55 protein-coding genes and 1 riboswitch (2 of these 56 only partly in view) are annotated in these 57,671 nt (G+C 40.3%); of the genes, 11 read left to right on the top strand and 44 right to left on the bottom strand.

The features are described from left to right. The 32 genes from ACYQ1I_RS13965 to ACYQ1I_RS13810 all read right to left on the bottom strand — a co-directional run. A protein-coding gene (locus ACYQ1I_RS13965) for a FecCD family ABC transporter permease (protein WP_459766353.1) crosses the window boundary here: on the bottom strand, positions 1-741 show its 5' portion. It extends 300 nt beyond the left edge of the window; 741 of the gene's 1,041 nt are visible here — the first part of the coding sequence; the start codon lies at positions 739-741; the stop codon falls past the left edge of the window. Positions 742-786: 45 nt separating this feature from the next. Next, positions 787-1,761 carry an ABC transporter substrate-binding protein gene (locus ACYQ1I_RS13960; protein WP_459766351.1) on the bottom strand — a complete coding sequence of 325 codons (975 nt, stop codon included), beginning with the start codon at positions 1,759-1,761 and terminating at the stop codon, positions 787-789. 13 nt (positions 1,762-1,774) lie between these two features. Beyond that, positions 1,775-2,380, bottom strand: a complete 606-nt coding sequence (locus ACYQ1I_RS13955) for a histidine phosphatase family protein (protein ID WP_459766349.1) — start codon at positions 2,378-2,380, stop codon at positions 1,775-1,777. A 10-nt stretch (positions 2,381-2,390) separates the two neighbouring features. After that, complete coding sequence (gene cobS / locus ACYQ1I_RS13950) at positions 2,391-3,119, bottom strand: adenosylcobinamide-GDP ribazoletransferase (RefSeq protein WP_459766347.1); 729 nt, start codon at positions 3,117-3,119, stop codon at positions 2,391-2,393. Then, entirely contained in the window at positions 3,119-3,661 is a 543-nt protein-coding gene (locus ACYQ1I_RS13945; protein WP_459766345.1) for a cob(I)yrinic acid a,c-diamide adenosyltransferase, read from the bottom strand. The genes cobS and ACYQ1I_RS13945 overlap by 1 nt, the downstream gene beginning before the upstream one ends. Positions 3,662-3,673: 12 nt before the next feature. Beyond that, positions 3,674-4,231 carry a bifunctional adenosylcobinamide kinase/adenosylcobinamide-phosphate guanylyltransferase gene (cobU, locus tag ACYQ1I_RS13940; protein ID WP_459766343.1) on the bottom strand — a complete coding sequence of 186 codons (558 nt, stop codon included), beginning with the start codon at positions 4,229-4,231 and terminating at the stop codon, positions 3,674-3,676. 99 nt (positions 4,232-4,330) lie between these two features. Then, positions 4,331-4,511, bottom strand: a riboswitch (cobalamin riboswitch). Between the two features lie 36 nt (positions 4,512-4,547). After that, the gene (locus ACYQ1I_RS13935) at positions 4,548-5,840 is read right to left on the bottom strand and encodes a lipase family alpha/beta hydrolase (RefSeq protein WP_459766341.1); all 1,293 of its coding nucleotides are present in this window, start codon (positions 5,838-5,840) and stop codon (positions 4,548-4,550) included. A gap of 174 nt (positions 5,841-6,014) precedes the next feature. Beyond that, positions 6,015-6,542: a methylated-DNA--[protein]-cysteine S-methyltransferase gene (locus ACYQ1I_RS13930; RefSeq protein WP_459766339.1), complete on the bottom strand. Its 528-nt coding sequence runs from the start codon at positions 6,540-6,542 to the stop codon at positions 6,015-6,017. Further along, a complete protein-coding gene (locus ACYQ1I_RS13925) occupies positions 6,514-7,206 on the bottom strand; it encodes a DUF2225 domain-containing protein (protein WP_459766337.1) in 693 nt (230 codons plus the stop codon). The genes ACYQ1I_RS13930 and ACYQ1I_RS13925 overlap by 29 nt, the downstream gene beginning before the upstream one ends. A 168-nt stretch (positions 7,207-7,374) precedes the next feature. Beyond that, entirely contained in the window at positions 7,375-8,805 is a 1,431-nt protein-coding gene (locus tag ACYQ1I_RS13920) for a VanW family protein (protein WP_459766335.1), read from the bottom strand. 120 nt (positions 8,806-8,925) lie between these two features. Beyond that, a complete protein-coding gene (pilM, locus tag ACYQ1I_RS13915; protein ID WP_459766333.1) occupies positions 8,926-10,920 on the bottom strand; it encodes a pilus assembly protein PilM in 1,995 nt (664 codons plus the stop codon). Between the two features lie 131 nt (positions 10,921-11,051). Further along, the gene (nth, locus tag ACYQ1I_RS13910) at positions 11,052-11,699 is read right to left on the bottom strand and encodes an endonuclease III (protein ID WP_459766331.1); all 648 of its coding nucleotides are present in this window, start codon (positions 11,697-11,699) and stop codon (positions 11,052-11,054) included. Between the two features lie 19 nt (positions 11,700-11,718). After that, positions 11,719-12,021: a DUF503 domain-containing protein gene (locus ACYQ1I_RS13905; RefSeq protein WP_459766329.1), complete on the bottom strand. Its 303-nt coding sequence runs from the start codon at positions 12,019-12,021 to the stop codon at positions 11,719-11,721. Between the two features lie 6 nt (positions 12,022-12,027). Then, positions 12,028-15,105 carry an efflux RND transporter permease subunit gene (locus tag ACYQ1I_RS13900; RefSeq protein WP_459766327.1) on the bottom strand — a complete coding sequence of 1,026 codons (3,078 nt, stop codon included), beginning with the start codon at positions 15,103-15,105 and terminating at the stop codon, positions 12,028-12,030. Beyond that, the gene (locus ACYQ1I_RS13895) at positions 15,092-16,228 is read right to left on the bottom strand and encodes an efflux RND transporter periplasmic adaptor subunit (protein WP_459766325.1); all 1,137 of its coding nucleotides are present in this window, start codon (positions 16,226-16,228) and stop codon (positions 15,092-15,094) included. Before ACYQ1I_RS13895 ends, ACYQ1I_RS13900 begins: the two co-directional genes overlap by 14 nt. 116 nt (positions 16,229-16,344) lie before the next feature. After that, complete coding sequence (locus ACYQ1I_RS13890; protein WP_459766323.1) at positions 16,345-17,532, bottom strand: glycine C-acetyltransferase; 1,188 nt, start codon at positions 17,530-17,532, stop codon at positions 16,345-16,347. Between the two features lie 281 nt (positions 17,533-17,813). Then, the gene (locus tag ACYQ1I_RS13885; protein WP_459766321.1) at positions 17,814-20,162 is read right to left on the bottom strand and encodes a Lon protease family protein; all 2,349 of its coding nucleotides are present in this window, start codon (positions 20,160-20,162) and stop codon (positions 17,814-17,816) included. 125 nt (positions 20,163-20,287) lie between these two features. Next, positions 20,288-21,433, bottom strand: coding sequence for a tRNA epoxyqueuosine(34) reductase QueG (gene queG, locus ACYQ1I_RS13880; RefSeq protein ID WP_459766319.1), 1,146 nt, complete (start codon positions 21,431-21,433; stop codon positions 20,288-20,290). 6 nt (positions 21,434-21,439) lie between these two features. Beyond that, positions 21,440-21,982, bottom strand: a complete 543-nt coding sequence (gene lepB / locus ACYQ1I_RS13875; protein WP_459766317.1) for a signal peptidase I — start codon at positions 21,980-21,982, stop codon at positions 21,440-21,442. A gap of 256 nt (positions 21,983-22,238) precedes the next feature. Then, the gene (locus tag ACYQ1I_RS13870) at positions 22,239-23,294 is read right to left on the bottom strand and encodes a sensor histidine kinase (protein WP_459766316.1); all 1,056 of its coding nucleotides are present in this window, start codon (positions 23,292-23,294) and stop codon (positions 22,239-22,241) included. Positions 23,295-23,307: 13 nt separating this feature from the next. Then, entirely contained in the window at positions 23,308-24,027 is a 720-nt protein-coding gene (locus ACYQ1I_RS13865; RefSeq protein WP_459766314.1) for a response regulator transcription factor, read from the bottom strand. A 34-nt stretch (positions 24,028-24,061) separates the two neighbouring features. Further along, on the bottom strand, positions 24,062-26,638 hold the full coding sequence (gene alr, locus ACYQ1I_RS13860) for an alanine racemase (RefSeq protein ID WP_459766312.1): 2,577 nt from the start codon (positions 26,636-26,638) through the stop codon (positions 24,062-24,064). Further along, the gene (locus ACYQ1I_RS13855) at positions 26,635-27,717 is read right to left on the bottom strand and encodes a D-alanine--D-alanine ligase family protein (protein ID WP_459766310.1); all 1,083 of its coding nucleotides are present in this window, start codon (positions 27,715-27,717) and stop codon (positions 26,635-26,637) included. The genes alr and ACYQ1I_RS13855 overlap by 4 nt, the downstream gene beginning before the upstream one ends. Positions 27,718-27,972: 255 nt before the next feature. After that, positions 27,973-28,458 carry a DUF456 domain-containing protein gene (locus ACYQ1I_RS13850; protein WP_459766308.1) on the bottom strand — a complete coding sequence of 162 codons (486 nt, stop codon included), beginning with the start codon at positions 28,456-28,458 and terminating at the stop codon, positions 27,973-27,975. A 155-nt stretch (positions 28,459-28,613) separates the two neighbouring features. Beyond that, a complete protein-coding gene (locus tag ACYQ1I_RS13845; RefSeq protein ID WP_459766306.1) occupies positions 28,614-29,192 on the bottom strand; it encodes an ArsR/SmtB family transcription factor in 579 nt (192 codons plus the stop codon). A gap of 116 nt (positions 29,193-29,308) precedes the next feature. Then, positions 29,309-30,223: a glutaminase A gene (glsA, locus tag ACYQ1I_RS13840; RefSeq protein ID WP_459766304.1), complete on the bottom strand. Its 915-nt coding sequence runs from the start codon at positions 30,221-30,223 to the stop codon at positions 29,309-29,311. A 72-nt stretch (positions 30,224-30,295) separates the two neighbouring features. After that, positions 30,296-31,972, bottom strand: a complete 1,677-nt coding sequence (locus tag ACYQ1I_RS13835) for a nucleoside kinase (protein ID WP_459766302.1) — start codon at positions 31,970-31,972, stop codon at positions 30,296-30,298. 126 nt (positions 31,973-32,098) lie between these two features. Next, complete coding sequence (locus tag ACYQ1I_RS13830) at positions 32,099-32,527, bottom strand: CBS domain-containing protein (RefSeq protein ID WP_459766300.1); 429 nt, start codon at positions 32,525-32,527, stop codon at positions 32,099-32,101. A gap of 162 nt (positions 32,528-32,689) precedes the next feature. After that, positions 32,690-33,220 (bottom strand): signal peptidase I, encoded by a 531-nt coding sequence (gene lepB, locus ACYQ1I_RS13825; RefSeq protein ID WP_459766298.1) that lies wholly within the window; start codon positions 33,218-33,220, stop codon positions 32,690-32,692. Between the two features lie 127 nt (positions 33,221-33,347). Next, the gene (locus ACYQ1I_RS13820; protein ID WP_459766296.1) at positions 33,348-33,704 is read right to left on the bottom strand and encodes a monothiol bacilliredoxin BrxC family protein; all 357 of its coding nucleotides are present in this window, start codon (positions 33,702-33,704) and stop codon (positions 33,348-33,350) included. A 150-nt stretch (positions 33,705-33,854) separates the two neighbouring features. Beyond that, the gene (locus ACYQ1I_RS13815) at positions 33,855-35,438 is read right to left on the bottom strand and encodes an oleate hydratase (protein WP_459766294.1); all 1,584 of its coding nucleotides are present in this window, start codon (positions 35,436-35,438) and stop codon (positions 33,855-33,857) included. A gap of 184 nt (positions 35,439-35,622) precedes the next feature. After that, the gene (locus ACYQ1I_RS13810) at positions 35,623-36,177 is read right to left on the bottom strand and encodes a TetR/AcrR family transcriptional regulator (RefSeq protein ID WP_459766293.1); all 555 of its coding nucleotides are present in this window, start codon (positions 36,175-36,177) and stop codon (positions 35,623-35,625) included. Positions 36,178-36,306: 129 nt separating this feature from the next. On the opposite strand from ACYQ1I_RS13810, the gene ACYQ1I_RS13805 reads away from it, so the two are divergent. Beyond that, positions 36,307-36,519, top strand: a complete 213-nt coding sequence (locus ACYQ1I_RS13805; protein ID WP_459766291.1) for a hypothetical protein — start codon at positions 36,307-36,309, stop codon at positions 36,517-36,519. A 67-nt stretch (positions 36,520-36,586) separates the two neighbouring features. Next, the gene (locus ACYQ1I_RS13800; RefSeq protein ID WP_459766289.1) at positions 36,587-37,171 is read left to right on the top strand and encodes a hypothetical protein; all 585 of its coding nucleotides are present in this window, start codon (positions 36,587-36,589) and stop codon (positions 37,169-37,171) included. A gap of 106 nt (positions 37,172-37,277) precedes the next feature. On the opposite strand, the gene ACYQ1I_RS13795 is transcribed toward ACYQ1I_RS13800, so the two are convergent. The 5 genes from ACYQ1I_RS13795 to ACYQ1I_RS13775 all read right to left on the bottom strand — a co-directional run bounded on the left by ACYQ1I_RS13795 (position 37,278) and on the right by ACYQ1I_RS13775 (position 41,680). After that, a complete protein-coding gene (locus ACYQ1I_RS13795; RefSeq protein WP_459766287.1) occupies positions 37,278-37,943 on the bottom strand; it encodes an HAD family hydrolase in 666 nt (221 codons plus the stop codon). A gap of 42 nt (positions 37,944-37,985) precedes the next feature. Then, positions 37,986-38,687: a PrsW family intramembrane metalloprotease gene (locus tag ACYQ1I_RS13790; protein WP_459766285.1), complete on the bottom strand. Its 702-nt coding sequence runs from the start codon at positions 38,685-38,687 to the stop codon at positions 37,986-37,988. Positions 38,688-38,982: 295 nt separating this feature from the next. Continuing rightward, positions 38,983-39,876 (bottom strand): cell division protein FtsX, encoded by an 894-nt coding sequence (locus ACYQ1I_RS13785; protein WP_459766283.1) that lies wholly within the window; start codon positions 39,874-39,876, stop codon positions 38,983-38,985. Continuing rightward, positions 39,873-40,547, bottom strand: a complete 675-nt coding sequence (locus tag ACYQ1I_RS13780) for a cell division ATP-binding protein FtsE (protein WP_459766281.1) — start codon at positions 40,545-40,547, stop codon at positions 39,873-39,875. Before ACYQ1I_RS13780 ends, ACYQ1I_RS13785 begins: the two co-directional genes overlap by 4 nt. Positions 40,548-40,564: 17 nt before the next feature. Continuing rightward, complete coding sequence (locus ACYQ1I_RS13775) at positions 40,565-41,680, bottom strand: coiled-coil domain-containing protein (protein WP_459766279.1); 1,116 nt, start codon at positions 41,678-41,680, stop codon at positions 40,565-40,567. A 424-nt stretch (positions 41,681-42,104) separates the two neighbouring features. On the opposite strand from ACYQ1I_RS13775, the gene ACYQ1I_RS13770 reads away from it, so the two are divergent. Together ACYQ1I_RS13770 and ACYQ1I_RS13765 are read left to right on the top strand one after the other, a co-directional pair. Then, positions 42,105-42,650: a hypothetical protein gene (locus tag ACYQ1I_RS13770; protein WP_459766277.1), complete on the top strand. Its 546-nt coding sequence runs from the start codon at positions 42,105-42,107 to the stop codon at positions 42,648-42,650. 63 nt (positions 42,651-42,713) lie between these two features. Further along, the gene (locus tag ACYQ1I_RS13765) at positions 42,714-42,941 is read left to right on the top strand and encodes a hypothetical protein (RefSeq protein ID WP_459766275.1); all 228 of its coding nucleotides are present in this window, start codon (positions 42,714-42,716) and stop codon (positions 42,939-42,941) included. 14 nt (positions 42,942-42,955) lie between these two features. Here the strand turns inward: ACYQ1I_RS13765 and ACYQ1I_RS13760 are convergent, their stop codons facing one another. Then, positions 42,956-44,872: an ABC-F family ATP-binding cassette domain-containing protein gene (locus ACYQ1I_RS13760; RefSeq protein WP_459766273.1), complete on the bottom strand. Its 1,917-nt coding sequence runs from the start codon at positions 44,870-44,872 to the stop codon at positions 42,956-42,958. A gap of 448 nt (positions 44,873-45,320) precedes the next feature. Then, on the bottom strand, positions 45,321-45,848 hold the full coding sequence (locus tag ACYQ1I_RS13755) for a helix-turn-helix domain-containing protein (protein ID WP_459766271.1): 528 nt from the start codon (positions 45,846-45,848) through the stop codon (positions 45,321-45,323). Between the two features lie 348 nt (positions 45,849-46,196). Here ACYQ1I_RS13755 and ACYQ1I_RS13750 point away from each other — a divergent pair, with 348 nt between their 5' ends. The 4 genes from ACYQ1I_RS13750 to ACYQ1I_RS13735 all read left to right on the top strand — a co-directional run bounded on the left by ACYQ1I_RS13750 (position 46,197) and on the right by ACYQ1I_RS13735 (position 49,971). Then, positions 46,197-47,135: a VanZ family protein gene (locus ACYQ1I_RS13750; RefSeq protein ID WP_459766269.1), complete on the top strand. Its 939-nt coding sequence runs from the start codon at positions 46,197-46,199 to the stop codon at positions 47,133-47,135. Between the two features lie 358 nt (positions 47,136-47,493). Further along, positions 47,494-47,886, top strand: coding sequence for a BlaI/MecI/CopY family transcriptional regulator (locus tag ACYQ1I_RS13745; RefSeq protein WP_459766267.1), 393 nt, complete (start codon positions 47,494-47,496; stop codon positions 47,884-47,886). Between the two features lie 191 nt (positions 47,887-48,077). Continuing rightward, positions 48,078-49,148: a M56 family metallopeptidase gene (locus tag ACYQ1I_RS13740; RefSeq protein ID WP_459766265.1), complete on the top strand. Its 1,071-nt coding sequence runs from the start codon at positions 48,078-48,080 to the stop codon at positions 49,146-49,148. A gap of 79 nt (positions 49,149-49,227) precedes the next feature. Further along, complete coding sequence (locus tag ACYQ1I_RS13735; protein ID WP_459766263.1) at positions 49,228-49,971, top strand: FlxA-like family protein; 744 nt, start codon at positions 49,228-49,230, stop codon at positions 49,969-49,971. A gap of 227 nt (positions 49,972-50,198) precedes the next feature. On the opposite strand, the gene ACYQ1I_RS13730 is transcribed toward ACYQ1I_RS13735, so the two are convergent. Genes ACYQ1I_RS13730 through ACYQ1I_RS13720 form a run of 3 tightly spaced genes read right to left on the bottom strand, consistent with a single transcriptional unit; the run spans position 50,199 to position 51,274 of the window. Beyond that, a complete protein-coding gene (locus ACYQ1I_RS13730) occupies positions 50,199-50,771 on the bottom strand; it encodes a manganese catalase family protein (RefSeq protein ID WP_459766261.1) in 573 nt (190 codons plus the stop codon). A 15-nt stretch (positions 50,772-50,786) separates the two neighbouring features. Then, a complete protein-coding gene (locus ACYQ1I_RS13725; RefSeq protein ID WP_459766259.1) occupies positions 50,787-51,047 on the bottom strand; it encodes a spore coat protein CotJB in 261 nt (86 codons plus the stop codon). Continuing rightward, complete coding sequence (locus tag ACYQ1I_RS13720) at positions 51,023-51,274, bottom strand: spore coat associated protein CotJA (protein ID WP_459766257.1); 252 nt, start codon at positions 51,272-51,274, stop codon at positions 51,023-51,025. The genes ACYQ1I_RS13725 and ACYQ1I_RS13720 overlap by 25 nt, the downstream gene beginning before the upstream one ends. Positions 51,275-51,546: 272 nt before the next feature. Between ACYQ1I_RS13720 and ACYQ1I_RS13715 the strand changes: the two genes are divergently transcribed. The 3 genes from ACYQ1I_RS13715 to ACYQ1I_RS13705 are packed head-to-tail and all read left to right on the top strand — an operon-like array spanning position 51,547 to position 56,012. Then, positions 51,547-52,251, top strand: a complete 705-nt coding sequence (locus tag ACYQ1I_RS13715; protein WP_459766255.1) for an ABC transporter ATP-binding protein — start codon at positions 51,547-51,549, stop codon at positions 52,249-52,251. 1 nt (position 52,252) lies between these two features. Then, positions 52,253-54,676: a COG1361 S-layer family protein gene (locus ACYQ1I_RS13710; RefSeq protein ID WP_459766253.1), complete on the top strand. Its 2,424-nt coding sequence runs from the start codon at positions 52,253-52,255 to the stop codon at positions 54,674-54,676. 10 nt (positions 54,677-54,686) lie between these two features. Further along, entirely contained in the window at positions 54,687-56,012 is a 1,326-nt protein-coding gene (locus tag ACYQ1I_RS13705; RefSeq protein ID WP_459766251.1) for an ABC transporter permease, read from the top strand. A 48-nt stretch (positions 56,013-56,060) separates the two neighbouring features. Here ACYQ1I_RS13705 and pepT read toward each other — a convergent pair whose 3' ends face one another. Together pepT and ACYQ1I_RS13695 are read right to left on the bottom strand one after the other, a co-directional pair. Next, on the bottom strand, positions 56,061-57,284 hold the full coding sequence (gene pepT, locus ACYQ1I_RS13700; protein WP_459766249.1) for a peptidase T: 1,224 nt from the start codon (positions 57,282-57,284) through the stop codon (positions 56,061-56,063). 145 nt (positions 57,285-57,429) lie between these two features. Next, positions 57,430-57,671, bottom strand: partial view of a hypothetical protein gene (locus ACYQ1I_RS13695; RefSeq protein WP_459766247.1) — the 3' portion only. 79 nt of this gene lie beyond the right edge of the window; only the last 242 of its 321 coding nucleotides appear in the window; its start codon lies off the right edge, out of view; it ends in the stop codon at positions 57,430-57,432.

Raw genomic sequence — 57,671 nt, 5'->3', positions numbered from 1 at the left:
TCGTTCCACTTCTACTCCTGTATTTTCTGCAGTTTCTTCACCTAACAGCATAATATTCAAATCCTGTGAAAAAACATAGATTAAAATACTCCCCAAAAGGATAGGCCCGGCGGCCATTCGCACATGATTCCAGCCTCTGGATGAAAAGCTGCCCAGGGTCCAATAAACGATATTAGCCACATCCTTTGAAAAAATCACCATTAAAAAGGACATAAGGGCAGTAAACAGCTGACCAATGGCAATACCGGCCAGCAATAAGGTATTGACAGGTACCCTTCCTCTAATTCGGGCCATTTGGTAGACAATTACCGTAGCCATTAAAGACCCCACAAAGGCGAAAACAGATACCATTCCCATTCCCAAAACACTGTGATTTAGCTTCAGGATGATGGCAATGGCCGCCCCCAAGGCTGCCCCAGAGGAGGTACCTACAATAAAGGGATCTGCCATGGGGTTTTTCATAATCCCCTGCATGGCAGCTCCTACCACCGACAATCCATAACCCACCAAAAAGGCTAAAAAAATCCTGGGAAGTCGTATATTCCAAATAATCGCCTGCTGGGCCCCAGAAATATCAGATGTGTCAATGTAGTTTCTAATTACAGGCAGCTTACTTCCAATTACCTTAATGATATTTTGAAGTGTAATGTTGGCTGCCCCTACAATGGTTGATATTAAAATAATCACCACCGGCAGCACCAAAAGCAGTATTAGTATTTTTCCTTTATGCTTCTTTTCCATTGCTTGGCCCTCCATAGAAGAATCCCGCCTATTACAGGCGGGTAACTATTCAAATGCCTCCGGATGTATGGCCCTGGCAATTAATTCAAGTGCATCAATAATTCTTGTTCCCGGCCTGGAAACAATATTAGGCTCCAATAAATGTATTTCATTGTTTTGAATGGCTGTTATTTCCCCATAGCCTGGCCTGGACTTAATTTGATTAATAAGCTGGGTTTTTTCTTCCTCTGATAAATTCATTGCCTCCTCCATATGGGCGGGAGCCAGAAAAATTTCAGGATCTCTTTCCACCAAGGTCTCTGTACTAAACTGTGGATAGGCCCCTGATCCATCGGCAGCAATATTCTCTCCCCCTGCTAATTGGATCAGCTCATCAATAAAGGAGCCTGTACCGGCAGTCATCAAGGGTTCATCCCATACTTGATAAAAGACCCGTTTAACGGGCTGCCCCTTGACTTTCTCTAAAATATTGTCCCTTCGAGCTGTCATGGTATCAATCAATTCCTGAGCCATTTCTGACGTATTGGTCAGCTTGCCTGTGTCCTCGATCAATGAAAAAATTTCTTCAATTGATTCAGGCATATATTTAACTACAGTAATTCCGGCAGCCTCCATTTGGGCAACTGCCTCTAAGTCTCCCTCTCCATAGACAAAGACCAGATCGGGCTCCAATTCTATTACCCTTTCAATATTGATACCCCATGAGCTGCCTACCTTTTCCTTTGTCAGCGCCTCCGCTGGATAATCGCAGCTATCTGAAACAGCCACCAGCTTATGCTGTATTCCTAGGGCATAAATAATTTCTGTTTGACTGGGTGCAATGGAAATAATCCGCTCCGGCAGCCTGTCTATGGTAACTTCGCTACCCAGTCCATCAACGACAGTGGCTGAAAAATCATCATTATATTCATCTTCAATGGAAGGGCCTTGAACAGTAGGACCTTGACTTTGACAGCCCCCTAAAAATACGACTAAAAGAACTAGTCCAAGGATTACATAATTCATTTTATTCTTCTTCAACGTGATTCCTCCCTTAACAGTTGTATAATTGGTTTAACTTTGATAATATACAGAAATCTTCTTGAAATTCCAGCAGCGTAATACTGCAATGGTCTATTTTAAAGTGCCAGTGTTTATGAATATCACCGGTAATGTAATGGGCCACAATTGAACGAATGACTCCGGCATGGGTAACCAACACCAAATTTTTATTTTTCGATGACTGAATTAATTCATCGGCGGCTTTGATCACTCTATGGTGCATTTCGTAAAGGCTTTCTCCCTGGGGAAATTGAAAATGAACTGCATCCTCTATAAGGGCATTATATTCATCGGGGAACACCGCCTCCATATGCTGCATGGTTTTTCCCTCTAAAGCGCCAAAATTGATTTCCCGAAGGCCATTGATGGCTACCGATTCCAGACCTCTGCCACCTTGAATTATTTGTGCCGTCTCTTCCGTCCTTTTTAAGCCGCTGTGATAAATACTATGGATTTCAACAGAGGTCAAGGCCTTGGCGGCATCCTGGGCCTGCTTTCGCCCTTTTTCATTCAAAGGAGGATCAGCCCAACCACATAATCGTTTGTGAAGATTATGGTCAGTTTCACCATGGCGAATTAAATAAAGGCTTGTTGACACCATCTCACCCCTATCTCAATTGAATTAGTAAAAATAACAGATACAATACCTCAGACAGCTCGCAAAGGGCCCCCAGGGTATCCCCCGTCATGCCTCCAATAACCTGTGCTGCATGGAATTTATAGAGACTTGAAAAGCCATATAGTATGCCGATGAAAATCAGACTTCTGGGATAATAGAAGGTCATTAAGGTTCCCATGGCCACCACCAGGAGCAGCATGGGGTTGGAGACCTTTCCGATAAATGCATTACCTAATCCACTTTTTCTTCCATAGACTGCACCATGGCACCCGAAGGCCAGGGCCAGTCTTCCCATGATGGGCATATGAACAAGGGCTATCATCAAGTCTGACCCCTTAAGCAATATCAAGGCCGCAGCCTTAAGGATCAGCACCATCACAATGGCCAGTAATCCATTGGTACCCAGCCTGCTGTCCTTCATAATATCCAAAATCTGCTCCCGGGGGCGATTGCTGTAAAAACCGTCGAAGGTATCACCCAGACCATCTAAATGAAGGCCACCGGTCAAGACGATATAAAGGCTTAGGGTTAACAATATCCCAAGGGCCGATGGAAAGAGGTATGAAAACACGCTGTAGGCCAACAGATTGATCGCTCCCAGCAGCAGGCCCACCCAGGGAAAAAAAATAATTCCCCGATGAAAGGATTCATCTAAAGGAAGGTCCTTGACAATGGTGATTCGGGTCAAAAATTGCAAAATCCCAATGAAACGGCCCATCAGCTTTCAATTCCCTTCCTGGCGTAAATGCCCTGTTGAAAGGGGTGCTTAATCAGCTTCATCTCGGTTACATAATCAGCCCTTTCCACCAGCTCTGGGGGCGCATTTCGGCCTGTTAGAATTAATTCTACATGATGAGGCTTCGACTCAATCAAGTCTAAAATGACATCAACAGTAAGGATTTTATGATTAAGTACAGCCATAATTTCATCTAATATGATTAAATTATAGTGCTCTTCCTTCAAATGGCCTTCTATGATCTTCATTCCCTCCATAATTCCCTGCTGAACCTGTTTTTTTTCTATCTCGTTCATCTGAAAATAAAATTTGTTTGCCTTAATAAAGCGAATGATATCAAAATTAGGTATTTTTTCAATACTGTATAGCTCACCTGTATCATCACCCTTAAGAAATTGAGCCATTAATACCCGAAAGCCCGATCCCGAGGTTCTGATCCCCTGCCCCAGGGCAGCAGTCGTTTTTCCCTTTCCATCGCCGGTGTAAATATGAATTAAGCCCTTTTCCAATTTTTTTGTAAGCATATATTTCACTCCTCATTTTATTTTTAATGGGAGACCACAAACCGTTAAATAAACCTCATGGGCCTGGGAAGCCAGGTATTGATTTACTCTGCCTGCTATATCCCGAAAGGCCCTGGCCATAGGGTAGCCCGGTACGATGCCGAAGCCCACCTCGTTGGTAACCAGCACGACAGTGGCATCAGTATTTTTTGTATATTCAACAACCCTTACAAATTGATCCATTATTTTTCCTTCTATTTCATTGATCCTTAAGGGCTTTACCTTATCCCAATGGGGTTCATAATCCATCATTAGGTTTGTAATCATAATGGTCACACAATCCAATATGATTCCCTTCATGCAGGTTCCACTGAGGGCCAGCGCCCGATCCAATTCCCTATAGGCCTCCAGCGTTTGCCACCCCTGGGGACGGCTGGCTTGATGTTTTTTGATTCGATCCTGCATTTCCTGATCGAAGGCCTTGGCTGTGGCAACATAGAGTACCTTGTCCCCCAGCTCCCTTAAGAGACCTTCTGCAAAGGTACTTTTGCCGCTCCTGGCTCCTCCCGTTACCAAAATTAAATTTCCCATAACAATTTCCTCTTTCCTATAAATTAGAAAACCCTTACCTAAACACGACAGAGGTAAGGGCTTTTAATCAAAACCATGAAACATGCCTTCCCTCCGAAGGTAGTTTATTGCTGCGTGGCAGGTCTCCTGGCTTGTAACTCATCCTACAGGCAGCACCCTTCCCGGTTTCCCAGTGGTTTATGGCTGCCTTAGTCATTACTTACAGTAGCGGGGGCTGCAGTGGAATTTCACCACTTTCCCTATTAAGCTATTGTTTGCACCAACACAAGATATTAAATTCAAGTTAATCATACCAGAAACAACTATTTTTATCAATCTATTTTTCCGCCTCTAAATAGAAGCTGGCAAAGGGTCTATGGCCTAACCCTGATGCTTCGCCGGTATATTCTTTTTCTACCTCTCGTCCCAATACCAAAAGATTAATAGTTTGAATCTTGCTCCCTTGTATATATAAGTTATATTCACCGTAGGGAACGTTGCGAATGGCAATCCAATGGAAATCTCCCTCGTGCTCCTGAATCATATGGTCATAGCTGCTCTTGATTCCATCGGTATCATAGACTAATATGGTTTGCTGTCCTCTGGTCAGGGTAAACTCAATCGGTCCATTAAAAAGCAGGTGCAGGGTTTCTTCTTCCTCATGATAACTGTCAACCACTTGAACCCCATAGCCCTGAGAAATTGGGTTCAGGGCTTCCATCAGAATGCCATGATGGCTGCCGGGCAGTACATTGCCTATTCCTTTATCCAATGATGCACTGGCAACCGTCACTACACCGTCTCCCTGGCCGGTTTTTAAAATTCCTGTAATCATCTCTTTTCCATAATTAAGTAACTGTTGTGGGTCGACCACCAGCTGTTCGTTGGTTTCCTTTCCTTCTCCGCAATAGCAATAAAGCTCCTCTACCCGCTCCTTTAATATAGGCAATTGACTGTTAAGGTGGTCTAACAGTGGATTTTGATATCTCATATAACTTCTGGGTACCAGCACCCATTGATCAGGTGCTGATTCATAGGTTAAGATTGGCCCATAACCATTGGAGGGAATAAGCTGTCCCAGGGCCGGGAAATTTCTATGCAGCTCGGATAAATGACTTTCTCCCATAGGGATTTTTAGAATTTTTCTAAGTATCCAAAGATACCCCCGATAGATGATTTGGAATATTGATCTTTTTTTCACTGGTACCATTCTGCCGGTAGACCATAGATAATAGGCATCCAGGGCTCCCAGATTAGGCGTGCCAATTAGAATCAGCTTGTGTACTTCATTTTGATACAGCGATCCCTGAATAAAGGCTCTTGCCACCAATCCCCCCATGCTATGGGTAATGATATCAATCGATTGATCGGGATGTTTTTTCTTAGCCTCATTAATCATAGGAATAAGGTAAGTGGGTACAATTTCTTCTATTCTCCTGCGCCAATCATAATGGCATATATGAAGATTTTGTCCCCTGCGATAGCCTAAATTTTCCAATCCCCTTATAAAGGGATCATAAATTAATCGGGCCATACCAAAGCCCCACTTTTTTTGCCCCTTCAGCATATCTCCCCCAAAGGAGCCCATTAAACCAGGAATAAAAATAATTGGATTTTTTAAATGCTTCAAAATATCCACTCCTATCTTTTCTGCCATCCATTTCTACTAATTTATGCCTGTTTTTAATGAAAAGGAACACAAAAAAGTGGCTAGAAGATAACCACCTTTGAATTGATACATATCCAGTTCCCTTAAAGGGCCAGCAGAATTTTAAGAAGAGGAGCCCGCTAGGCTATTGTACTTTTAGACTGTAACCCCTTCTAAAGAAAGGAGCTTTTTTTTGATATGAAGCCCACCACCATAACCAACGAGGCTTCCGTTTGAACCAATGACCCGATGGCAGGGGATAATGATTGGGATTTTATTTTTGTTGTTTGCCATTCCCACAGCCCGAACTGCCTTTGGACGGTTAATTTTTACTGCAATGTCTTTATAGGTTACGGTTTTTCCATAGGGAATTTCTGTTAAAGCCTGCCACACCTGCTTTTGAAAGGGCGTACCAATCACGTCAAGGGGTAGGTCAAAGACCTTTAAGGCTCCATTAAAATATTCCCTTAGGGCTGCCTCGTAGGGAAGATTTTTTTCCGGGCTAAATATGTACTGGGCCCCGGGAAAAAGCCTGTCAAGCTCAGCTAGTCCTTTAACTTCATCGTTATGAAAGTCCACCAACGCCAATCCCCGATGGGTTGAGGCAAGGAAAAGCTCCAGTCCTGCAACCTGTATTTGACTGTAGTATATACAATCAGGCTTCTGTAATTCTCTTTTCTCCATCATATTGCTCCTTCGCCACCCTCCACTGTTCTCTGGTTTTCAATTGTAGCTGTCGATTATGCTTAATCATGGGATGATCTAATACCTTGCTATACCAAATAATTGCCTCTTTGAACCTTCCAAAATATCGATTTAACTCTCCCACCAGGTAAGCAACGGTCATTTCATCCACCGATGTTCCTTCTAAATGTTCATTTTGATAAGATGCTTCAAAATGATGCAGGGCATGCTTTAAAAATTCTTCTTCCTTCACACTGTTATATCCCCTATACAACCAGGCCAGCTTTATACACAGGTTTCCTAAATAGCTCTGGGGCCGCTTCGTAACCTGTGCCACCAAGATGGCCATTTTAAAACATGCTTCTGCCTCCTCATAGGTTCTGATACCGCCATAATCCCGAGATTTCCACTTATAGCGAATCTGATCATCAAAATCATGTTTTTGGTTGGGTGTAATTTCTTCAAAGCTGCTTTCAGTGCCGCTGTAGCCACAATGGGGGCAGACAAACACCTGGTAATACAAGGGGTTTATTTCTTTATAAACTACATTTAAATCATCCTGTTTTTCCTGAATTTTGAGTTTTCTAATTCTAACCTTTTTAGAAGTAAAATCTCGTTTACATACGGGACAGTTAATCGTTTTGTCATATAATAATTCTTCCATTGGTATCCTCCAGCCATTCGATATATTGCTGTTATTATTATATCAAAATATGGTTTGAAATACCATGGCAAGATCCCTTTCTGTCGATAAAACAAGAATAGAGGATCAAAATATGATCCTCTGGTCCTATAAACCTTTAGGGAAATCAATTCTATATAGTTTTTGAAGTTAAAGCTCCGGCCCCTCCGGAGACACATTAACTTCCTCTCCATTTACGGGTTCAGGGGCCTCAACTTGGGAACGGGGTTTAGTCCCCTGAAGGGTAATTCCATTAACAGGAATATAATAATCCTTTGAAATCAGTTCCCGTTTAACCTCTTTTCCATTACTGGTATATATTTTATAGGTATGAACACGGTATCCTCTTTTAGGTTCCCTTTCTACTTTTTTTTCATCTACAAAAAGGGTATCGTCGGTTTTTATCTCGATCTTAGGCTCAATGGTTTCTACTACCTCTGAATAGAGCTTAATGCTTGTATCCTGGGTTTTTCTTCCATAAATATTAACAGTTACCCGATTTCCCTGAACAGAGCTTTCCAAATAAATCGGATAGGGCATATCATTTATAAATTCAAAATCAATATAGCCGTAGGCCACTGTAGCATCGTGTCCTAAGGGCACATAGGCCACAGGCAAAGAATGGTTCTTTCGATTAATAATTTCTAAATCAGCCCTTACCACTGCATTATATAGGGTAGAGGATACTTGACAGATACCGCCGCCAATTCCTGGGATTAACTGACCATTGATAATTACCGGAGCCTCCTGGTATCCCTCTGCAACCCCCCGGGGGCCGGTTTGTTCATTGAAGGAAAAGGCCTCGCCAGGCATAAGCAACGTACCATCTATGCTTTTAGAGGCAATGGTAATATTCGTGCTTCTTCCCTTTACTCCTGCATCAAAGGTGGTAGAAAAACTACCAATAATCTCCTTCAAATCCTTTAGGCTTTCGGCAGTAATTCGGGGAGCAATATTTTTTACAGGCAGCTCAATGGGAGTGCCTTGATAATTTTCTATCTGTTCCTTAATTCTGTACATAAGCTCCTCGGCGTCCAGCACTACCCCGGGAATTCCTTCTGTTATTTCAAAGCTCCCTGATCGTCGTATAGCCTTGGCATTCACCGGCTCTTGGAAAATTTCGCTGTTGATCTCCTCTAAAACCAGTTCAACCTTTTCTATATCATATTCAGCTGCCAGGGGAATCATCTTTGAATACTTTCTAAGGCCATAAATTTCTGAAAGCCTGGCCAGGGGATTACCCTCTCGGCCCACTCGATAGGCCTCCTCTAAAGCAGCTTCGTAATCGTAGCGATACCCCAGGAGGCGATAGGGATAATGCCAGCTTTCCCCTTCATAGATAATCGTGATTTGCTGGTTTTCAAGTTCATTGTCAAATACTTTTTGTAGCTTCATCAGTGCTTCTTCCTTCGATAGATTGCTTATATCCACCGACTCCACATAAATATTTCGATAAAAGCCCTTTTCATTCAAAACAAACATTCCCAGTGTTAAGAAAGCAATCAATACAGTAGCCAATATCATTGCTGTCAGCCACAGGAACCATTTTTTATTGTTTTTCTTAGGTATACTCGGTTCCATGTTATCACTCCTCGGTGCAATCTAAAGTACAGCTACACTACACTTAATACAATTTTATTGGGATTTTAATAAAATATTCTTTTAAATAACAAGTTATGATTTCAATACCTTAATTTATTCTTAATCCCAGCGTATTTCAATCTCATCCCCCTCTTGAATTGGATCTGTATAATTTGCAGGCGACCCATTGTGGTTTAAAACCAGCTTTCCCCTGACCCGCTGTCGATCAAATTCAATATAATTAAAAATATCTACAAAAATTAAGTTCTCTTTCTCTTTCGTTAATTCAAGCACCAGCTCTTCACCGTTATATTTTATTTTTATTTTCTTGCAATTGGCTTCCTCTGGTACTTCATTGATCTGTGGTGTGTCCTCTGAATTAACTATTTCTATTAGGTCATTTTGTTCTATGGTGGTAAAATAATCTGCCGGTTCACCATTCACCCGCACAGCTTTATGCGATAAATCAAGCTTTAAATAATCGGCCAGCTCTCCCAGGGTGGCTATTTTTTTAAATCGAATAATATCCCCGTCCTTTAGACGAGGGTTTCCTGTTACGGGTTCCCCATTTAGGCTGATATCGTAAAATTGGTTAACTTTCCTATTGTTTACATTCAATCGCCCCTCTAAGTCCATTAGCTTATTAAAGGTATAGTCAGCATCGGTACCCATTTGAGCCGGTTTGATAATGATATTATCACCATGCTTAATGGGGCTTTCGAGGCTGGAGGCAAGCTGATTGACATAGATTTCTGCCGGCTGCCCATAGGCGCCATAATAGATTTTCTTTTCTTGATTGATTACAATGGTCAGTGGCTTTCCCCTTTTGGGAATTAGATCACGGGGGTTGTAGCCTATTAAAACAAGGGCATCACTGACCTTTAGCTCCTTTGACTGAAACAGCCTTAGCTCCCTGCCATTCACATTAATGTCAATGAAATCCTGGGCTTTATTTTTTAAAGCCTTTGCCAAGATCCCTACAGGGGTGATGCCCTCGGGGCCCAGCACCTTCAGATTATTATGCTGGAGGTTTTGAATAATTTCAGTTCCCCTGACCACCACCCGTTCCTCAGGCATTTCCAGTAGGGCCGCCAACTGCTTAGGTAAACAGGGAATTTGACTTCCCCCGCCAATCAAAAATATGGCACTGGGTGCCTTGGAATTTTGCTTAAGAAGATTCTCGGCAATATTTTGGGCTACCAAATCGATGGCTGGCTGAATTTCCTTTAAAATTTCCTCGGTTGTCAACTCATGGGTCAGCCCCAATATATCTGTAAATTGATGGGTTGGCCTTGAACATAGCTGACATTTAAGGGATTCCGCCGTATCAAAATCTAATAAATAGCTTTTGGCCAGGGCCTCTGTAATCTCATCACCGGCAGTAGATGTCATACCATAGGCGACAACTGTGCCATCCTTTGTAATGGCTATATCCGAAGTGCCCGCTCCAATATCTACCAAAGCAATATTTAATAATCTGACATTTTGCGGAACTGCCACCTCTAAGGCCGCAATGGGCTCTAGGGTCATATAGCTTACCTCGAGGCCAATTTTTGCCATAACGGTATTTAAGCTGTCTACAACCCCATGGGGTAAAAAGGTGGCTAAAATATCAAGCTTCAATTGATTGCCCCGATGACCGACAGGATTTGTGATCAGGCCATCATTAATATAATAATTGACAACGGTATGGCCAACACAAAAGTATTGATTCTTCTCTAGGGCTTGCTCTTCCAAAGCCCTTTGGGCTTTTTGCAGACCTTCTATTTCAACGCTGTTTACCAGGTGTTTATCAATCAGCTTATTGGGATCAATTTCCCTTTCTATTTCAATTCGATGGGTTTGAAGGGCTCGTCCCGCAGCAGCAATGGCCACCTCCTTAATCGTAACCTGTGCCTGTTCTTCCAGCTCTTCCTTTATTTTTTTCGCAATAGAGGCTACCTCTTCAATATCATGGATTTGCCCGTCAAACATAGCTCGGCTTTGGTGAAATTGAATGGTACTGTGCTTAACGACAATTTTTCCATCCTGATAAGCCCCCAACAGGCCTATTACACTTCTTGTACCAATATCCAGAGCAAAAACAAGTCCATTGTCATGGTAGTGATTTTTCATAGAATCGGCTTCCTTTCTAAATCATGCTGTTATCCTTATTTCTTCACCGATCCTCATTTTCCCTTCTATCACCTGAAAGAAATCTGTCGATCTAGCAAGATCAATCAGGATATAGGTCGATAGACTTAGAATTAAAGCTGATTTAGATAAAATAAACAATGGTCGGTTAACGGGCATTGATCACATTGCGGCTTTCTGGCCTTGCAAATTCTTCTACCATGGAAAATTAACCAATGGTGAGCATCAGACCACTGGCCTTTAGGAATATTCTTCATCAGCTGCTGCTCTGTTAGATCTACATTATCGGCCGATGCCAGGCCAATACGGTTAGATACCCTAAAGACGTGGGTATCTACCGCAATGGCATCTTCACCAAATGCATTACTTAAAACCACATTGGCAGTCTTTCTGCCGACTCCCGGAAGCCCCATCAATGCTTCACGATCATTTGGCACCTGGCCTTGATAATCATCGACTAATATTTTACAGGTAGCCAATATATTTTTGCTTTTATTTTTGTAGAAGCCACAGCTTTTGATCCACCTGCCCAGCTCCTCCTCTGTAAGCCCAAGATAGTCTTCTGGCTCCGGAAACTCTTTAAAGAGCTCCTTTGTCACTTGATTAACTCTTTTATCGGTGCATTGAGCCGCTAAAATTGTTGCTATCAACAGCTGAAAGGAATTCTTAAAATCCAACTCACTTTCGGCGTTGGGGTATAGATCCTTCAATATAGCCAGCACTTCTTTAATTTGTCCTTTGGTTAGCTTCTTTCTTTTCATTTGTACCCCCTTATTTTATCTACAATATTTCCACATCCCAATTGGAAATCTCAAATCGGCCATCCCGTTCCATAAAATGAATGACATTGTTCAAAATTTCGTCTGCATGCCTGCGACTGTTGCTGACACAGGAAAAACCGATTTCGGCAATCTGCCATTTATCCATTTCTCCCACTTCAGCTATCGAGACATTAAATCTAGCCTTTACCCTTTCAATTACACTTTTTACAATGTGTCGCTTCTCCTTTAATGAAGCAACACCAAATAAGTGCATTCTGATCGTACAGATGCCAACCTGCATTTCCCCCACCTCTTCTGTCATAATGAATTATGCACTATTTTTTTTCACCATCAAATCATCAAATATCGAATAGATTACTGGTATTACTACCAGGGTTAGAAAGGTGGCAGAAATTAACCCTCCAATCACAACCGTAGCCATGGGTGCCTGAGCCTCTGCTCCTTCTCCGATACCCAGGGCCAGGGGCAATAGCCCCAAAACTGTGGTAGAGGTCGTCATTAAAATCGGCCTAAGCCTGGTATTTCCTGCTGTCATAATGGCCTCTTCCCTTTCAAATCCCCTTTCCCGTAGTACAAGAATGTAATCAATCAATACGATACCATTGTTTACTACAATGCCTGCCAATACCACTGCTCCAATTAAACCTGGTACACTTAAGGGCCTTGATGTAAGCAGAAGGGCAATGGCTCCCCCGGCAAAGGCCAGGGGTACTGAAAGCATAATGGTAAAGGGATGAATTAAAGATTGAAATTGTGATGCTAATATCATATATACCAATAATATAGCTAATATAACCACTAAAATCAAGCTGTTAAATGCTTCCTCCAACAGCTCCTGCTGTCCACGGAAGGCATAGCTATAGCCAGCAGGAAAATCATAATCAGATAGCTTATTTTGAATTTCCTGTACAACTGTATTTAAATCTCGATTTAGAATTGCTGCACTGACGCTAATGGCTCGAGCCTGGTCGCTGTGTCTAATGGTGCTGGGAGCAGTTCCCCGCTGAATTGAGACTACATGCTCTAAGGGTACCCCTACACCCAGGGGGGTAATCAGTGGAATCTGCATAAAGCTTCCCAGACCCTCTCTGAAATACGCTGGTCCCTTTACGACTACATCTAATTCTGTTTCTGCTAATTTCAGGCGGGTAGCTGTTGTACCCTGAACCAGGCTTCTTATGATAGAAGCAATCTGACCTCCTTGTAGTCCGTACCGGGCTGCCGCCTGTCGGTCAATGACCAGCTCATATTGCGGTGGTCCCTCAATATAGTTTGTGGCCACCTCCCGGGTACCGGCTATACCTTGAACGATATTGACAATATCCTCTGATATTTTCTTGAGGGTATCCAGATCATCCCCCCGGACTTCTACCTCTACAGCGTCTCCCCCGAAGCCCATGGACAAAACTGAGGAATTAGCAGTAACAGTTATTTCAGCCCCTGGAATTTTAGCCAGAACTCCTCTAATTTCGTCCATCACCTCTCCCGTGGATTTTTTCCGTTGATTTTGAGGAACCAGCTCGCCATCAATGGTTCCTCGATTACGCTGGGTACTGGCCGACATCATGCTGCTTCCCCCTGTACCGACGGTACTAAAAAGAGACTCAACCTCTTTTTGCTGCCTCAGCATTACTTCGATTTCCTGAACCAGTGCTTTAGTTTGTTCAAGGGTAGCTCCATGGGGCAGCCGCACATCTACTGTAAAGGTTCCTTCATCAAATTCTGGAAAATATTCGGCCCCCACCCTGAAAAGGGCCCCCACCGAAGCCAATAAAAAGATAGCAGAAAAGGCCAAAACCCAGCCTCGATGTTTTAATCCTTTGGCTAATATTATTTTATACCCTCGAAAGATTTTTGACATGATACGATCAAAAAATCTAAAAAAGATATGCTCCTTTTTGACCCCATCCTCAGGAGGCTGTTTTAATAATCTGGCTGAAAGCATAGGTACTAAAGTAATGGAAACCAACAACGAAGCCAGCAAAGCATAGGTAACGGTCAAGGCCAATTCTCTAAAGATTTGGGCAGTCATTCCCTGTACAAAGACAATTGGCAAAAAAACCGCAACAGATGTTAAGGTTGAGGCCCCTATGGCCGCAGAAACCTCTCTGGTTCCATGAATAGCTGCATCAACTATATTGCTCCCCGTTTCTCGATATCGGTATATATTTTCCAGAACAACAATGCCGTTATCGACCAGCATTCCCACCCCTAAAGCAAAACCCGCCAGGGAAAGAAGGTTGAGGGTAATATCTGAAAAATACATCAGTGCAAAGGTGGCAAAAACCGATATTGGAATGGACAGGGCAATGGTCAGGGTGCTGCGATAATTTCTTAGAAACAAAAATAAAACCACCACCGCTAAAATCCCGCCATAAATAGCTGTTTTCCCTACATTACTGATGGAATTTTTTATGTAGACAGACTGGTCTGCCATCGACCGAATTGTAATACCATCCAGTTCCTCCTGAAGCCTTTTCAGCTCTTGATTAATTGAGTCGGCCACCTTAACAGTATTGGCCACTGATTGTTTTTGAATGGTAAGCCTGACACTGGGCTTTCCGTCCATTTTGGTTATTTCCTGGGCACCGGCCAGTACCCTATTAATTTGGGCCAGGTCTTTAAGGGGAACCACAGCCCCATTTGGAAGCAATAGCGGCAGCCCTTCTAGATCCTCTAGGCTTTGAAATTCCCCTAAAAAACGAGTCAGCCTTTGTTGCTGCCCATCGGTGATTTCCCCCGTGGGTAAATTAATATTTTCCGCCCTTAGCAAGGTCATCAGCTGTTGAAGATTTGTACCCAGTGCTTGAAGCTTTAGGGGGTCTACCACAATATGGATTTCCTCCTTTGCGCCACCGGAAAGACTTACTGAAGCAACCCCTGGAATCCGTTCCAGCCTTGGTTGGATGATATTTTCTGCAATTTCCTGAAGACTGACCAGCTCCTTGTCTCCGCCTATTCCCACATTCATAATAGGCAGTGCATTGGGATCAACCTTTAACACCATGGGGTCTATGGTATCTTCCGGTAAATAGCCCTTAACCAAATCAATTTTTTCTCTGATTTCTAAGGCAGCAAAATCCATATCAGTATTCTGGAAAAACTCTATGGTGATCCTTGAATTCCCTTCGCTGGAGGTGGAGGTAATTCGCTTGACATTATGAACCATGGCCACGGCTGCTTCCAGGGGCTTCGTAATCAAATTTTCCACCTCCTGGGGACCAGCCCCGGGATACTGAGTATTGATCATTGCAACGGGTATGTTCATTTTGGGTAAAAGATCAATGGGCAGCATGAATATGGCTACCATACCCATTAAAAGGATGAAACAAATCAGCATGATAACCGTAATGGGCCTTTTGACTGCCCAGTTAATTATTGTCATGGTCTAATCCCCCAATCATCAAAGCTGCCCCTTCCTCTAAATAGTGTTGCCCCTTTATCACAACCCTTTCACCCTCTTTCAAGCCCTCTAGTATTTCAACCTGTTCACCGCTGTCAATGCCTGTTTTTATACTTTTTTTATGGGCGCTGCCATCCTCTGCCGTAAAAACATAGGCTTCATTGCCCTCTATGATAATTGCCTCCTTGGGAATCACCAGGGCATTGTCTTTTTCCTCAATCGTTAGCCTCGCCTGGGCAAACACCCCTCCTAATAGTTGGTGTCCTTCGTTATCCAGGGTAAATTCCACTAAATACAAATTTGTTCGTTGATCAGGAATTGGATTCACCAGGGAAATTTTTCCCTGAGCCTCTTGACCGTCGGCTGTTACAGTAATTTCTTTTCCAAGGCCTATAGCCTGATACACCTGCGGTGTAACCATCAAATCACCCTTTAGTCTTGAAATATCAGAAATAGTCAGGGCAGGTACTTGATTCATCACTAGCTGGTTCTTTTGAATATTAATTTGAGAAATTACTCCGGCTATGGGAGCATAATATTCCATCTCTGCCAATTGTGCCAGGCTATTGGCATAGATCATCCTGCTCTGCTCCACCTGGGCCTGGGCCATGGCTAAGGTACTGTCCTGGGTCAGGGCAGCCATTTCCTTTTCCATGGTTCCTGTAAAGGGATTTAAATTTCTGGTAATGCTTTTAAAAACACTCACTTCTTCTACCTCTGTAGTAATGGAAGCCTGCTGTTCCTTTTGTCGCTGATATTGGGCCCGGGCCATTTCATAATTCAAACGGGCCTGCTCCACCTGCATTCTAAGGGGATCCTTGTCTAATTCAAAGAGAAGCGCTCCCGCTGAAACGGTATCTCCTAGCTTTACAGGTAAATCTGTCACCTTAAGACCAGGCGTTTTGGCAAATATCATCAGCTCCTCCTGGGGACGCAGTTGGGTACCCAGCGTAATTGTAGCCCTTATGTTTTTCTTTTCTACTGCTGCCACCTCAACGGGCACTGGATTTTCTTCAGCTATTTCCTCCTGCAAATTACAGGCTGACAGGGTGAGTAAGAGCGACAACACTATAAAATATTTAAATAATTTACTTTTTCTTCCCATCAATATACCCCTCCACTTTGATTCTTTACTAAATAAAATTCCCTAAAAGGGGGCAAAAAATAAAAAAGAAATCCTTAATTTTGAGGATTTCTTTTTCTGTTGAAGCTAATTATATACTAGAGCAGATTCATTTCCTGCCCAACCACCTTAAAGGCTTCCACTGCTCGATCCAGCTGATCCTTTGTGTGACCTGCCGTTACCATACATCTTAGTCTTCCTGTACCCCTTGGTACTGTAGGAAAGACGATACCTGATACAAAAACACCCTTATCTAATAGTTTTCTGCTAAATTCCATGGTTTTAGACTCTTCTCCAATAATCACAGGTGTGATGGGCGTTTGACTGTTACCAATATTAAATCCTAACCCGCTGATTTTTTCCTTAAAGTACCTGGCATTTTCCCAAAGTCGATCGGTATATTCTGTTGTACTCATTAATAGCTTAACTGCTTCGATTATGGGGCCCACTGTGGCTGGAGGAAGGAAGGTACTGAATAACAAGGGTCTGCCCCGGTGACTTAGCCAATCCTTCATGGTATGGCTTCCAGCCACGTATCCTCCAACAACACCTATTGCCTTAGAAAGGGTACCAATGCTAAAATCAACCCTTCCATGAAGACCAAAATGATCTACAGTGCCCCGGCCGCTTTCTCCCAATACCCCCGAGCCATGGGCATCATCAACATAGGTCATGGCATCATATTTTTCTGCCAGTTCAACGATTTCGGGAAGGGGTGCAATGTCTCCATCCATACTGAATACCCCGTCGGTAATGATCAATATATTTCGATATTTATCTCGATTTTCCTTGAGGACGGTTTCAAGGTGATTCATATCAGCATGTTTAAAAACCGTTTTATCTGCACGACTTAACCTTGATCCGTCAATAATACTGGCATGGTTAAGCTCGTCAGAAATAATTAAGTCACCCTTTTCTGTGATGGCCTGAATGGTTCCTGCATTACAATTAAAGCCCGACTGAAAAACCATCACGGCTTCTTCACGCTTGAATTCCGCCAGAAGCCTTTCCATTTCCTCATGAATATCCATATTTCCTATAATGGTTCTAACAGCCCCTGCACCTACACCATATTTTTCTACCGCTTCAATGGCGGCCTTTTTTAATCTAGGATGATTGGCAAAGCCTAAATAGTTATTGGAGGAAAGATTAATGACCCTCTTTCCGTTTAACTCGATCTCTGCTTCATTGGGGCCCTCTAATATTGGAAGCCTCCTGTAAACGCCGTCGTCCTTTAACTCTTGAATTTTTTCCTTTAAATAGTTCAATTCGTGGACCTTTGACATTGGTTTCCCTCCTAATTAATTTTTAATGGCATACTATCATTATTTACGATAGGCCATTGCTTTATGACATGATATTTAACTGTTAAAACGATGATGCTAAAACACAACTCTCAAACATAAAATACCACATTCTCTTCCAAATTCCTTCTGAAGGAATGATAGTCAGAAAATTTTGTTCATTTCCTCTGTAGAAGTTTCCCTTGCTTTACTTTGAAAACCTGTCCTCTTGTTGACTAAAAAAACCCCTTCCTTGAAAGGAAGAGCTAAAATCAAAAAAAGCACTATTTAAGACTCTCTGCAATTTGTTGGTAGTATGCCAGTTTTTCATTGACCCTGGCATAGATTTTTTCATGGTATTGGCCCATGACGATTTCCAAGCCTTCATTGACATGCTTGATGGCATAAATATGAAAAATACCCGCCTCAACGGCTTCTACCACATCCCTTGCCAGCATGAGATTATCAATATTTTGGTAAGGAATTAAGACCCCCTGCTTTCCGGTTAATCCCCTGCTTTGGCATACTTCAAAGAAGCCTTCGATCTTCTCGGTTACACCTCCTACCGGCTGGATATAACCTTTCTGATTAATCGATCCGGTTGCCGCAATATATTGCCTAATGGGAATTCCGCTGATGCTTGATAACAGGGCATATAGCTCTGCACTGGAGGCACTGTCACCGTCAATCCCACCATAGGATTGTTCAAAGCAAATTCGGGCAGACAGGGCTAAGGTTTTATTTTGACCGAATTTTTCCATTAAAAAGCCTGTTAAAATCATAACTCCCTTGTCATAAATCTCGCCGCTTAATTGGGCCTCCCTCTCAATATTAATGATCCCTTCCCTTCCGGCACTGGTGGTGACGGTGATGACACCGGGCTTACCAAATTGATTATCGCCTACACTGATTACTGATAACCCATTTATTACACCAATTTTTTGACCCTTAATATCAATTAGTATTTTTTGATTTTCAAAGCCCTCGCTGATTTTTTCCCGTTGCTTGCTTACTCGATACCTTTTATGGGCAATTGCCTTTTCTATATGCTGAAGCCCAACAGTAGGGCTGTTGTCTATACCGGCCCAGTAATTGGCCTCAACAAGGATCTCAATCATCTTATCAAACCTGGTTGAGAGCTTATTTTGGTTCCCGACTAATCTTGAACTGTAATCCACCAGGGCACCCATACTCTGTCGATCCAGGGGACGAATTCCTTTGGTCTGGGTATAGCTATTAACAAATTGTGCAATACGATATTCTGTGTCGGCATTTCGTTCAGTTTCATGATTAAAGTCCACCAATACCTTAAAATATTTATCAAAATCTTCATCATGATGATAAAGTAAATAATACAGATATTCGCTGCCAATTAAAATAACCTTTAAATGAATAGGGATAGGCTCTAATTTCAGACTGACGGCATCTATGATTCCTATTTGATTACCCATGTTTTCTACAGTAATTTCATTGGTCTGAAGAATTCGTTTAAGGGTTTCCCAGGAATAGGGATTGGTTAATAGCTTCTTGGCCTCTAAAATTAAATACCCCCCGTTGGCCAGGTGAATCGCCCCCGGTTTAATCTTCAAAAAGTTAGATTTTAACACACCATTATTGGCAATATATTCAATGGAGCCTGTCAATCGATTGAGGGTAGGGTTGTATTCCATGATCACAGGAGCCCCTTCGGTTTGGCTGTTATCGATAAATAAATTAACCTGATACTTTTTCAGGAACCCCTCTCCTTCTATCTTTTCCAGTGGGTTTAGGGCTTCTTCCTCATCCAGTACAAATTGATAGATATTTTCGACAATATCCTCTTGAACTCTTTTTAGGTGGGCAACGACCTTTTCACAATCTGAATAGGCCTCAATTAGATCCTTCATAATAGGATTAACAATAAAAAGACCAACCTTCATTTCCAATTGCAGTAACCTTTTTTTAGCCAATCTTTCTATATTTTTAATTTTGATGATGACTTCCATGGCGGTTTCCTGAATTTCCAGGAGCTGTTCCTCAAGCCTCTTCTTCTCACTTTCCTCCAGGCTTTCATATTCCTCATCGGTTACCTCTCGATCCTTATCAATTAATTTAAAAACAAATCCGGTACTGGTACCCTTTATCATATAATTTTTTTCCCTGGCAAAGGCTGTTAAATAGTTGATCAATTTATTTTTTTCCTCTTGGTAAATTTTTGATATTTCATTTCGCTGCCGATCATAATCTTCACTGTTAAAGGCCCTTGTAACCTGTAGAATGATTTCTTCAATCATTTCATTCATATCTTTTTGAAATTGTCTGCCTCGACCGGCAGGCAGGTTCAAGGCCACCGCTTCGTCGGGCTGATCAAAGCTATAAACATAGCACCAATCATCGGGGACGGGTTTTTCCCTTGAAAGCTCCTCAACAATGGATTTCGCATAGGTGGTACGACCTGTTCCATTGGAGCCACTTATATATATATGATAGCTGTTATGCTGTATACCCAAGCCAAATTCCATGGCTTCCTCTGCCCTTTGCTGACCCAGCATTCCCTTTATTCCTGGAACCTCTTCAGTCGTTGTAAAGCGAAAGGCAGAAAAATCGCATATTCTCCTCAACTGATGATGACTTAATTCTAGTGGGTGCTTCAAGTGGATCCCTCCTATCTGCATATTTTCTAAACTACTAACATGATATTCATAGGGACTCTTTTCTTCCACAACAACTTTGTCAAGTCAAAATGATCAATAAAAAAAAACCTGGTCATTCCAGGTTTCTAGGGCTTCAATTTTTTTAGGTAGTCATCTATCATCTCTATTAATTCCTGATTCTTCTCATATTTTTTCATTTTCTCAAGCTCCACAAGGGCCAATTCAGGGTCTAATTCCACAAGGGCCCACAGGGCCTCTTTTCTAATTTCTAGCCTCGAATCCTTTAAAAGGGGAAGAAGATAAGGGGCCGCCCCTGAATCTCGATGATTTACCAGAGCCATAATGGCATTACGCTGCAGTACCCGTTTGCCCCGCCAGGCCGAAGCATTTTGCTGAAACTGCTCCTTGAATTCACGGTTAGACATCGTAAGGAGCTTAATTAAGTCTACCTGACCTTCCGGCTGCCCGGGAATAAAGTCTTTGCCCCTGGCCTTCCTTGCGGCGGCATTATGGGGGCATACCTGCTGACAAACATCGCAGCCATATAACCTATTTCCGAAAACAGGCCTTTTTTCCAGGGGAATAGGCTCTTTTCTTTGTAATTGACAGGATAGGCACTTATTGGCATCAAAACCCTGGGCATCCTCCAGGGCTCCTGAAGGGCATGCATATAGACACCTTTTGCATTCCAGGCATCGACTGTTTTTTAGGGGTTCATCTGGCAAAAAGGCCAGATTGTTCAGCATATATCCAATAAAAAACCACGAACCATACTCCTGATTAATTAAGGTGTGATTTAGGCCATACCAGCCTAGTCCGGCCCGATAGGCCACCTGGCGGTCAACCAGGGGCCCATTATCTACAAAGGCCATGTATTGAAATTCCGCCACCTGCTCCTGAATAAAGCCGGCGATTTGCACCAGCTTTTCTTTTAATACCAGATGGTAATCTCGTCCCCAGGCAGTACGGGCCAATTGTCCCCTGTAGATAGGATCTGTGTCTGAGATTGTTTTGTTTCTTGTATCCTCAATAAAATAGGATTGTCCGATAACAATTATTGACCTGGCCTCCGCCATGGTTTTTTGGGGATCGATACGAAGGTCCAGGTTCTTCTCTTCAAAGCCCGATAGCTTTCCCTCTCTTTTTCTTTTTTCTAAGATCGGTCTTAGTTCCTCAAAGGGCTCAGCACTGGTAAAACCAATTAAATCGATTCCAATTTCTTTGGCATATTTTTTTATTTCTTCCTTAAGCTCCATTACCTTCGACTCCATATCTCGCTATTTCTTGCCAACAAATGCCTTTATCTCATTTAAGGGCCAGATGCGAAGAATCACCTTGCCTTTTATCTGATCTTCCTTAATAAAACCAAAGGTTCGACTGTCATTGCTGTCATTCCTGTTATCACCCAATAAAAAATAGCTGTCCTCTGGAACAACGCCTTGCTTAAAGGGATAAACCCTGTCAATGTACGCTTCATCGACGAGATAACTTTCCTCTATCAATTCCCCATTGACATACAAATCACCATCTTCAATTGAAAAATGGTCATCTTCCCGGGCAACTACCCTTTTGATAAACAATTCCCTTCTCTTGGTACCATTGGGAGGATGAAAAATAACGATATCTCCCACCTGCGGTGTTTTTTTTAGATAGGCCAGCTTCATAACAAATAATCGATCCCTGTTATGGATGGTAGGTTCCATGGACCTGCCCTCCACCACAGCGAAACCGAAGAGATAGTTTTCAATTAAAAGGGCCAGCATTAAAGCAATACCAATCATTTTCAGCCATTCAAAGGCGACTTTATATTTGTTTTTCATTATAGCACATCCCCTAACAACTGTATAGACTTCTATACTTTTATAGTATGTGGGCAGGGGGGTAAAATATCCCAGAACCACCTAATAAAAAAATAATCCTTAACCAATGAGTATTGCCCGTTTCGTTAAGGATAATCATTTAGACTAATGTTTAGGGTTGTACCATAGCTTATCATATCTTGTTTTAAGGTTATAGGTTGTTAAGCTTAATCGAGCAATCGTCTAATATGAATATTAGACAAAAAAAGGCTACAGATTATTTCTCTGTAGTCTGGAATTTTGGTAAAATTACCTCAAATTTAGTTTCATTGTTATCACTAAAGACTTCGATTTTTCCCTTGTGATGCTCAACAATACTTTTGGCAATGGCCAGCCCCAGGCCTGCTCCGCCCAGCTCCTGGGAACGGGATTTTTCAACTCGATAAAAACGATCAAAAATATAGGGTAAATCTTGGGAATCAATTGCATCGCCATAATTAATAAAATCAATTGTAACGGATTCAGACTCCTGAATAAGGATATCAATATACTTGCCATCCTTACCGTAGCGAACTCCATTGGTCAGTAAATTTTCAAATACCCTTACCAGCATATTGGCGTCTGCCATAGCATAGATTTCCTTTTCGGATGGCCTCAATCGACAAACCATTCCTGCCTCCTGAAGCATGGGAACAAATTCCTCGGTAAGCTGCTCCAACAGCTCTACCAGGTTAATTTTATCAAAGCTTGCCCTAAATCCCCCATAGCTAACCCGGGTGTATTCAAATAGTTCATCAATCAATTCCTTTAATCGCTTTGATTTTGTATAGGCAATATCTGCATAATATCGTAACGCCAGCTCATCTCGGTATCGATCATTCACCACCAGCCCCAGGTAGCCTAATATTGAGGTTAAAGGGGTTCTAAGATCGTGGGACACACTGGTAATTAATTCTGTTTTTGCCCGTTCTGCCCTTCTTTCCTCTTCTATAGATTCCTTTAACTGTTGAGTCATTGAGTTGATATTGTCTGCCAGTACCCCCAATTCATCATTGGTACGAACCGGTATATTAATTGTAAAATCTCCCTTTGCTACCCGGTTCAGGTTATCTGTAATCTCTTCCAGGTATCGAATGCTTTTTTCACTTAATAAAAAGAAATAGAAAATAAACAGAACGCCCCCAACAAAAACACTTACCGGCAAGACCCCTAATACACTGTTTAGAAACATTAACAGCTGGTATATTATAGGATAATTGCCAATAATAAAGGCCAATAACAGCAGTAACCCTACCGTTAAAATTGCAAGCACAATACTGACAATGAAAAGCAATAAAATTTTCCACCTAATACTTGATTGAGGTCTCATTTTCAAATTTATAGCCTACCCCCCATACTGTTTTTATAAAATAGGGCTTTTTAGGGTCATCTTCTAGCTTTTCCCTCAGCTTTCGAATATGAACTCTGACCGTATTGTCGGATTCCAGATATTCCTCCTTCCAAACCCTTTGGAAGATCGCATCGACTGTAAAAACCTTTCCAGGATGACTGGCTAAAAGGTATAAAATATCAAATTCAATAGGTGTTAAGCATATTTCCTGTTGAAAACGAGTGACAGTATGGGTTACTTGATCTATTACCAGTCCATTGATAGAAATTTGTTTTTGCCCGTTGGAATAATTAAATTGCGGATTTAATGTAATGTATCTCCTTAGCTGTGATTTAACCCTTGCCAATAGTTCCATCGGGTTAAAGGGCTTTGTCATATAGTCATCTGCCCCTGTACTTAAGCCTAAAATTTTATCCATATCTTCAGACTTGGCACTAAGCATGAGAATAGGTATGTTTTTTTCACTCCTGATTCTTCTGCAGGTTTCTAACCCGTCTATTCCAGGCATCATAATATCTAATATGACCAGCTGAATATCCATTTTTTCCAGCACTTCTAATGCCTGACTCCCTGTATTAGCCTTATAAACCTGGTATCCGTCATTGGTTAAATAAATTTCTATTAAATCAGCAATTTCCTTCTCATCGTCTACCACCAAAATTGTTTCCTTTTCCATGGGCCTCACCCCTTAATGAAGAATTCTACAGTCATTATATCAGTCTTCGTTCGTCCTGCCAAATCCTTTCAGTAAGGATTTGTACCCTCTGATTAAGGTTATAATAGATCCTTGGCACCCGGTAGGTAATCATAGAGGGTATTTCTTGGGGTACACTTCCGATATGATCTGCCAATTGTTCCAGGGTTATTTCCGCCTCCTGTTGTCTGCCAATTAAGGTTACCTGTGTACCAATAGGTACCCATTTAGGTAATCTGACCATTAGCTGATCCATACAGATTTTGCCTACGATTGGTGCCTTTTCTCCCCCAATCAGTACATAAAAGCCCTGGAAGCAGCGGAACCATCCGTCGGCATAGCCCACAGGAATAGTTGCAATCCATTCATCTCCCTCTGCCACATAGGCCGTGTCATAGCCTACTGTGCTACCCTTATCGACCCTTTTCACATGGAGTACCTTTGAATGGAAGGACAGGGCAGATTGTAAGGATAATGGTGCAGTCCTTTTAATTTCAGCAGAGGGGTAAATTCCAAACATCCCCACTCCAATTCTGACCATATCCAGAGAGCATTCCGGATGCTTCAGGGTTGCTGCGGTATTACTGCAATGATAATTTTCGACCTTCAATCCCTTTGATTTCACCCAATCCATGATCTCTGTAAAGGCGGCAAACTGCTGATTAAAAAAGGTTTCGTCCTCCCAATTGGCTGTAGCAAAATGAGTATACATACCTTCTAAAAGAATATCGTCTTGACGAAGCAAAGGAAGAATTTCTTCAAGCTCCTCTTTATTTCTTAAACCAAGGCGGCCAAGACCCGTATCAATTTTTAAATGGATTTTCAAGGGCCGGAGATCTTTTTTATAGGCCCTCATTTCCTCCAGCCAGGAGCCTTGAAATACTGTGACCGACAGATCGTTTTGAATTGCCAGATCAACATCACTGGGCAGAATTGGGGTCAACACAAGAATGGGTGCTTTGATACCACTTCCTCGAAGGTGCAGCGCCTCCTTTAAAATAGATACAGCCAGTGCATCAGCCCCTGCCTCAAGGGCTATTTCTGCCACCTGTAAATCTCCATGGCCATAGGCATCAGCCTTCACCGCAGCCATAAGCTTCGTAGCAGGAGGCAAATAGTACTTTATTTGTCTGATGTTGTTGGCAATAATATCGAGACGAATCTCCACCCAGGTATCCCGATGAAGGGGTGCTGTGTCGGCAGTATGCTCGACTTCCAATAGATTTTTTTGCTTCAGCTCTTCAACCAATAGCTCCAATTGCTGTTCTCTGGAACCTTTTATTAATATAATGGCCCCTTCTTTAATAATTCTATTGATATGAAGGGCCAGGCTATTTAGGTCTACGCAATGAATAACCCTTTCTCGCGGGAACTTCTTCATGGCTGCATTAGCAAGCTCTTTGGATAGAGGCCCCATTGTCAATAAGTAATCTAATTGATCGGGATCTAAATAGTCTGCCGCCTGCCGATGCAGCGAAATAGCATCTTCCCCCAAACCATTCATATCACTGAGAACGGCAATTTTCTGACTGTATTTCTTAAGGCCGTAAAGGGTTTCCAATGCAGCCTTCAGGCTCAGGGGATTTGATTTATAGGAATCGTTTAATATTGTCAGGCCCTGACCATGGATTAATTCATTTCTTGCAGCGGTAACATTGATCTTCTTCAGACCTGCCTCAATGTCCTTCCATGATAAGCCCATGCAATAGCCCATGGCCATGGCTGCAGCAGCATTTTCCATCTGGTGCCTCCCCAGCATAGGTAAATACATTGAATCTGTTAATCCTTTAAGGTGGAACCGAATTCCTTCCTCCTCTACAGTATCCAGTACCGGTACATACATGCCGCCTTCTCCAAAGGTTACTATCTGAAAGGGATTCACCTGTTCTTCAGAAATGGTTTTTAAAAGGGGGTCACCGCTGTTATAGAGAAAGAATCCCCCGGGCTTTAAGCCTTCTATTATTTCCAGCTTTGCCTTCAAAATGTTTTCTTTTGTTTTCAAATCTTCCAAGTGGGCTTCTCCAATATTGGTAATAATGGCCCCGTCGGGGCTGGCAATATTGGTTAAAAGTCGAATTTCGCCCAGACTTGACATTCCCATTTCTATGACTGCCATTTCTGTGTCTTGATCCATAGCCAGCAGGCTAAGGGGAACCCCTAAATGATTATTAAGGTTACCCAGGGTTTTATAGGTTTTGTATTTGATTCCCAGTATTGCAGCCAATATATCCTTCGTTGAGGTTTTACCGTTGCTACCGGTTATTCCTATGACCTTAACATCTAATTGTTTACGGTAGGCCATGGCTAATTCTTGAAGGGCTTTCTGGGTATCCTCCACCAAAATCAAAGGAATGTTGATGGGGGGAATTGCTTCATACCTGCTCCAAAGAGCCGCCTTGGCACCTTGGGCCACAGCCTTTTCTAAAAATTCATGTCCATTGAATCGTTCTCCAATAATTGGAACAAATAACTGATTTTCTTTAATGCTTCTGGAATCGATCGAAACGCCCTCTATCATGTAGTCCAGATAAGCCTCGGGCAAACCAAATCCTCCGGCCATTTCTTGAATTTCCCTTAATGTTCTTTTAATCATTTTATCCACCTCTTCTTTTGTATCCGCTTTCCTTGCTCATATCTTTCAAAAGCTAAATCAATTAGTTTCTCAATTAATTGGCTATAGGTCGTACCGTCGGTTTGTTCCCAAAGGGCCGGAAACATGCTGAAGCTGGTAAATCCAGGTATTGTATTGACTTCATTGACATAGAATTGATTATCTTCTGTAACGAAATAATCAACCCTTAAAAGCCCCTTACAGTCTAATCTTTGAAAAATATCTTCTGCTGTTTTACGCATTTTTTCACTAACCTCAGATATAAGGGCAGCGGGAATAACAGGAATCAGCTGGCCGTCTACATACTTCGCATTATAGTCCATATAGGCCTTAGCCTGGATATATTCACCCACGACAGAGCTTTTTGGAGTATCGTTGCCTACGACAGCAATTTGCATCTCTCTTCCTCTAATTTCTTCCTCTACAACTACTTTATCATCATATTTCATTGCCTCTTCCAGGGCGGCCTCCAGGGCCACTCTATTTTCGCATCGATTTATTCCCACACTGGAGCCCAATCTGGCGGGCTTTACATAGCATGGGTAACCGATTAAGGCTTCTATTTCACTACAGCTTAATGCCGGATTAATCCTCCAATTTTTATAGGATAGGGTGGTGTATTTTGCCTGGGGAATCTGCCATTTTTCAAATAATTCCTTTATAATCTCTTTATCAAATCCTATGGCGGAGGCCATCACCCCGTTGCCCACATAGGGCACCTCCAATAGCTCCAAAAACCCTTGCAGGGTACCGTCTTCTCCATTTGTTCCATGAACAGCCGGAAAAATTAAATTTCTTTCCTCTGGGTTATAATGCTCTGTTAAGAATTTTCCAATAGACTGGCTGATATGATTGGCCGATGGTTTTTGTAAATGTAATATATTTATCAGGGGCTCTTTTTGCTGACCCAAGCAGCACCACTGGCCTTCATTGGTTATATAAACGGGATATACATCATATTTATCCTTATCAAGTGCATTAATTATCGAAAATGCAGTCTTAAGAGATACCTCGTGCTCTACTGACTTACCTCCGTACACTACATATATATTTGTTTTCATGGTACGCCTCCTTTATTTTTCCCATTGCATTTTAAAGATATCGTTAGTTTACCTCATTATTTTTAAAAAAACCTTCCTATAGAATTAAAGAAAACCTTAATATTTTATTAAGATGGAAAACAAAGTCTTTCCTTGGAAGATTTATCTGAATGATTCATGCTAAAACTTTCCTATAAATTACAAAAACCATAGCCGTAGCAATGGTACTGAAGCTTAAATAATATTTACATAATAAATTATGTAGAATTATGAAGGTTATGAACCCCGCAGTACCTTAAGGGTAAAATAGGCTATCATTGTAATAGCCAGCAGAAAGTTCACCATGGTGCTTAATAGATAGCCCGCAATACCGGCCCCGCCAGCCTTTAATGAATTCCAGAAATTTTTCCCTGAAAACAGCTCTCCAACCAATATCCCCAAAAATTGACCTAATAAAACCCCCACAAGATTAAAAATAAAAAAGCCTACTATTCCGCCAATGATCATACCCCAAAAGCCTTGCTTTGATAATTTGAACCTTTTAGCACTAATCAGGGAGGCCCCATAATCAAATAGGATTCCCAAAATCGTCAATAGACCAAAAACTAAAATGGCATTAACGGTAATCACCTGAAAATTTGTTCCCCATCCATAAAACAGCATTCCAGCCAGCACTAAAAGGGTGCCAGGCAAAAAGCTCAAAAATACACCCATGACACCCAATATCATCAATATAACACTAATGATTAAGTAAATATTCATTTTCTTCTCACCCAAGTGATCAATTGATCAATTTATTTTCTTTTATGCTATCCATCTTCGTACTAAAATACAACCGAGGTGTGAAATTTTTCACACCTCAACAAATAGTCATATTAATTTGGCTTTAGATCTTTAACATAAACTACGCTCTGATGTTAGCCCCGTCGTTTTCCCGATTTAACCACAGGAATTCCCAATACGGCAAAGTTATAGGGTTGAACCCCTGGGCGGGATTTATCTCGCTTACCCTCTAAAAATTCCTTGATTAATTTTTCTATTTTGCCTATTAGCTCCTTTGCTTCCTCTGCTTTTAAATAATAGTCATTATAATGGTTGATAAATTTAGGCTGATCAATGGTTCTTTCTGCTGCCCGATAAAAATCTTCACTGATTTTTTCAAAAATTGATATGGATACCTGGTTTAAGGATTGTAACAAATCATCATCAAGATTTTGCATAAAGCTCTTATCAATTACCAGCTTTTTGGCAGTAGGAAGATAGTATTTCTCAATGATCCCCGATTTTACCTTTTCGTCAACCAATTCTAAAATACCTACCTTTAAAAGACTCTTAATATGATAATTTACTTTAGCATGGGGTTCCCCCAGCTTCTCTGCCACCTGCTTGGCAGATTGAGGCTGTTCTCCATCAAAGGATTCAAAAACCTCAACTCTATAGGGATGAGAAATTGCTTTAATTTGCTCTAGATCCCTTAATACTAAAATATCCCTCATATGTTTTTCCCCTTTTTGTTTGTGAGATTCTATCAACTATTAATTAATATTATATTGTTTTTCTAATGGCTTGTCAAAAGCATTATTAAAAATTCGTAATATTTGCAGGGGATTATTTAAAAGATTGACAAATTCAGTTCCTTGGATAACTGAGCTAAAACCTTTACACCGGCAATACTATTGCCCTTTTCATCCAGGGAAGGACCTAACACGCCTATACCCATTTTCCCTGGTACCAGGGCCATAATTCCTCCGCCTACACCGCTTTTAGCTGGAATTCCCACCTCTATGGCAAATTCGCCGCTGGCGTTATACATGCCACAGGTAACCATGAAGGTTTTGGCTATTTTTGTATATTCCTTCTTTATCAACTGTTGGCCTGTCTGGGGAAGGGCACCATCGTTAGCAAGAAATGCAGCGATTTTTGCTATATCTCGACAGTTTACCTCTAAAGAGCATTGCTTGAAATAAACATCCAGGTTTTCTTCCACATCCCCTTCTATTACTCCTACATCACGCATAAAGTAGGCCATGGCTCTATTTCGATCTCCGGTTCTTTTTTCTGATAAATAAACCTCTTGATTGATTGATAGCTGAGGGTTTTCTGTAATATTTTTGAAAAGCTTTTCAATTCGCTGATACTTTTCCTCCGGGCTGCCTTTGATTAATGAGGTAACTGCAATAGCCCCGGCATTAATCATGGGATTAAAGGGCTTTGATGGCCTCACAATCTCCAGCTTTGTCATGGAATTAAAGGGATCCCCGGTGGGCTCCATACCAATGTGGGTGAACACTTCTTCCGGGCCCCTGTCTTCCAGAGCCAAAAGCAGCGTAATGACCTTTGAAATACTTTGAATAGTAAAGGGAAGCTCATAATCCCCTGCCCCCCATTGACTGCCGTCCAAATTGGAAATAAAAATGCCCAGGGCATTTTTATTTGCCTTCGTCAATTCCGGAATATAGCTGGGTAAGCTCCCCCTTTGAATATAGTGACGATTCTGATTCAGTATTTCCTTTAGCCTTTGTTTCATTGTCGCACCTTCCCTTTTAGACTTTTTTCAATATTAACGATATATTAAAAAAGTCCTTCAGTCAATGACCTTTTAAGAGAAGGCGCCGCCTCCGATAAATTCTCTTAAAATAGAGGTTCTTGGTACATCAATTTCGTTTTCCAGGGCCACAAAATAGCTAAGAAATTTTAGCAGCCTCTTTGCCTCGGAAAAATGAGGACTTGTGGTATCTACCTGTCTTAGTAGCGGTTCGGCATATTTTTTCAAAATACTCATTTCATAGAATAGGGCAGAGTTAAACATAACATCGGCCTCCTCCTGAAAAGGGAATATGTTTCTTTCCTCGCCCCTTCTTACCGAGGGCCAAAGGGACAGGGTTCTGGTGGCATCGTTTGAACGATACTTGTAATCCCTGACGATTCTTCGAATCAATCTTGAGTCTGTGGTTGGAATTCGATTATGTTCATCGATATTTAACTGGGTTAGGGCGCTAATATAAATTTTAAATTTCCTTTCCTTGGGTATAGACCTGGTCAGCTCCTCATTTAGCCCATGAATTCCTTCTAATATGATGGGCTGCCCATGATTTATCTTAAGCTTGTGCCCATGATATTCCCTTTTTCCAGTATGAAAATTAAAGGTTGGTATTTCCACCTCTTCCTCCCTAAGCAAGGCCTCCAGATGTTGATTGAATAATGGTAAATCGATGGCATAAAGGGATTCAAAGTCGTATTCTCCATTTTCATCACGGGGTGTTTTATCCCGATCGACAAAATAATCATCCAGCGAAATGGCCACCGGCCTTAATCCATTAACCTTCAGCTGTACCATTAACCTTTGGGCAAAGGTTGTTTTGCCTGAAGAGGAGGGGCCGGCAATTAAAATTAACTGCTTTTGCTCAATATGCTCCGTTATCATGTCGGCAATTTCAGCAATCTTCTTTTCATGGAGCCCCTCTTGAATTCGAATAAATTCACCCTCTCTTTTTGCAACGATTAAATCATTTAAAGAGGCCACATGGTCTATTTCCAGTATTTCACCCCATACTTCACTTTCCCTGAAAATTTTAAACAGCTTTGGTTGTTCTTCAAATTCCCCCAATTTCCCTCCGAGCTCTGCCATCGGGTACTGAATGACAACTCCAGGGGCATAAAATTTCAGTCTAAAGTCCTTTAAGTAGCCCGTTGAAGGAACCATATAACCGTAGAAATAATTTTTTAACCAGCCGCATTGATATAGATTGATATAAGGCTTTTCTCTATACTTTAACAGCTTGACCTTGCTCATTTGCCCATAATCCCGAAAGATATCCTTTGCCTCGTCAACGGGCACCCGACTTTTAATAAAGGGAACATCTTCCTGAATTAATTCTGTCATACGTTCTTCAATTCGTTCTACATCCTTTTCATCTAGGTCACGCTTATAGTGAACTTCACAATATAATCCCTTTCCAATGGAATGCTCTACCGAAACCCTGCAATCCGAAAAAAGCTCCATACAGGCTCGTATAAAAACAAAAACCAGGCTTCTCTGATAGATTCTCGACCCTACCGAAGAGGTAGCAGTTATAAATTTCAGCTCACAATCTTCATCCAGACGATTGTGTAATTCCCTTAACTCATTATCAACCAGGGCGGCTACAATGGTATTTTGCTTTTCTTTTTGAAAGTTCTTACTGATTTCTTCTATGGATACTCCCTTTGGATAGGTATATACTCCCATTTCTTCCACTGTAATCTGCAGATTATGTTGATGGTTTAATTTTGTCATAAGCATCCCCCTATAAAATTATTTCCTTAAGTATTGTATTTGCCCATAATAAATATATACCCTTATTTTTCGAGATTAATAAGAAAAGTTCCTGCATCTTTACAGGAACTTTCTTTTTTAAGATGATTATAGCATTGGTCTGCTGGGGGTAGAAATATCACTCAGGGCTTTTCCTGCTTCATCTTCATAGATATTTCGTACAGCCAAATCTCCAATGGAAACCATTCCTACGATTTGTCCATTTTCCACCACAGGAAGCCTTCTTATTTGACGTTCGCCCATTATTCTGGCAGCCTCATGTACATGCATATCTGGGGTAGCATATACTAAGTGGGATGACATGACCTTACTCACTGTTTCATTTCCGTGGAGCCCTGATACAATTCCTCGTATCACCAGATCCCGATCAGTTACAATTCCTACAGGCTGATTATTGGCATTGCACACCGGCATGGCACCAATATTCATTTCCTTCATTGTTCTTGCTACCTCACTAATGGGAGTTCCTTCATTGGCAGCGGTAATCTGGGTCGTCATAATATCTCGAACCTTCATTGCTTAATCCCTCCTATTGATATAAAATACTCAATTTTAGGATTACCTTTTTTTATTTTTTTATGATTTTACCCCTCATTTTAAAAATAAAAAACACCAGCCTAATCAAAAATCCCCCTAGTAAAGAGGAGATTTTTGACTATGCTGGCATCTTGTCATGACCTAATTAATCAAGCCGATCCGATTAAAGGGAAACAGTCTGAGTACTGCTTTTCCCACGATGGTATCTATATCGATTAAACCAATTACTTCATCACGGCTGTCCATACTGTTATTACGGTTATCACCCATTGCAAATATTTTACCCTCGGGTATCGTTATTTTTCTGTTTTCAAAGTACTTTCCATCGGTATAGGCGGCAATGTAATCCTCATTCAGCATTTCTCCGTTTAAAAAGATGACTCCATCTTGAATTAATAATTCATCACCCGGTACGGCAATGACCCTTTTAATTAAAAGTTTGTTCTTTCCAAGATTGGTCTTTAGGTTTGATTCAAAGACTACAATATCGCCATGCTTCGGCATATCTCTTTTATATAATAACCGATTAATAATTAAAAAGTCATATTCATTGAGCGTGGGGCTCATGGAATGCTGTCTTACTATAGTAGGTTTAATAAAGGTTGTAATGATTAATGCAATAACAACAGCAAGTGCAATGGTTTTTATCCATTCCATAATTTCTTTTTTCATCTGTTTTATCCCCCTGTCTGCTTTCTCACTTAGCGCTACTAAATCATTTTATCACTGTATGCTGATGAAAGCAACTGTAGACAGTTAGATTTTGATTCAGATGATGGAGCGTCCCCCTTTGGTTTAATTATACAATTACATATTCATTGACTACATCCATGATACTGTCAAAGGTAATGTTATCCTTGATATCATCCCACACAACCTCTTCATCCATTAATAGAATTAATTGTGGTACATCGTGACTTACCTCCAGCAGCTCCTCTACAGCTTCGGAAAGCTCGGCATCCTCTCTGACGTAGATCACTGTAAATAATATATCCTCCTCTGTATCCTCCATAAAATCTAAGTATTCCTGATAAGCGTCTTCACTTTCCTGAAGCATTGCATCATGCTTAAAGATAAATACCGGCTTCTTATTGGAGCGTTTTATCAGCCTTTCAAGCTCTGCTGAATCCATTATTTTTTTTACCTTCTTTGCCATGTCTTAACCTCCCCAAACGAACTTATTACTATTTGTATATTAACCGTTTAACGATATTATAACTGTTTGAATAAATATTATGTAAGACAGATAAAAAAGATAAAGGCTGAGCTACAATAATGATGTAACTCAGCCCTCTGTTGAGGCTCCTTATCTAAAGCTGGTATTTAAAGCCCGAAGGAGGGTTCGAACGTCATAGCGATAGGGTGTTACAGGACATACGGGACGATTTATTCCCATTAATTTATAAACAGCTATTCTGGCAGCTCGAACAGAATACTCCTCGGTAAAGACCATATCCTCTGGAATTTCAACAAACTGACTAATCATGGCGAAATTAGTTGATCCTTCAGGTACAACCTGAGGACGGTCCTTCATGGCTCTAGGCTGGAATTGTGATATGATATAGGGCATCATACAGGGAATGACGTTGACCACGTCAGCCATTATTTCATCAATTTCATCCTTGAAGTGCAAATGATGTAAAAGCTCCGTCAAAATTTCTTTTCCTGTACATTCTCGCATGGGCTTTTTCACATAATCTCCCTCTTTATCGGTAAAAAGACCGTAGCCCCAGAAAATGGTTTGATCTGGCGGTTGATTTTTAAAATGAGGTTGAGCCGCCACAACAATTGACATTCGCCAGCTGGAATCTTTAAAGGTCATTAATGCACCACTGCCGGGAACATTTCGTGAATACTTCTCAATTTTTTTCAATAGCTTATTACCATTCAAGGTTACGGTAAAGGATTCCCAGTTGGTTTCTTTAGGCTGATTGAAGAATGGCTTTGGATTGCCAAGGCCAGATTTTTTAGCCGCAATTTTTTCCCACAGGGCTCCTGATACAGGACGGTCGGCCTTAAAGGGTGCAGGAGTATGAAAATCACCCAATGTGGCACAATCGGTCATGCAGCCGTTGGTGACAATGCAAAGGTCATCTTCTTGAAGTTGAATGCTTCCCTTCCCCTTCTCATCAATATAATGGATTTTAGTTACTGTAATCCCTTCGCCCTCTTTAAAATCAAGATCGGTTACCGTACATTTCAGGGAAAAATCGACTCCATGATTTTCTAAAAAGGTCTTCAGAGGCAAAATAACCGAATCATATTGATTATAAGGGGTTCTGGTTACCCCTTCCAGGGTCTGTATCCTTGAAAATTCAAAAATCATTCGATTCATATATCGTCTTAACTCAAATAGACTGGACCATTCCTGAAAAGCAAAGGTGGTCTGCCACATATACCAGAAATTCGTTTGGAAAAAATGGGGTCCAAACCAGTCACTTATTTTTAAATTGTCCAATTTTTCCTCTGGTGTGATCATTAGCTTTAACATCGCCATCCGGTCTTGATTGTCAAAGCCCATGCTCATCACATCGACAATCTCTCCATCCCGGTTAATTAATCGTGCGTTGGAATGGGTGGGATGCTCATGATCAAAGGCTAAAATTTCTTCACTGACGCTGATTCCCTCCTGTTCCAAGGATGGAATTGAATAAAAAAGTTCCCAGAAGTTTTCATAGGTCTCTTCATTCAGCATTCGTCCACCCCGGCATACAAAGCCCTTTTCTGGGGTCCCAATACCATCGTTGGAGCCCCCTAAAATATCCATACTTTCTAAAACATGGATGTTTTTGCCCTCCATATGACAATCCCGCATCAAATAAGCTGCTCCAGCCAGGGAAGCCAACCCTCCCCCAACAAAGTAAACCTGTCTGTTACCATACTTTGCCATGGTCATACCTCCTGATTGTGATTATTTAAGGATATGCTCCTTGTGATCCATTTTAATCACCTTTCATCGTGAAGACCATAGACAGATCAACGGCTTTGTATAATATCTATACATTTCGATTCCTTTGTCTAAAAATATACTTGTATTGGTGATCAATACAGTGACTTGTCAGCAGATTGGCAAATTACTGTTTATATTTATTGAGGGCCCTTTTAATATCACCGGTAATCAGTCTGCTCAGCTTATCAATAATGTCCTCCGGCGCTTCCCTCATTCCTGATCGAACCCAATCCAGCATCAGCCCTACAAAGGGATATTTATAGAAATGTGCAATAAAGCCTTTATTCTCCTCAGAAACCCCTGTTCCCTCTGGCAATTCATTAATAACATCCATCAGCAGCTGGTAGACAACCTGATAAAGATACCTTTCCAGTGACTCCCGCCTGATTGAATGATATGTATTCATAATTAATGTTTGATTATCCTTTACATATTGAAAGGCTTGCAAAATCCCCTGACGCCAGCTCTCATAGGTTTTCTTTCCATCCAGAACCCGCCGGGCTTCCGTTATAAATATCCATTCCAGTAAATCATAAACATCTTGAAAATGATAATAAAAGGTTTGTCGGTTCACTCCACAGTCCTCAACAATATCCTTTACGGTGATTTTATCGAGGGTTTTTTTAGTCAGCAGCTTTTTAAGCGATGCAGCTAAAGCCCGCTTTGTGGTCTGAGTCATGTCTTCACCTCATTTAGGCTAAGTTTTGGAATTTACATATTTTATGAATAGCAATTTTAAAATATTATATCATATGCTTTTACAATCCTTTCGACGAGCGGGGAGTATTTAAGAAATCCTTAAGAAAGAATGAAAGAAGGCATAGAATCTGATAAGTCCTATGCCCTACTAATATCTATTAATTATTTTAATTCCTATTTTAAAAAACTGGCTGCCCTTTGTGCTGCCAATCGACCAAATACAATTAGGTCGGTTAATGAATATGCCGGTAACTTCTCCGGCCGCATACAGCCCTGGAATGGCTTCCATCAGTATTTAGCACTGCCCGGGGGTGATCTTTAAACCGCCCATAGGATGAAGTTTTGATGACTGCATTTATCAAATATTTCCTTTTTTTCCATGGGAGCTATTGGTTGAAAAGTTGCTTCATTTTGTGCTATGCTATTGGTATGGAGAAAGGACTGATTTGATGGAAAAGCTAAAGGATTTACTACATGATGTTACCGACATATTATTGGCTGTTGTTATTGCCTTTGCAATGTTTGCCGTAGTTTCATTGTATTTGGGAGATTGGTTTCAGGCAGATCAAAATGTTGTTATGGCTGATAACAATCAATTAGATAATGAGCCAGTCACCCCTAAGGTACAAAATCCGCCGGCTAAAGCTCCTGATGATGAAACCAATGATGAGGAACCGAATTCAGAGGATGCCGAAAATTTGACAGATTCAGAAAACACTCCAGAGGGTGAAAGTAAAGAAGAAACGCCCCCAGTAACTGTGGTGGAAGTAAAAACCATTACGATCCCCAATGGAACCCCCGGAGTCGGCATCGCTGCAATATTGGTTGAGAACGGCCTGCTCGACAATGCCGCTGAGTTTATTAATGCTGCTGAGGCTTTAGGGCTTTCTTTAAAGCTGAAATCCGGTACATTTGAAATTTCAACAGATACAACGGTTGAAGAAATGGTTAAAATTATTGCTAAGCAGCAATAGGATTAGGACATTTTTATATTGAGTTTTGTAGTTTGATAAAATAAGTATGAAATTAAATTAAAACCAGCTAAGGAATTTAAACTATACATATCCTTGCTGGTTTTTTTTATCCGACCCTTTCTTCTTCCTGTAACAGGGCTTCCATTGAGTCAATATAATAATCTGCTTCTTTTCTAAGGCGTCCTTCATCCCCCTTAGCGTGATCATCGTATACAGCAATAACCTTCATTCCCGCAGCCTTGGCTGCCATTACCCCGGCAACAGTGTCTTCAAAGGCCAGGGCCTGCTCATTTGAAATCTTTAAATTTTCAGCGGCCTTCATAAACACATCGGGAAAGGGTTTTCCCTGCTTTACTTCACATGAGGTAACAATCGTATGGAAATAATGCTGAATTTGATGCTGCTTCAGAACTGCTTCCAATAGCTCACGGGAACAACTGGATGCAATGCCCAGTTTCATTTCCATCTTCTTTAACAAAGCCAACAGCTCCTTTACTCCCGGCTTTAAGGGAACTTGATTTGAATAATATTCCTTCCCCAATTTAATCCACTCAGCCTTTATTTCATCAATGGATTCCCGAAGCATAAAGGTCTCTTTAAATAGCTGGGCCGTTTCAGTAAAGCTCTTTCCTTCTGTCATTTTATTGATGTTTTCAGGCACTTCAAAGCCCCGCTTATTTAAAAATTCTACGTCGATTTTGTACCAGATTCCCATGGAATCCACCAGTGTTCCATCTAAATCAAAGATTACACCCTTAATATTTTTGAACAAAACGTCTTCCCCCTTTCTATAACCATTGTACACTATTTGCCGCTACTTTTCATCCTCAATGAGATCAATGGCTTCTTTACTGTCTCGAGTGTATTCGTTTAGCTTTTTTATACTGATCACCCATAAAAAAATAACATAGGGAATAAATACTAGCATTAAAATTGGAATTTGAGCCATTAATATAAAATTAAACAGTCCATGCAAGAAAATAGGAATTAATAAGGAGCGACTCATATATCGTTTTTTTTCTGCCGGTGTTCTGGCATATTTAGCCAGTGATAAATAATACCCCATGGTAACGGCAAATAATGTATGGGCTGGTACTGATAATAATCCTCTCATTATGCCCACATAATAGTTTCCTGTATAGCGAACTACGACATACATAATATTTTCTACGGTGGCAAACCCTAGGGCCGAGAAGGCGCAATAGACAATGCCGTCAAGCTTTTCATTGAAATATTTACTATGATAGGCTCCATACAGTACCACAGCCCGTTTGAAATATTCCTCTGTAAATCCTGCTACAATAAAGGTCGTGTAGGCAATACCCAAAAGCCCGGTAAAAAAGTTAAAGCGCAACAGTAATCTTTCTACAAATAATACAGGAATGACTGAAAGGGCCCCTAAGGCAAAAATTTTAAGCAACAGCGACAGAGGCTCTCGATCATAGCGATCATTTAAATAGAGGGCACCAGCCAGGGCAATGCCCGGCGCAATGGCAATAATCAAAAGTCTAATCAAGTTCTTTTCACCTTCCTCAATGCTTCTTTAAGTATTGTTAGTATTTGCTTTCCTGGGGCTTCTATCCTGACCAATCTTTGGCGAACAGGATTAATATAAAAAATTGCAATATAATAACCCCATTTTGTTCACCCAGCACCGATTGGATACTGTTATGTTAAAATGGGGTCAAATTATATATCTTAATCTTTTAAAACAATTGGCCTAATCTAGGCTTCCACCAGGGTTAATTTTAGCTTTCTTTCTTCATCTGTTATGTCTGGTACTTCCGGGCTTCTATACTTTAAGATTCGATTCAATGCTCCAGCTTCTTTGACGAATGCAGCCCAAAAAGACTGCCTGCTAACCCCAATAACCCGCTTAAAGCTCCAATCTGTATTCCAATGGCTGATATTAGAAGATTTTTAGGGGGAAGGGGAATAAAGGGGAGCGGGCCGGTCAACCTTTGATAAAGTTGAGTGATCGAAAAGGTCCAAAGTATAATGGCCAAAATACCACCCCCCAGGGTTAAAAGAACACCTTCTAATAGGAAAGGAAAACTAATAAAGGGCTCTGGAGCCCCCAACAGTCTAAGGGTGTTTATTTGATCTTGATTATGCTGTATACCCGATCGAATCATGTGGGAAATGATCACCAGAGTTGAAATTCCCACGGCAATAACCATTAAATAACCAAATAGCTTTAATAGTTCTGCTATGTTTTTTAACCGATCCAGCACCTCTTGATTATCTCTTACATAGCTAATATCTGATAACAGCTGAATTTTTTCCAGTATTTCATCCATTTCTTCAAGGGAAATTTTAACTTCTATATAGGCACTAAAGGGGCTCTCATCAAAATACGCCAATACCTTGGCTTCTTGACCCAAAATTTCCTCCATTTTATTTTGCGCCTCGATCTCATCAACCCTTCGAACCCCTTGAACTCCCTTGATGGATTTTATTTCCTCAACAAGCTGATTTTGTTCCGATTCATTTATCGATTCGTGATAATAGACACTCACTTCAGCTTCCCCTTGAAGGGTCTCAATTATGCGATTACTTACCCACCAGCCCGAAATAACCATAGCAAGTATGAAAAAAATTAAACCAGTACTTAATAGTGAAAGACCATTTGATAAAAGATTTAATTTAAAGATTGTTTTAACTTCCCTGATAAAATAACCTAAATTAGCAAAGTAGTTTTTCATATGTTTAGCCCTAATCCTTCCTCAAAAATCCTGCCTGCCTCTACATAAATCAGGCGTCCGTCTTTTTGGTCAATCAAATGGGTGGCATGGGTGGTAATAATTATGGCCGTATTCTGATCCTTAAAGGAAATTAAAAGCTCTAAAATGTTAAGTGCATTTTTGGTATCTAAGTTTCCCGTGGGTTCATCGGCCAAAATTAGCTTTGGCTTCCTGGCCACAGCCCTGGCAATGGCGACCCGCTGACGCTCCCCCCATGATAAATTTTCCACCAGGCTAAAGGCCTTATGCCCTAGCCCCACCTTTAAAAGGGCAGAATTAGCCCTTTCCTTTATTTCGGCAATAGAGTGGTTAAAAAACCGCATTCCCAGCATTACATTTTCCATGGCTGTTCTGCCCCTTATCAGCTTAAACTCCTGAAATACGGGTCCCAATAGCCTTCGCAGCTGTCTTATGTCCCTTTGATTATTTTTTGAAATGGACTGTTCCAAAACACTTAATTCCCCTGAGGTTGGATACTCCATTCCCATTAACAGCTTTAGCAAGCTAGTTTTTCCTGAACCGCTGGGGCCTGTTAGATAAACTACTTCACCGGGCTGAATGATTAAATTCACATTTTTAAGTGCAACCGTACCCTCCGGATAGGTTAATCCCACATTCTTTGCCTCGATCATACTTATCGCTCCTTCTACTAAAATAAACCAGCCTGAAGCTCAACATAACCTTGTTTAATTTCAATGGTTCTCAGCCTTCTTCCACCAATTAGGGGCTTTAAATCAATGGTAATGGCTTTGCCATTGAATAGGTCAGTCAAGGAAGCGTCCTCAAGGGACATATCGTAAAAGCTCCCTTCCTTTATTTCTAACAACAATACATTACCATCCTGTATCGTAAAATTACCATATAGCTTAAGATTTTTTTCAGGTATTTGCATCTGAATTTTGCCAGGCAAAAATTTAAATTCTAAAACTGATAGCATAGGATTTTCTGAAAAAATATTATTAAATGCAGCTTCATCAATAACTCCCTTAATCCCAAAGGGAGAAAATGAGGTTTTTACTGCGTCGGGAGGTAATGCATTATGCTGGATCATCTGAAGGATGATATCAATAATGTCTGCAAAGAAAGGTTTTAGCCCCTCCCATTCATCCTGTAATTTCTCAAAATAGCCCTGATAGAATTCCCGTTCTTCATTTAGCGAAGCTAAATAGGCCTCCTGGGCAGCCTTCAATTCATGGCTCCTCTCTATGGCTAGTCTTAACTCCCCTTGATTAGCTTCCAAGGCCTGAAGGTTTTCATTGAGCCTGTTTTTCTCCTGATCAAGCTTTATCTGGCTCATTTCAAGGGCCTCTAATAACTCTCCTGTATAACGGGCTAAGTCTCTAAAGGCATTGATTCCCTTGATCAAGGTGGTAAGGCTATCGGCGCTTAATACTATTTCTAAAAAAGACCCCGGGCCCTTTTTCTGGTAGCTTTTAAGAACTGTTTCCAGAAGCTCTCTTTTTTCTTGAAACTTGCTGTCTTCCTCTTTAATTAATCTTTCCAGCGCTGCTATCTCTTCCTTTATCTGGGCAGCCCCCTGAGCTATACCGGCCTCTTTACGCTCCAAGGCTTCTATTTCCTGCAGCAATAGAAAGAGCTCCTGCAATACTTTTCTTTCTTCTTCACTGATATCGTCAAGTTTTTCCTGGGAACTTGAAACTATCTGACTTTGCTCCACAGCCTTAACCGGAGCTATCATTAAAAAACCTAGAATCGTTACAACCATCAGACCCGCTATTAATTTATTTTTATGTAAGCTTTCCATAAGTACCCTTCCTAACATGTTAATAAATTTATAAACTATTCGTACACACGCTCTATCTACTTCCATGACTGGTTCCAATGTCTGCCCACCAATATGGTTTTAATAATATATTCTTCAATTATGTGACAAAATCCTACCAGAATCACCATGCAAATTTTCGACATTTCCTATGACTTACGGACTAATCATCCCCTCTCCTTTATAGGACTTTAATACCATTTCAAAGTAAAATCAGGAAATATTGTCATTTTTCCATTGTGTCTTTTTCACAGTTATGGTATATTCTGTTTTAGTGTTTAATCTTTAACTAAACTTTAAAAATTTTTACGACATGGTTAAAGTCATATTTCAGTGATCTTAAAAGTGTTCCTATAGCTTAGTTAAAGCCTTATAAACCATTTATTAATTTGAGGAGGCAGAATGTATGAAAAGAAAATTAATGTATTTACTGGGAATCTGTATTTTACTCTTGGCCTTGGTTGGATGTAATTCTTCAGAGAAAGCTGTAAATCTGGAATTTACTCCCTATGAACAGGAGGACGGTGCTTTCTATGTAGATTTTCCAGGAATCCCCGAGGTAATGACCGAAACTGTTCCAACTCCAGTAGGCGATATCAGTTTTTATATGTATTTGGTTGAACTGGATAACAGTGCCTTTTCGGTAGCCTTCAACGACTACCCTGAAGAAGTAATGGAAGTACTAGACCCTACAACTGCTTTAGACGATGCCGTACAAGGAGCCGTAGCCAGTACTGATGGTACGTTGATTGAACAAAAGGACTATTCCTTTGAGGGGAATCCCGGTAAGGAATTTAAGTATACTGGTACTGACTCTGGTACAAAATTTACAGTGCTACAAAGAGCCTTTATAGTGGATAATCGATTATACCAGCTACAAATTATTTCGGAGTCTGATAAATATTTAGATTATCATGAAGATTTCTTCAATTCCTTTAAGCTGTCTAAATAATCTTAGTTAAATAAGAGAAGGCTATATTTAATTATGGGACTCATGGCCTTTTGGTTACTGATGATGGCAGGCTATGCCCTTATTCTCTCTTTTATCGTAAAAAGTAAAGATCATTACGATAGAATGAATCATTTATTTAGGAATCGAATGAGGGCCCGAAAGAAATATGATGATGATCTTGATGCCTATATTGCCGCTTTAAGTAGGCGTATGAGATTACTATCAGGATTGTTAGCAATTTTCGCCCTGGCTCTTTATATATCTCATGTAATCTTCAGCTTAAAAGGTTAATAGAGGGAACCAGTCTAACTGGTTCCCTCTATTTTTTTCTCTGCCTTTAACACGGCGTCCCATTGATGATACAATTCACTTATTTTTTGATCCAGCTGCTGTCTTTCCAGCTCCAAACCATCTAACAAAATATGATCGAAAGGATTATCTTCCATTTCCTTCGATAAGGCCTGATATTTGTTTTCAAGTTCTTCTATTTGTTTTTCAATTATGTTGCTACCGAGGCTGGAATCAGCAACTGCCTGTTTAGGTTTAGATTTAGCTTTATCATTCTTCAAGGGACCATTGGAAATTTTAATATTGATTGCTATACTCTTTTCCCGTTCCCTTACCCATTCTTGATACCCAAAGGGGTACAATTGAAGCTTTCCATCTTCAATTAATAAGAGCTTCTCCGCCATTTTTTCTATAAAATAACGATCGTGGGATACAAAAAGAAGGGTACCTTCAAAGGACATCAGGGTGTTTTCCAGTACCTCCCTTGAATCAATATCCAAATGGTTGGTAGGCTCATCAAGAATTAAGAGGTTCGCCTTTTCATAGGTAAGGGAGCATAATTTTAGGCGGCTTTTCTCTCCTCCCGAGAGACTTTTTATTTTCTTATTCACATCTTCTCTCATAAAAAGCATTTTAGCCAGGGCTGCCCTCGCCTCTCCCTGGGCTATTCCATGGTAATCTGAAAAATATTCCAACAGAGTCTTTCCTTCCTCCTCGAAAACAACCTGTTGAGGTAAATATCCAATTTTCACTCCCGAACCCAGTTTAATTACTCCCCGGTCAGGAAGTTCCTCACCCAAAATCATTTTGAGCAGGGTGGTTTTTCCACTACCATTGGCTCCCATCAGAGCAATACTATCCTGATAGAAAATTGTAAAGCTGCTTTGATCAATTAACCCCTTTTCTCCGTAGCCTTTGACAATATTCTCAGCTGTAACAACTCTTTTTCCTGATCTGTCGGTTAATAGCGCCTCCATCTTCATTTTACGATTTTCTAATATGGGGCGATCCAGTACATCAATTTTCTCAAGCCTTTTTTCCAGCTCTTTAGCCCGCTTATACATAGCCTCACTATCACGCATAGCCCCCCAAACTCGATAGCGGTGGATTTGTTCCTTCATTCGATCTATTTGTTTTTGTTGATTTTGATATCTTTTAAAATCCTCAAGAAATCTTCGCTCCCTTTCAATTACATAAGCACTATAATTACCATTGAAGGAATTCATCTGTTGGGGCCAGAGCTCTAGAATTTTGGTGACTACCTTATCCAAAAAATATCGGTCATGGGAGATAATTAAAATCGTTCCTTTGTAGCTCCTTAAAAATTCCTCAAGCCACTCTATTGACTTAATGTCAAGATGGTTCGTGGGTTCATCCAGTAATAGTATATCCGGCGCTTCTAACAGCAGCTTTCCTAAAATCACACGGGTTTTTTCACCACCGCTGAGGTCTTTAAATGGTCTTATTTGCATTTCATCAGGAATTGTTAACCCCTGGCAAACACGGTCAATATTGATTTCCAGTTCATATCCCCCAAGGGCCTCGTAGGCTTCTATACACCGTCCATAGCTTTCCATTGCTTGTTTTAAAGCCTCATCAGTCAACAGAGTCATATCCTCTTCAAGTACTTTTATTTTCTCCTGCAATGCAATAGCTTCTTCATAGGCCTGCCGCAGTACATCCCGTACAGTCAAGGCCTCCTCAACACAATGAATTTGCTCCAAGTAGCCTAGCTTCACACCTTTTCTCAGACTGATGCTGCCTCCCTGATAATCTTCCATGCCCATTAGTATTTTCATCAATGTGGTTTTACCACATCCGTTCTGCCCGATCAAACCAACTCTCTCGCTGGTCTTTAGCTCAAAGGAGATATTATCAAATATTTTATTGGCACCAAAGTATTTTTTAAGTTCCCTTACACTACATTCAATCATAGTCAGTCTCCTCGCTTTGCAATAGTAATTAGCTGCAACGCGTCCTTCCGCACCCTTGATCCGACTAGGAAACACAAAAAACCCACGGCCAATTAGCCTTGGGTTCTATATAAGTCAACATAAAGTATTATCAATTCTTAAGTCATATTGACAGATTTGGAACCTTCTCTAATCGGATCTTTGCAGCTTGAATCTTAAAAATGGACGCACCTCTCCCGTAAACGGGTAAATTTGCTGTCATTACAGATTCAAATGTGATCCATCTTAGCGAAGCATTCATCTGATCATTCCCATTTGCAGTCCTTTGACTGCATCCTTTCACTAATACTCTTTATCTATTATATGAAAAATAATTTGAGTTGTCAATCGATTCCAGTTTTTTGGCATATACCTGGCTTCCCCTATCTCAATTAAAATACCTACAATCATTGCAGACATTGATCTGGAATTAGTCATTATATTTCTTCTTAAAATATACGGCAAATGCTATACCGGCAATAAATATTATGGCAGCTATCATACAAATTAAGTTTGTAAAATATAGCGGTAGCTTCATTTGCAACGGTAAATCAAGAAAGGTAATCCCGAATCCCTCCGGCGGCATTAGCATATTTTTGAATGCGAAATATGCAAAGCCCGACAGCAAAAAAACCAGGGCTGCATACATAGAAAAAATATAGCCAGCAATATATCCTCTTTTCTTAATAAGATTAGATACAAAATTAATTGTCGACTCACCTTTCTGATGTATAGAAGTTTCCTCCATAACTTTGTTATCCATACCTTCATTAAGTAGATAGTCAGTTGTAACTCCTAAAATCTTGCTAATCAATAATATTTTATTAGTATCAGGTAATGATTCACCTAATTCCCATTTTGAAACAGCTTGCCTCGATACTGCTAACTGACCTGCCAGTTGTTCTTGTGACATACCCTTCGTTTTCCTTAAAAATTGTAGCTTTTCTCCAAACTTCATTAGGTAACCCCCCTTTCTTGTTTATTTAATTATAGTACAATGGTTGGTTGCATTCTACCAAATAGGCCTGGAATTCCCGCAACTGTCAGTTGCAAGTTTAATTTCAAGCGACTTTAATTCTTAAAATTTCTTGAAGCTACTGGAACAATGAGCTATACATAGATAGTGTAGATGAAACGTCCATCTTCACTATTACCTTGCCTCTCGTTAATAATCATTAGAAAAAAATAAGGAAAAAATAAATTTTTCGACAGAAATAAAAAACAAACGGTTTACTTTTATTTAGTATAATCTAAATAAATTAACCGTTATATTAAAACAATCTACAGATGGAGGAATTCAAGGTATATGGAGAATAAAAATAGCACAAAAGAAAAGATCTTGCTTTATAGCATTTATGGACTATTTACAATTTATATTGCGCTTTTATTACGTATCACACTTTTCAAGCAGGCAAGCTTATATAATTTGTTTGCTGCCATAGGTGCAAGTGAAAGATGTATTAATATAATTCCTTTTGTACCAATTTATAAAATGATAAGTAATAACATATCAACAGGGCGAATATTGGAGATAGTTCTCGGAAACATCATTATTTTCATTCCCCTGGGACTACTACTGCCCGTTATATTAAAAAGAAAAAGCAGCAGGGATATTTTTTTAGGCGGCTTCCTTTTAAGTGCATCTATCGAAACAGTTCAGTTTATCTTTGGTTTGGGAAGCACTGATATTAATGATCTAATTCTCAATACCCTTGGAACTATAATCGGTTATCTGCTATTTAAGTTTATAAAGGAAAAGTCAAAATCAAGCTTATCTTTTCTGACTTCTATGGTTATCTTGGTAACTGTTTCCGGAATCATCGCCTTTAGCGTTTTACTTGTTACTAATACTGATTTGTTTGTACTATTCCCCAAAAAAATAATAGTGGAAAATGGAGAACTTGTTCAGGCGTTTATCGAAACACCAAGTTACCTTAGCGGAAAGCTTGTTAAGGTAGAGAATTCTATGCTAACAGTTGAAAAAAGTGTTCAAAGAGCATCTGAACAGAAGAAACTCTTGGAATTTACAATAACAGCTGATAGTAGTATATATGTCTGCTATAATAAAATAAATTACTTTTTCAACTCAATTTCTGGAGAACATCAACGTTATGAAGAAATAGTATATTCTGATTTTATTTCACAAAAAAGTAAAACATACAGCATAGACAATAATAACGTTATTATATGGAGTTCAGATGGAAAAACAGTTAACAAGCTGGTCGTGATTGAATGGGTTGAATAGGCAAAGGATGGGATTGCTTAAAGGGTAGTAATTAATAACTTTTATACAATAATCGCCTGCAAAGCCTGAACGAGCCGCTTATTCACTATCGTCTTAAGGGTAGTTTTTTAGAAATTAACTACCCATACAAATTCACTATTTAAGAGCACTAAAAAAATACAGCAAACAAGGGGTTGTCGGGAAATAGCCCCCAAAAAAAGATGGCTAAATTATACCCATCTTTCCTCCGCTACAGTGTATACTTTAACTATGCATTGTCAAGAAATATATGAAAAAAATTTAACAGTTTAAAATTTGAAAAAGGGTTAAGATTTACACTTGTTATCCGATAATTATAATAGATATGTGGAGGGATAATATGAAAGCAATAACACCAAGTGAAAATGAGTGGCTTATTATGGAGTTGTTTTGGCAAACTAACCGTTCTATGACATCGGCCGAGGTAATAGAAACATTACAGAAAAAAAAGGACATTAGCAAAAAAACAGTCAGGGTTATGATAAATCGGTTATGCCAGAAGAATATATTGGATTATACGATAGATGAGAAGGATTCCAGAATTTATCATTATTTCCCTGTTAAAACCAAAGAAGAATGTCTAAAAGGGAAAAGCCAACACTTTATAGAAAGCTATTTTTCCGGAAACGGAGCAGACGCAGTGGCAACGCTTATGCAGACTTTGACGTTAACCGAGGAGCAGATACAGGAAATATCAGAAATTCTGGAGAAAAGTAAGGAACAGGAAAAATGACGATCGGCAAATCTTTGCTCTATAACATACCAGAATTGCTTAACTTTTCAACTGCTTATTTTACCTTGAAGGCCGGAAGGTGCGCACTGCTATCCTTATTCCTGCTGCTTGTTATTATGCTATTGCGGTATACGGCTTTTCGTAGAAAGATACTCTTAAAGGGAGCATTATGGAGTATTATGCCGTTGACATTGTTTGGGGGAACCCTTAAGGTTTTTGATGAGAATCCTTTCGCATTAAAGTGGTTCGGCTGGTGGAAGGATGTATGCGCTTCCCGTCTTTTTATAGGTTATATTTACTTGATTGGCGTCATTATAGTTGCAATATACATTGTCAGGCAGCGCAAGGAATTCAGAAAAGCCATAAGGAGCATGAAGAGAGTCAGTTTAATGGGGAAAAGTATCTATATATGTGAATCAAATATTACTCCATTCTCTAGCGGACTATTAAAACCGGGAATTATCCTTCCGGATTTATTATATAAAAACTATTCCAGTAAGGAATTAGAGATAATACTACAACATGAAGAAACACATATCAAATTGGGACATTTGTGGTTTTATGCGTTTTGGGATGTGCTGAAAATAGTTTTCTGGTTCAATCCGCTGATATATGTATGTCTGCCATATTTCAAACAGGATATGGAAGACATCTGCGACAGAGTAGCAATTCAGAGGAGTGGGTGCAAACCTTATGCCTACGGACAACTGCTCTTAAAGAGTATGCAATTACTTGCAGGAAAAGAGATAAATTTATTTCCCGCTTTAATCGAAAAAAGAGATTATGGCTTTTTTAAAGAAAGAATTATAAGAATTATTCAATATAAACCTTATAAAAAAGAGGTTGGGATGATACTAATCGGTTGCTGTTTATTGACAGTTATATCCGGAATCTATCTTCTAAAATCAATATCTTATCCAAGCTATACGATGCATGAAAAAATAACTGTGTTTCAAGTATATGAACCCAAAATATTGATCGATGACGTTAGCGAGCTGAATAATGCAATTTACTATGACGAAGAAAATCTTTATATCAATAATGAACAATTTATGAGTTTATTAAATTTGAAGGGAGTGTACGGCAATGAATTTTACATAGGAATCAATGGTTACGAAAAAATCCCACATTGGGGCAGCGGAATGGATTCCATTTATGTGGATTGCAGTAAGCTTTCCGGAGGTACTTCACAGATAGCCTACGGGAATCAATATGATGCAGTAACAAAAATCGTTCAATGGATTATTAAAGAAGTTCTATAATAGTTTGCCTTTTTCAGGCGAACTATTATAAAAAGCTAAAGGATAACACATGTAAATAATATATTAGGAGGATTTTATTATGAAAATTACAAATGGTACAGGAATTAATGCTGCTAATTATAGTCAGATGCAGAATGCAAACAACACAAATCAGGACAGCCAACTAAAATCTATTCAGAAACAAATCGAAAATGTACAGCAGCAGTTACAAAACCTTTCCAATAATGAGGAAATGTCTATGGAAGAAAAAATGAACATTCGAAAAGAATTGCAGCAACAGCTTCTAGATCTGAATAGACAGATGTCACAAAGAAAAATGGAAATTCAGCAAGAAAGGTGGAAGAAATCCACCGCTAAAGCGGAAAAACAAGAAACAGTCCAAAGGAATAGCGACAAGCAAGAATTTAATGTCATAGGGACAACCACCGTGCAGGGAATTATAAGCGCCGATGCTTCGATGAAGCAGGTAAAAACAGTTCAGTCTACGAAAACCAACATGGAAGGTAAAGCCGGTGTGTTAGAGAGCGAAATTAAGATGGATAAAGGTAGAGGAGGCTCAACGGAGAGTAAAGAGGCTGAGCTTAAAAAATTGAATGATCGTATTAATAATGCCTCCGCTGACATGATGGATAAAATATCTGACATTGGTGCAACATTAGAAAAATCCAGAGAAGAAAATGAAAGAAAGGATGAAGAATACACAGATAAGAATGGTATAATCAGTCAAAAAGAACGTCTATTAGATTTAGAAGTTGGAGAAACTACAACCGAAACAGCTAAGAATACAGGAAATCCTAACACTACACAGACACAATATAGCTAAATCAAAGGTATCCAGTAATCTGTCCAAAGGACAACATGTGGATGTGGAGGTGTAACTGGCTAAGATTGACTCTTTTGGCTGTTCTGAGAAATTCACTAGTATCTATATAGTAAAGCAATAATTTCGGTAATAATATGGCTGTAATTTCTCCCTCGAAACCTCAAAAACTTAGCTATTCTTTTAAAATATTAACAGCAAACAAGACCAGAAAAATTCTGGTCTTGTCATTAATAGAACTTTTTACTTTCCTGGTACTCCTGAACAATCCGAAGGGCTTCGCCAAACCTTTGATAATGTACGATTTCCCTTTCCCTTAAAAACTGTAATACATCCTTCATACCGGGGTCATCGGTCATTTTCAGTAAATGCTCATAGACTGACCGGGCTTTTTGCTCTGCGGCCATATCTTCATGTAAGTCGGTTATGGGGTCGGCATGGGCTTGGAAATAGGCGGCTGTCCAGGGAACACCATTTGAATCTGTTGGGAACAGGGCGTTATCTCTGATGGCATAATTTCCCCCCAGGCCTGCTGCCTCCATTTGCTGTGGGCTGGCATCTTTAGTTAACTGATAAATCATGGTACAGATAATTTCGACATGGGCTAGTTCTTCTGTACCAATATCGTTAAGTAATCCCTTTGCTTCGTTGGTGGGAATCGTATATCGTTGGTTTAAATAACGCATAGAGGCCGAAAGCTCACCGTCGGGCCCGCCGTATTGAGTCAATAAATATTTTGCCATTCTAATATCACATTGATTAATTCTAACGGGATACTGTAGCTTTTTTTCATAAATCCACATTCTCTTTCCTCCTTCTTAAGAATAATATCCTTCTTCCCATGGCCATGGGCTGTCAAGCCAATTCCAAAAATATCCGCCTTGAGAAAATCCAAAGTTTAGTAAGGGGCCATACTGCATTTCATATTGTTGCTTCAGCATGGCTAGGTGATTTGCCTGCTGATTGAATTCCATGAGGGCCCTTTGATCATCTCGATGAGTGTTTAAATAAAGATTTAGTTCCAAAGCAGCAAATTCCACTGCTTGAATTTGTTTTAGCATGGTTGTTCGATCGGACATTTTTTATCCTCCTTTTTCTCTGCGACATAGGGCATATAAAGCTCTGGAAATAGCGTTCCTTTACAGAGAGCTTCATCAATTGGAAAAGCATGAGTATAGCATTGATAAGGAACATAGGCATTAGCCAGCCTGACACAGGGGGGCATAAAGGGAATGGGATAGATTCCGTAATAGCCCGGCCCCGGCATCAGAGGCGGAAAGTATGGGTTGCTATAATTTTGATACATTTTTCCTTCCTCCTTCTACAATAAATCAGTCTTAAAATAACTGTAATACCATCATATTCTGTAGTGGAAATTTGGTGTTTTAAACTTGAAAAACTATTTAGTACTTTTTTACGAAGTTTAATAATGAATAAACCCTAATTTTTAGCCCATCTTTACTATTTCTTCATGATTTTGTAATCTTTCCGTAACCATTAACTGGCAAATACCCCTTTATTTTTAAGCAATTTAATCGTACAATAGAAACATAAGGCTTTAGTGAGGCAGGTGACGAAATGAGTATTATTGAAGTAAAAAATGTCAGCAAGTTCTACAGAATGGGAGATGAGAAAATTGTCGCATTAAATAATGTTAGCTTCTCGATGGAAAAGGGAAAATTCTACTGTCTTTTAGGAACCTCTGGTTCAGGTAAGAGTACACTATTAAATCTTTTAGCCGGGCTAGAAAAGCCATCCAGGGGCGAAATCAAAATTAAAAATATTTCCATGGAAAAGATGAGTGAGAAAAAATTGGCCAAGTTTAGACAAAGCTATATTGGGTTTGTCTTTCAGTCATACAACTTGCTTCCCATGTTAACCGCCCTGGAAAATGTTTGCATCCCCTTAATCTTTAAGGGAGTCAAAAAGTCTGCAAGGGAAAAGCGGGCCGCTGAATTGCTCAAGGCTGTTGGGCTGGAAGGAAGAATAAAGCACCGCCCTAACCAGATGAGTGGTGGGCAGCAACAACGGGTCAGTATTGCCAGAGCTTTTATTGGTAATCCTGAAATTGTCTTTGCCGATGAACCCACAGGGAACCTCGATACTAAGACATCCCAGGAGGTTATGAACTTAATTACTACTATGGCCAAAAAGCACAATCAAACCCTGGTAATCGTAACCCACGACAGGGAGATAGCCCATTATGCCGATGAAATTATCTATATTCGGGATGGGAATATTGAAAAAATTGAACAATCAAATGTACATAAGGGGGCTTTATAAAGTGAAGCGATTTTTAACGTTTTTACTAATTTGTATTTTATTATTGCCGCAGGGGCTTAGCTTTAGCTTTGGGTCGGGGGGGATAACTTCTTATCCGGCTAATCAAGTAAGTGGTCTTAAATCTACCCGATATACTGACAAAACAATATATGACGGCGACCGATTTTATTTAAAATTAGATTTTGTCAACAATACCGGTAGCGATATTAAATTAGAGGAAAAAAATTCGATCAAGTCAAGTACAAGTGCTTTCCGTCTTCAGGATAGTATAGTATCAGATACTTCGGTTAAGGATGGAGCTGAATTTTCCGTTTGGGTAGAGCTGGTCTACCGAGGCGACAGCAAATATTTTGATTATGTATTGACCTATACTGATTCAGAAGGATCAAAGCCTCATAATGATTCTGCCATTGTTTATGACCTCTACTCAGAAAGGTCTGACAAGGATAATTCAGGAAAGGAAACACCAAGTAATCCTGTACCTGTATTAATGTTTGACGGTGTGACCATCCCAACAGTAGATGCCGGTAAAACCTTAGATTTAAAGCTGACTTTGAAGAATAACAGTAGATATTCTGCCCGTAATATTGTGGTGACACCACAATTTGAAGAAACCGAGGGAGATCCATTCGTATTAGAGGCTGCCAATCTAAAGCGTACTATTAATAATTTATCTGGAAATAAATCAACCAACTTGAACTTTAAATTAAAAATAAGCGATAATGCCCAGGCAAAAACCCATGCATTAAAGTTCAAATTTGATTTTGTAGATTCTAATGGTGGTACCCATACTGGAACCGAAACCATCTACATTACCGTCACCAATTCAAAGACAAAGCCTAAGCTGCTTTTAAGTCGATTGGAGACTACCCCCAAACAGATTCATTCTGGTGAGCCTGTCGAGGTAGTCTTGTACATGGAGAATAACGGTAATTTATTGGCCAAAAACGTAACCCTGGCGCTGGATGGATTGGAAAGCAATGGCTTTACGGTTGTCAATGGGGGCAACAGTCAATTCTTTAAGGAAATCCGCGGAGGCAGCGAGGTATATGCCGTATTTAATTTACATGCCTCTTCCAGGCTGACAAATGGTAACCATAATCTTACCCTAAAGCTAAATTATCAAGACCAGGCAGGAAATGAATATACCGAGGAGCAATTATTTTTTCTAACTGTTGGAGACGAGCTGGGTCGTGGCCCCCAACTGGAAATCAAAAGCATTGATGCACCTAATGGAGGACTTGGACCCAATGATTCCTTTTTGGTAAGCTTTGACCTTACTAACCAGGGGGAAACCACTGCAAGAAATGTCAAGGTATCAGTGGATGGACAAGAGGCCCTGTTGCCAAAGAGCCAGAATATCCGTATCATTCCTTCACTGGCTGCTAAGGAAACCAGTAATCAGCAATTTTATTTTTATGTTTCCTCAGATGCATCTAAACAAAACCACCCGCTGCTGATTAAGGTAGAGTACGACCAAGGGTCAGAAGAAACCCGTGAAACCATTCAACAGTATGTGGGAATTAATGTTGACTCTGGTGGCGGCAATACCACACCTAAGATTATTATTGATGAATATAGCTTTCAGCCCCAGATTGTTCGGGCTGGCCAAAATTTCGATCTAGCGCTTTCTTTTTTAAATACACACCAAACCAAGGCAGTTGAAAATGTTAAGATCTTTTTAACCGCCATCGAGAATACGGAAAAAAACGACAACGTCTTTACACCTGTAAATAGCAGTAACACCTTTTATATTGATTACATACCGCCCAAGGGCCGAGTTGATGAATTTTTAACCTTTTATGCAGTACCCGATGCGCAACCAAAGACCTATACCATCACTGCTAATTTTGAATATGAAGATCAAGATGGAGAGGAATATAAAGCTACAGAGTTAATTGGTATACCCGTAGTACAACAATCCAGGCTGGAGGTCAGTGATTTTTCTTTACCATCTGAATCCTTTATGGGACAGCCGATGTTCCTCTTTACAGAATTCTACAATATGGGGAAGGTAACCCTTAGTAATTTGATGGTAAAGGTTGAAGGAAACTTTGAGGTGCAAAATGGTTCTTATTTCGTAGGAAATTTTGAAACAGGACAAAGTGATTACTTTGAAGCAACAATTATACCCAACATGCCGGGTCCCCTAGAGGGGGAAGTAATCTTCTCTTATGAAGATTCAGCGGGAGATACCGTAGAGATTAGAAAGCCCATTTCCTCTAATGTAATTGAAATGCCCCAGGATGAATTCCCCATGGATGAATTTCCTCCCATGGAACCTGAACAATCTTTCTTTAAAAAGGTCCTTAAGAGTAAGATTTTTTGGGGAATCATTATTCTTCTTGCACTGGGCGGCGGCGGATTTTTCGCCTGGAAACGAATAAAGAAAAAGAAAGGTATGGCTGAAGATGAGGTCTATTGATCTAGTAAGTATGGGCTTTAAGAACCTTTGGCGAAGAAAGCTGAGAACCTTTTTAACGATACTGGGAGTAATTATTGGTACAGCTTCTATCGTTATTATGGTTTCCCTAGGCTTTGGAATGACTGAGGGCTTTAAGGAGCAGGTTAGCCAAATGGGAAATCTTCACGTCATTACTGTGAACCCTTCCTTTGATTATTATGGTGACAGCCCCAGCCCTTCTTCAAGGAGCGGTGAGTCCCCAAACCTTGATGATCAAGCCGTAGCTAACTTTTCAGCCATTAAAGGGGTTCAAGCAGTAACACCAATAATGCAAACCTATATGAAAATGGTTTCGGGACGTTATGTGACCTATTTACCTGTTAAAGGAATACTTCCCGAGACCATGGAGGCCTTTGATTTTAAGGTTACCGAGGGAAGGCTGCTCAATTCAGATGACACCTTGAATCTTGTTTTTGGCAGCTACATTCCCCATGAATTTTATAATCCAAAGGAAACAGGCCGCCGATATTATGGTGGTAGTGAATCAAGTGAACCTAAGGTCAATGTTTTGGAGGATCGGCTAGAGCTGACCTTTGATATGAGCTATGGGGAACGTCGTTCCCCTGGTTCCTCTTCATCTAATTCCAAGCCTCCAAAGGTATATAAGGTTAGTGGTGTCGGATTATTAGAGTCAGGAAATTATGAAAATGATTACTATGCCTATATGGCCTTACCCCAATTGAAAAAATTAATTGACGAAAATAAAAGAAATAGCCGAGGTCAGAATAACAACGGAAATAGTAAAGAGGGCTACGAGCAAATTATGGTGAAGGTTGAAAAAATTGACGATGTACAAAGGATTCAGGACCAAATTAAAGAAATGGGCTATAATGCCTACAGCTTAAATGATATGCTGGAGTCGATGCAGGAAACCGCCTCTACCCTACAGGCAGTCTTAGGCGGAATCGGCGCTGTTTCCTTATTGGTGGCAGCCCTAGGCATTACCAACACAATGATTATGTCTATCTATGAACGGACTCGGGAGATCGGTATTATGAAGGTAATTGGTGCCGCATTAAACGATATTCGAAAACTCTTTTTACTGGAGGCCGGTATCATTGGCTTCAGCGGTGGTATATTGGGTATTGGCATGAGTTATTCTGCTTCTTTTCTATTGAACAGAGCAAATGTATCTATTCTAGGTATGGGTATGCCAGGAACCCGAATATCCATTATCCCCCTCTGGCTGGCATTGGCTAGTATCTGTTTCAGTACGGTTATTGGTCTATTGTCAGGCTTCTACCCTGCAAGAAGGGCTATGAAGCTAAGCGCCCTGGAGGCTATCAAAACAGAATAGAAAAAAAGGATATCGCTTCGTACGATATCCTTTTTTAAATCTATTTCACTATTCCATCATATCTGAAATTAACTTAACAATTACTTCAACAGCCTTCTTCATGGAGCCTACGGGTATGTATTCATACTTTCCATGGAAATTATGGCCTCCTGTAAAAATATTGGGGCAGGGTAAATTCATATAGGAAAGCCTTGCACCATCGGTTCCTCCTCTGATGGGCTTAATTAACGGCCTTACCCCCACTGCTTCCATGGCTGCCCTGGCCCGGTCAATAATTTCCATCACTGGTTCAATTTTTTCCCGCATATTGTAATATTGATCCTTCATGGAAAGGGTTACGGTTCCTTCTCCATATTTAAAATTCATCAGCTCAACCACCTGGTTCATTAGCTGCTTTTTCTTTTCAAATTTAGTTCGATCATGATCCCGAATAATATATTGCATTTCGGTCTCTTCCACATCGCCCTTCAGGTTATTCAGATGAAAAAAGCCTCCATAGCCCTCTGTATGCTCTGGCCTCTCGTGGAAGGGCAACAGTTGATTCAGCTCCATGGCAATTAATAACGAATTGATCATTTTATCCTTTGCCGAACCTGGATGGACATTTCTACCTTTAACAATAATCTTGACCCCTGCGGCATTGAAGTTTTCATATTCCAATTCCCCCATCGGTCCACCGTCTACGGTATAGGCCCATTGGGCACCAAATTTTTCTACATTAAATAAATCGGCTCCCCGACCAATTTCTTCATCGGGAGTAAAACCCAGCTTAACCGTTCCGTGCTTAATTTCAGGATGAGCCAGCAGATATTCAACTGCAGTGATGATCTCTGCAATTCCAGCCTTATTATCGGCCCCCAATAGAGTCGTTCCATCTGTTGTCACCAGGGTTTCACCGATATATTCCTTTAAATCTGGAAAATCATCTGGCGAAAGAACAATATTCCTTTCAACATTTAATACAATATCTCCCCCATCATAATTCTCAATTAACTGAGGCTTCACATTTTTCCCCGACATGTCGGGGCTCGTATCCATATGGGCAATGAAACCCAGGGTCGGTACCTGCCTGTCCACATTGGCCGGCAGTGTAGCCATAATATAACCATTTTTGTCAATGGCAGCATCAGCTAAACCTAATTCTTGAAGCTCCCTTACCAGGGCTTCACCAAATTTAAATTGTCCTTCAGTACTGGGGCAGGCTTCTGAACCAGGGTCAGACTGAGTATCAAATTGTACATATCGTAAAAATCGCTTCAATACCCTATCCATTTCCATCACTCCTTGTAGATGAATTTTTTTATAACTTATTACTATTATAACATCAAAATCTACTCCAAATATAATTGTTGTTATGGTTTTTCCTTTACATCATTTTATATAGGTAAAGGTGGTTCATTTAGAACCACCTGAATTTTTATTTTTCTTCGATTTCTATTGTTCCTCCGGCCTTTTCAATTGCCTCAGCCAACATACCAGCAATCTTTGTTCCGCCAGATAAACCTAACCCGCCCAAAAATGGCAGTCTTATGATAAGACAAATACCACTAGGGGAGGTTATTTCAATAAGATTTAGCAAATTAATAACAGCACCTGCTGGAATATTAATTCTAAGAATTGTACCAGACAGCTGTGGACAATTATTGCAAGATGGTTTTG

Source organism: Alkaliphilus crotonatoxidans (genome assembly GCF_054658015.1).
This window is presented reverse-complemented; position numbering and strand designations above follow the sequence as displayed.

What these genes read in the sequence shown, in the direction of transcription:
- cobS (WP_459766347.1), bottom strand. Translation starts at nt 3,119, where the DNA reads ATGGGCCGTTTCATTGGGATTTTGCAATTTTTGACCCGAATCACCATT.
- ACYQ1I_RS13945 (WP_459766345.1), bottom strand. Translation starts at nt 3,661, where the DNA reads ATGCTTACAAAAAAATTGGAAAAGGGCTTAATTCATATTTACACCGGC.
- cobU (WP_459766343.1), bottom strand. Translation starts at nt 4,231, where the DNA reads ATGGGAAATTTAATTTTGGTAACGGGAGGAGCCAGGAGCGGCAAAAGT.
- ACYQ1I_RS13930 (WP_459766339.1), bottom strand. Translation starts at nt 6,542, where the DNA reads ATGGAGAAAAGAGAATTACAGAAGCCTGATTGTATATACTACAGTCAA.
- ACYQ1I_RS13925 (WP_459766337.1), bottom strand. Translation starts at nt 7,206, where the DNA reads ATGGAAGAATTATTATATGACAAAACGATTAACTGTCCCGTATGTAAA.
- ACYQ1I_RS13920 (WP_459766335.1), bottom strand. Translation starts at nt 8,805, where the DNA reads ATGGAACCGAGTATACCTAAGAAAAACAATAAAAAATGGTTCCTGTGG.
- pilM (WP_459766333.1), bottom strand. Translation starts at nt 10,920, where the DNA reads ATGAAAAATCACTACCATGACAATGGACTTGTTTTTGCTCTGGATATT.
- nth (WP_459766331.1), bottom strand. Translation starts at nt 11,699, where the DNA reads ATGAAAAGAAAGAAGCTAACCAAAGGACAAATTAAAGAAGTGCTGGCT.
- ACYQ1I_RS13905 (WP_459766329.1), bottom strand. Translation starts at nt 12,021, where the DNA reads ATGACAGAAGAGGTGGGGGAAATGCAGGTTGGCATCTGTACGATCAGA.
- ACYQ1I_RS13900 (WP_459766327.1), bottom strand. Translation starts at nt 15,105, where the DNA reads ATGACAATAATTAACTGGGCAGTCAAAAGGCCCATTACGGTTATCATG.
- ACYQ1I_RS13895 (WP_459766325.1), bottom strand. Translation starts at nt 16,228, where the DNA reads ATGGGAAGAAAAAGTAAATTATTTAAATATTTTATAGTGTTGTCGCTC.
- ACYQ1I_RS13890 (WP_459766323.1), bottom strand. Translation starts at nt 17,532, where the DNA reads ATGTCAAAGGTCCACGAATTGAACTATTTAAAGGAAAAAATTCAAGAG.
- queG (WP_459766319.1), bottom strand. Translation starts at nt 21,433, where the DNA reads ATGGAGTCGAAGGTAATGGAGCTTAAGGAAGAAATAAAAAAATATGCC.
- lepB (WP_459766317.1), bottom strand. Translation starts at nt 21,982, where the DNA reads ATGAAAAACAAATATAAAGTCGCCTTTGAATGGCTGAAAATGATTGGT.
- ACYQ1I_RS13865 (WP_459766314.1), bottom strand. Translation starts at nt 24,027, where the DNA reads ATGGAAAAGGAAACAATTTTGGTGGTAGACGATGAGAAGGAAATTGCT.
- alr (WP_459766312.1), bottom strand. Translation starts at nt 26,638, where the DNA reads ATGATTAAAAGAACATTAAGGGAAATTCAAGAAATGGCCGGAGGATTT.
- ACYQ1I_RS13855 (WP_459766310.1), bottom strand. Translation starts at nt 27,717, where the DNA reads ATGAAAACAAATATATATGTAGTGTACGGAGGTAAGTCAGTAGAGCAC.
- ACYQ1I_RS13850 (WP_459766308.1), bottom strand. Translation starts at nt 28,458, where the DNA reads ATGAATATTTACTTAATCATTAGTGTTATATTGATGATATTGGGTGTC.
- ACYQ1I_RS13845 (WP_459766306.1), bottom strand. Translation starts at nt 29,192, where the DNA reads ATGAGGGATATTTTAGTATTAAGGGATCTAGAGCAAATTAAAGCAATT.
- glsA (WP_459766304.1), bottom strand. Translation starts at nt 30,223, where the DNA reads ATGAAACAAAGGCTAAAGGAAATACTGAATCAGAATCGTCACTATATT.
- ACYQ1I_RS13835 (WP_459766302.1), bottom strand. Translation starts at nt 31,972, where the DNA reads ATGACAAAATTAAACCATCAACATAATCTGCAGATTACAGTGGAAGAA.
- ACYQ1I_RS13830 (WP_459766300.1), bottom strand. Translation starts at nt 32,527, where the DNA reads ATGAAGGTTCGAGATATTATGACGACCCAGATTACCGCTGCCAATGAA.
- lepB (WP_459766298.1), bottom strand. Translation starts at nt 33,220, where the DNA reads ATGAAAAAAGAAATTATGGAATGGATAAAAACCATTGCACTTGCTGTT.
- ACYQ1I_RS13820 (WP_459766296.1), bottom strand. Translation starts at nt 33,704, where the DNA reads ATGGCAAAGAAGGTAAAAAAAATAATGGATTCAGCAGAGCTTGAAAGG.
- ACYQ1I_RS13815 (WP_459766294.1), bottom strand. Translation starts at nt 35,438, where the DNA reads ATGGCAAAGTATGGTAACAGACAGGTTTACTTTGTTGGGGGAGGGTTG.
- ACYQ1I_RS13810 (WP_459766293.1), bottom strand. Translation starts at nt 36,177, where the DNA reads ATGACTCAGACCACAAAGCGGGCTTTAGCTGCATCGCTTAAAAAGCTG.
- ACYQ1I_RS13805 (WP_459766291.1), top strand. Translation starts at nt 36,307, where the DNA reads ATGAAAGAAGGCATAGAATCTGATAAGTCCTATGCCCTACTAATATCT.
- ACYQ1I_RS13785 (WP_459766283.1), bottom strand. Translation starts at nt 39,876, where the DNA reads ATGAAAAACTACTTTGCTAATTTAGGTTATTTTATCAGGGAAGTTAAA.
- ACYQ1I_RS13780 (WP_459766281.1), bottom strand. Translation starts at nt 40,547, where the DNA reads ATGATCGAGGCAAAGAATGTGGGATTAACCTATCCGGAGGGTACGGTT.
- ACYQ1I_RS13775 (WP_459766279.1), bottom strand. Translation starts at nt 41,680, where the DNA reads ATGGAAAGCTTACATAAAAATAAATTAATAGCGGGTCTGATGGTTGTA.
- ACYQ1I_RS13770 (WP_459766277.1), top strand. Translation starts at nt 42,105, where the DNA reads ATGAAAAGAAAATTAATGTATTTACTGGGAATCTGTATTTTACTCTTG.
- ACYQ1I_RS13765 (WP_459766275.1), top strand. Translation starts at nt 42,714, where the DNA reads ATGGCAGGCTATGCCCTTATTCTCTCTTTTATCGTAAAAAGTAAAGAT.
- ACYQ1I_RS13760 (WP_459766273.1), bottom strand. Translation starts at nt 44,872, where the DNA reads ATGATTGAATGTAGTGTAAGGGAACTTAAAAAATACTTTGGTGCCAAT.
- ACYQ1I_RS13755 (WP_459766271.1), bottom strand. Translation starts at nt 45,848, where the DNA reads ATGAAGTTTGGAGAAAAGCTACAATTTTTAAGGAAAACGAAGGGTATG.
- ACYQ1I_RS13750 (WP_459766269.1), top strand. Translation starts at nt 46,197, where the DNA reads ATGGAGAATAAAAATAGCACAAAAGAAAAGATCTTGCTTTATAGCATT.
- ACYQ1I_RS13745 (WP_459766267.1), top strand. Translation starts at nt 47,494, where the DNA reads ATGAAAGCAATAACACCAAGTGAAAATGAGTGGCTTATTATGGAGTTG.
- ACYQ1I_RS13735 (WP_459766263.1), top strand. Translation starts at nt 49,228, where the DNA reads ATGAAAATTACAAATGGTACAGGAATTAATGCTGCTAATTATAGTCAG.
- ACYQ1I_RS13730 (WP_459766261.1), bottom strand. Translation starts at nt 50,771, where the DNA reads ATGTGGATTTATGAAAAAAAGCTACAGTATCCCGTTAGAATTAATCAA.
- ACYQ1I_RS13725 (WP_459766259.1), bottom strand. Translation starts at nt 51,047, where the DNA reads ATGTCCGATCGAACAACCATGCTAAAACAAATTCAAGCAGTGGAATTT.
- ACYQ1I_RS13720 (WP_459766257.1), bottom strand. Translation starts at nt 51,274, where the DNA reads ATGTATCAAAATTATAGCAACCCATACTTTCCGCCTCTGATGCCGGGG.
- ACYQ1I_RS13715 (WP_459766255.1), top strand. Translation starts at nt 51,547, where the DNA reads ATGAGTATTATTGAAGTAAAAAATGTCAGCAAGTTCTACAGAATGGGA.
- ACYQ1I_RS13705 (WP_459766251.1), top strand. Translation starts at nt 54,687, where the DNA reads ATGGGCTTTAAGAACCTTTGGCGAAGAAAGCTGAGAACCTTTTTAACG.
- pepT (WP_459766249.1), bottom strand. Translation starts at nt 57,284, where the DNA reads ATGGATAGGGTATTGAAGCGATTTTTACGATATGTACAATTTGATACT.